The sequence below is a fragment of the Saccharopolyspora sp. NPDC002376 genome, from assembly GCF_053593195.1.
This window is the reverse complement of the sequence record NZ_JBSFBZ010000035.1, coordinates 1-57,671: the sequence shown is the minus strand read 5'-3', so window position 1 is coordinate 57,671 and position 57,671 is coordinate 1. Positions and strand designations below refer to the sequence as shown.

The following is a 57,671-nucleotide window of genomic DNA, read 5'->3' as shown; positions in this document are numbered from 1 at the left end:
TCGCAGTCGCCGTCGCAGAGCTCCGGTTCGACGCAGGGGACGTCCGGGCAGCAGAACACCACAGCGCCGGGCACTGGCCAGGCGGTCGAAACGCCTGGTGCGCAAGGAAATCCGCCGCAGGGAAGCACCTCGACGTCGGGGCAGCAGAACACCACGACCCCGGGCACGGGGCAGGGGAACACCCCGGGGGCCACCAACGGGCAGAACCCGCCGGTGGTCCAGAACCAGCCGCCGCCGGTTCAGCACGATTCGACCGGCAGCCAGCAGACATCGGGATCGACCGTCGAGCAGCCGAGCCACTCGACCAGCCAGAACACCTCCGGCAACCAGGTCGACCCGACCGGCGACCAGCAGCAGACTGCGTCGGATCCGGCCGACCAGACTGTGTCGAACCCGGCCGACCAGACCGCGTCGAACCCGGCCGAGCAGACTGCGTCGGACTCGGCCGACCAGACCGCGTCGCAGACCAACCCGAATCCGGTCGAGGCTCCTCCGCAGGTCTCGGACCAGACCAGCACTGCGCCTTCGGACGTGCACACCGGTCAGCAAACGCCTGGCACGACGAACGATGTGGACCTCACGGGGACGACGCCCGACCCGAACCGCGGACTGTCCGGGACCCAGCAGGACGGCGCGCAGCTGCCGCCACCTGCGGGGATCGAGCCGCCACCGGTCCAGCAGCAGGACGGGCGGACCACCTCCGATGTGCCGCAGCCGGAGGCCAAGACGCCGGACCACGAGAGCAGCACCGAGACCACGACCATCCCGGTGCGGCAGGACGACCCGAACCGGCAGCCGAACACCACCGCGCCGCCGCAGGTGAACCCGCCGCCGGTCGTCGAACAGACCGGTGTCCAGCAGACGCCGGACGAGCAGGTGCAGTCGTCGCAGGACGACCCGCCGCCCGTGCAGCAGACATCGAATCCGGTTCAGCAGTCGCAGAACTCCGGCCAGCAGACGCCTCCTTCGGTGCAGCAGACCCCGACGACGGTTCAGCAGACGTCGGATCCCGTTCAGCAGCAACCGCCGAGCCCCGGCCAGCAGACGCCGCCGGCTCAGCAGAACGCCGGGCAGCAGACGTCGAACCCCACCCAGCAGCAGACGCCGCCTCCGGCGCAGCAGCAGAACTCCGGGCAGCAGACACCTCCGCTCGTCCAGTCGACGCAGAACCCCGGCCAGACGTCCGGCTCCAGCACGACTCCGGGCACCACGACCGCGGGTTCGTCGACGACGCTGCCGTCCACGCGGTCGACGACGCAGCGGGCCGGCCAGGACTCGAAGGCCCCGAAGACGGGGAGCACGCCGAAGACGTCATCGTCGACGACGGCTCCGGGCATGACGCCGAACCGCGAAGACAGCAGCTCGAAGCTGTCGCCGCAGCAGGTCGCGGCGAGCATCGGCCTGCCGGAAGCGGAGGCCACGAGCTCGCGGACCGCTCCGGAGAGCTACGAGATGTCGACGCTGTCGACCGGTCGCACCGACAACAGCCGGCAGAACCCGAACATCGCTGTCCAGCCGACCGAGCAGAACAACTCCGACCAGCAGAGCGACCAGAACCACGGGCAGGACACCACCCCGACCGACGTCCGGCAGAACAACGACGACCAGCAGAACACCGGCCTGGAGGACGACACCCGGAGCAACGACTCCCGCCAGGACGATCGGTTCGCCGACCTCGTCGCCGAGGCCACGCGGAACGCCCGGGACACCACGGCGACCCGGCAGACGATCGAATCGGATCTGGGCAAGATCAACGCCGCCGGCGCCAAGGCCCGGCGCGACCTGGGCGCGATCCAGCGGTCGACGCGGGTAGCGCACGGCGCGGTGATCGCCACCCGGGAAGCCTTCGGCCCCGACCCGCAGCGGACCGCGCAGGCGCAGCAGCGGTTCGACGTCGCCGACCAGAACCGCATCGACCGCGCGGCAGCGCTCACCCAAGCCCGTGATCGGCACGCGGACGCGGTGCAGCGGCTCGATGACGCGCGCGACCAGCTCGGCGGGGCGCGAACCCTCGAAGCGGACCCGAACGCGATCCGCAAGGCGGAAGACGGGGTCCGGGGGTCGAAGGAATCCTCGGACCTCCTCGGCGAGCGCCTCAAGACGGCCGACCAGGCCCACTCGCAAGCCGCTGCCGCCGCGGCCAACGCGAAGCAGGACCTGGACCGGGCCAAGGCGACCGAGGAGTCCGCGAACGCGGCGAACACCGCCTACGACAAGGCCAGTGCGGCGAGGGACACGGCCACCAGCGCGATCAACACGATCGCCGACGGGAACACGAACGCCCAGGACGCACTGAACACCGTCGACAACGCCGCGAACCGCTCCACCCAAGCTCTCAACGACCTCAACGACGCGGTCAACAACGCCAACGCCGCGAAGACCGCGGCCGACGATCTCACCGCGCAGGCCAACCAGGCCAACGAGGGCCGCACAACGCTGGAGGACCAGCGGAACGCCGTCGACCGCGACCTGGGTGATCTCTATCTCTCCCGCCCGGAGAACGACCAGCAACGCGTCGACCGGGACACCCGCGCCGAAGCGCTGAAGAACGAGCTGGCCGACCTCGACGGCCGGATCGAGGACGCCAGGAACAACGCCGAGAACCTGACCACCCGAGCGCAGGACGCCCAGCAGCAGCACAACGACGCCATCGACCGGGTCGAGAACATCCGGACCGAGATCGACGCCCTCCGGGAGCAGGCACGCGCCGCCGAAACCGCGGCCGCCGATGCCCGGCAGAACGCCGAGAACGCCGCCGAACAGTCCGCGAAGGCCAAGAAGGACGCCACGGAAGCCGCCGCGCAGGGCCAGTACGAGCAAGGTCTCACCGAGCTGTCCTTCCTCCCGCACGAATCGGAGCTGCAGTTCGAGCGGCTCGGTCCGCGCGATGGGCTGATCGATGCGCTCACCGACCTGACCGGCGCGGACCGCAACCAGGTGGCGACGGAGATCGGCGCGCTCAGCGACGCCGGCCTGGTGGCGGCGATCGGCAACGGCACGATCCAGGTCGCCGGTACGGACATCGCGGTCAGCCCCGACCTGTACCGGCCCGACGACACCAGGGCCGCCCCGCCGAACCAGCAACCGAGCACCAAGTCCACCGAACACTCCGACGAGAGCGGGCGACCGCAGTCCGAGTCGACCTCGACCAGCATCCCGATCCGCATCCCGCTGTTGTTCATCTCCCCGCTGGACCTCACGGGCACGGTGGTGCGCCCGATGGTCTACGTCGGCGGGGCCGTGAAGCGCTCCCAGCGGTTCGACTCGGGGCTGACGTTCACCGACAACTCGGGGAACTCGCGCGGCTACGTGCCCACCCGGATGGAACTCGGCCTCTCGGTCCCGGGCAGGCAGCTGACCACCTCGATCGACGCCGGACTGCGGACACCCGGGATCACCCGCGGCGACGGGATCACCGCCCCGCTGCCGGACGCCGACTTCACGGGCGTCAAACCGGTGCTGGCCAGCATTCCGGATCCGCTCGGCAACGTCCTCGGCAACTCCCGGGACGCCTCGGCCGGCCTGACCAACCAGCTGTTCGCCGGCAACGGCAACCCCGCCCACACCACCATCGGCGACAAACCGGTGACGATCGTGCCGGTCGGCGACGCGCAGGTCACCTACGTCGGCACTACGTCGGTGGACAGCACCAGCGCGGTGAGCCTGGGCCGCAGCTGGCAGACGTCCAAGGGCAGCGACGCGAGCGTCGGCGGCGGTCCCTACGTCGGGAAGACGGAATTCTACGTCGGCGGATTCGTGGACTTCAGCAGCGGTCTAACCGACGGGAGCACCCCGGGAACGGACGACTCGGTCACCCAGATCAGCGGCGATCACCAGCTGGTGTACGAGATCTCGCGGGACATGCGCGTCGGCGACGGCCACACCGACCCCGCCGACGGCCAGCCGCAGAGCACCGTGCGCACCCAGCTTCAGGTGCCGGTGTGGCAGGCCCGCGACCTCGGCCTGCCGTTGCCGCCGCACCTCGCGGAGCCGAGCACGCCGACGCCGAACGCCGACCAGCCGTACCGGTTCGGCCGCGACGACATCAAGTTCGTCGACCGCGACCAGGTCTCCGGCTTCGTCACCGGCGAGGTCCGCGACACCCCGAACGGGCTGAGCGACAAGGGCCGGGACGCGATCAACGACAAGTTCCGCTCCCCGGAGGTCGCGAAGAACACGATCCACGACGCGATGCACGGCGGCGCGCACGCCTCCTGGGTCAAGGGCGGCCGGACGCACTTCGTCGACATCTACGCGATCCCGGCCGTGCCCGAGAGCACCATGCCCTCCGGCCAGCAGGAAGTCACCACGGAGGTCAAGCACAGCGACAAATTCCAGCGCGGCTACAAATCGTCGCGGACCGCGCGCATCGGCGTCGGCGGCGCGTTCCGGCCCAAGGGCACCGACAGCCCGAACCCGGACGCGCCGAAGGCGACACCGGAGAACGGCCTGCCGAACCCCTACCAGGGCGGCCCCACCCAGACGTACGCGGGACCCCGGGTGGCCCTGGCCGTGAACTGGGACTCCGGCATCTCCAACAAGTCCGGCTACACCAGCAAGGACGGCCGGGCCGCCAAGTACGGCGGCGACATGCGCGACTACGAGGGGCCGCTGGACTTCGTCGTCGTGCACGGGTCGACCAAGAACCCGAACTGGGCGCAGCACTTCTTCCTCGGCGACCGGATGCTGTTCGGCCCCAAGGCCGGCGCGCGCTACGACGGCCCGTCGAAGGCCGAGGTGGAACAGGCTCTGGCCGGCGGTGACGTGACCAACCCGAACATCCACCGGGGCCGGGTGGACGACGCGATCCGGGTGTCCACCGCCGCCGACAAGCTGAACTGGGGCACCAAACCGCTGCCCGCCAGCACGACGCAGTCCGGCACCTACCTGGGCCCGCCGCCCGCGCTGCCGTCGAAACCGGTCACCTCCGAGCTGTTCGGCGACTACACCAACGTCGAGAACGTGCGGATCACGCCGAACAACACCGAAGCCGTCGACCTCGCGCTGGCCAAGCGCATCGAGCAGGTGCCCGACGCGGCGCAGCCCGACGGCACGACGATCCGCAAACCCCCGAAGGGCAGCGGGAACTGGCCCGCGTGGGCGGAGAAGACCTTCACCGACACGCGCAACGGCGCGAACGGCGCGCAGCAGTCCACCGACTACGTGTACAAGAGCTCCGAGCTGACGCGGCCCGGCACCACGGGGGGCGACGCGGTGCGCGACTTCCAGGGCAAGGTCGGCAGCTTCGGCACGGCCACCCAGGGCCTCGGCGACCTGGCCAGCAGCACGGGCACGATGTTCCGCGAGGGCCGGGCGCAGGACTACAACGGCACGCTCAACGGCGAAGCGACCTACCACTCACCGCGGCTGGTCGACGTCCGCGCGGAGAGCACGCTCAAGCGCAACCAGGCCGGTGAGCAGGTCGCCGGGAGCACCAAGTCCTGGGGCCTCGGCGGCGAGCTCGAGATCATCGGCAACGTGATGCCGAGGCGCCATGGCCAGGTCGGCTCGATGCTGGGCGGACTGCTCAGTGGCGGCGGGAAGTACGGCCGCAGCCACGCGCTCGACCTGACCTCCGGCGGCAGGCAGGAAACCGAGTACACGGGCCCGACGGCGCTGATCACCCTGGACGTCCGCTACCGGTACTGGGCGGACATGGCGCTGCGCAGCGTGGTCAGCAGCGGGAACTTCGGCGACGCCGACGCACCCGGGCCGCGGCCCGACGAGGTGAACGTCGACGAGCCGAACGGCGTGCAGGTGGAAGTGCCGGTCAACCAGGCCATCGCGATGTTCGAGGCACTCGACCTGCCGGTACCGCCGGAACTCTCGGCCATGCGACCGAGCGCGAAGGAGCAGATCAGCAACCCGTCGCACACGGTGCTCACCGGCCCCGGCGAATACGCCTCCTACAGCGACACCTCGGTGACCGATGCGCGGCTGACCGGCGACGACCCGATGGGCGAGGTCCGCGACCGGCTCACCGACATCGGGGTGAAAGACGCCGAGCACCAGCGCGAGGTCCTGGACCAGGTCAACGCGATGCTGAACACCTCGGCCGGGTACCAGTGGCTGCAGGATCCGCTGGCCGGACAGCCCGGCCTCATCTCGGTGCCGCACCCGGGCTCCGCAGTGGAGGACGTCGTCGACATCCGGGTCAAGGCGAAGCAGGTGACCGGACCGCTCGCACTGTCCCAGACCGACGGCACCGCCCCGGACAAGCTGTACCTGGCCAACTACGTCACGACTTCCCACCAGGACAAGAACAGCACCAGCTGGTCGGTGAACGGCGCCATCAACGCGGGCGTGCGCAAAGCGGAGACCCCGTCGGTGCCGCCCGGGCAGCCGGACGAGAACGGCCAGGTGCAGGAGGCGCCGCCGAACCCGGGCACCTCCTCCGGTGCGTTCACCCCGCAGGTGTTCGGCGCCGGGAAGAGCTGGAAGACCGAGGACGTCCTGCCGGGCAGCGGCAGCGAGAAGATGACCACCAGGGTCGACAACGACAAGGTCGGCCGCGACACCCGCCTGGTCGACTACGAGCTGGAGATCACCCGCCGCAGGCAGCCGATGCCCGGGATCGACACGCTCGGCGCGGGCATCCCCAAGCACGTGGTGAACCTGGACAAGGGCGTCGGCGACGCGCCGATCCACCTCAGCGGCAAGGTCGACCTCGTCTCGCCGAGCAGTGACGCCTCGCCCGCGCTGCGGAAACCGGCGCAGCAGCCCGAGATCCAGGTGCTCGACGGGCCGCGGCAGCAGCGGCCGTCGGGCTTCACGCCGGACGACGCGTTCCGCATCGAGTCGATCGGCGCGGACACCGCGAAAGCCGTCCACGACGCGGTGTACGCGCAGCTGTCGAGCAAGCTGCCGAACGGGAACCTGACCGCGGACCAGATCGCCGCGGCGACGCAGACGCCCTCGGAGTTCACCCGGCCGGGCAGCAACTCGGAGTACGTCGCGCACAGCATGACGAAGGGCAGTTCGCTGCACAACGCGTCGAACACGATGTTCACCGGCGGCGACTACCAGGCAGGCAACACCCTCGGCACCAAGCACCCGCTCTACGACTCGCTGTTCGACCTCAAGCTCTCCGGTGACGTCCGCCCGGAGAACCTGACTTTCGTCGCGGCACTGCCCAAGGACACGACGATGAACTTGACCCGGGAACGCGAGATCACCACGGCGGACGGCAAGACCAAGACGGTCACCACGAGCCTTGGGCCCTCCGTGTCGAGCTACGGCTCGCAGACCCACCAGGCCACCGGACCGAGCCCGACCTATGTCATCGTCCTCCCGCCGGCGTCCGGCACTGTGGGCAACGACGAGACGAACGCGCAGAGCTCGAAGGACGGCGAGACCACCGGCGTCAAGCACCAAGGCCGGTCATACCTGTTCCGCGCCGACACCGCCGACATCTACTCCGACGCCCACGTGCACGGATCGAACTGGACGCACCAGCCGATCACCGCGATCAAGGACCTCTTCAGCGGGCACGGCCACCCCCAGGACAGCTCGGTGAAGATCACCTCCCACGACGACCTGCACGTCCGCGTCTGGGAGAACACCGCGCTGGACAAGGGCCTGATCACCCTCCACGACGTGTGGAACCACGCGAGCAAGCTGCCCGGTGACCAGGCCACCTACGGCCTGACCGGCAACACCCGCGGCGCGACGATCCACCCGCCCGGCCAGACCAACCCGGCCGCCGGGCAGCCCGCGCCGAACGCGTCGACGGGCCGGAACCTGCACGTCGCCCCGGGCGTGACCCTGGACAACGTGAAGGACTTCATCGGCAAGCTCCCGAAGGACATGCGCCCGACGACCTACACCGTCGATCCGGGGCTGAACTTCGGGAACTCCGAGGTCCAGGAGGCGGTGGCGGGCCTGCCCGAGCCGCCGAAGCCGGAGACCACGGAGCCGGAGACCACGTCGGAGGTCCAGGTCGACCGGAACACGACCGGAACACCGGTGACGCAGACGACTGAAATCCCGGTGACGTCTGAAGTTCCGGTCGATCAGGAGGCGACGCCGGTCGTGACGGAAACGCCGGTCACGACCGACACCCGGGCGACCGAAGTACCGGCGACCGAGGTGCCGCTGCCCGAAACTCCGGTGACCGAAACACCGCCGGTGACCCAGAATCCGGTGAGCACCGAGAATCCGGCTGCGACCGAAACCCCGGACGGTTCGACCACCGCTCGCAGCACTCCGCCCGCGTTCACGCCGCCGCACACCGATGCGATCGGCTCGCCGTCCCTGGTGGCTGCTTCCGAGCTGTTCGCCAAGGTGCCGCCGGGTACCCGGTTCGCCGCTCCGGAGAGCTTCGCCGACCTGATCAGCAAGGGGCCGGGCCAAGGGAACACTCCCGTGCACGCGGCGCTGGCGTTCCACTCGACCTACCACGGTTCGCCGCAGATCTCCGACGGCGCTCTGGAACCCGGGCAGGGCGGCATGACCGGTGCGGCCGACAAGCTGGGCGTCCCGCCCACGCCGGTCGGTCGCGGTGCGGACGGGCTGGCCGACGTGATCGACCGGGTCACGCGCGGCGGGCACGGTTCGGACGCGCTGCTCTTCGCCTTCCAGCCCGACGGGCAGGCGAACGCGTGGAACGTGGTCAACCACAACGGCTCGGTGTCCGTGGTGGACGCCTTCTCCGGCACGATCATGCCCGCGACCCCGGACCTGCTCACCGGCGCGGGCGAGCTCTTCGCGATCCCGCTGGACCCCGAGGGCAACTTCATCTCCGACGGGATCGTGCTGCCCGGTCAGCAGGGCGCCATCTCCTACCAGCAGGCTCACCAGCTCTACGCCCAGCTGGCCGCCGACACGTTCGAGCACCCCGTCCACGGCACCGTGACCATGCCGACCGGGCACCCGGAGGACGGCTGCTACATCCGCGCGCACCTGTGGGCTTCGAAGCTGCAGGAATGGGGCGTCGACGTGCGGAAGGTGTTCATGAGCAGGGGCGAGCAGGGCCTGCACACCATGTCGGCCAACGCCTACGGGGCGACCGCGGACCACCCGCGTGCCATCAACTGGTCCTACCACGTCGCCCCGCTGGTCAGCGTGGACATGGGCAACGGCTTCCCGCCGGTGGAGATGGTGCTCGACCCGGCCATGTCCTACGACTTCGCGGGCGCCGTCGGGGCGGACCGGGCGGTGCCGTACCAGGGCGTGGTCCCGGTCCGGCAGTGGATCAACGACGCGGGCATCTTCGGCGGCTTCGCCGAAGCCGACCTGTACGAGCCCCGGCAGTGGCAGGGCAACGAGGGACCGGTCGGTCCGGACGAGGTGCGGGTGCGGATCACCGACGCGCACGTGGTCGGTCCGCCGTGGCTCGTGCAGGCCCCGGGGTCGTTCCAGCAGGCGAACCAGTTCGTCCAGCCGTTCCTGGACTCGGCGTACGACTTCACCGTCGAGGTGGGCCACCGCAACGACTTCAAGGCCTGGCACGAGTCGCTGCCGCCGCACGCCCGCGCGGCGTTCAACCAACTCGACGCCAAGTTCGGCAACGGCGCGCTGAAGGACTTCCACGACTGGTTCCGCGGCATGAACCACACCGACCGCGCCAGGCTCGCCGACTGGTTCGCCGGTCCGGGCGCAACCACTCAGGACATCGTGCCGCCGTGGGCCAACCGCGTTCAGACGGCCCGCGATCAACTCTTCGCGCTCACCGAGGAACAGCGGATGGACCCGAACATGAACGCGGTGATCCTGCTGTTCGCCTATCAAGGCACTCTGCCGTCCGCGCTGTACGACGAGATGATCGACATGATCGCCTACCGCCACCACGTGGACGGCTACGACAGCGCGGAGCAACTGACCCGGGACCTCATCGCCGAGTACAGCGCGTCGGTCCGGTCGACGCAGTACACCGACGCCGTCGCAGGCCCGGTGGAGCAGCACGACACGTCCGGGACCAGCAGCGAACCCGTCGTGAACGATCCGCCGACGGAATCGCGGCAGCGGTCGCGCGACGAGTTCGAGGAAGACGGACCGGTCACCACCTACGAGCCGTCCCACCAACGGCCGATTCCGGAGCGGCTGGTGCCGCCCGCGCAGGGCGACACGGACCAGCTCCTCGCGGCGGTGCCGCCGGGCACCCGCTTCGCCGACCCGGCGAGCTTCGCGGAGCTGATCAACGGAAGCCGCTCCGACCAGGGGCGCGACGTCAACTGCGTCGACGCGGCGCTGGCCTTCCACGAGACCTATCACGGCAACCCGCGGGTCGCCGGCATCGCGTCGAGCGGAGTGCCGCAGAGCGCGGGCACGGCCGCCGCGGAAGGCCTCGGCTACGCGCCGGAGCTGTTCGGCCAGGGCCCGTCGGGCCTGGCCGAGGTGATCGACCGGGTCACCCGGGCCGGCCACGGCGCCGATGCCCTGGTGATCGGCTTCCCTCGCAGCGGCGGGGGACACGCGTGGAACGTGGTCAACCACCACGGCGAAGTGTCCATCGTGGACGCTCAAGCGGGCACGATCCGGCCCGCGACCACGAATGGTTTCTCCTGGCTGGACCGCGTCTACGCGATCCCGCTGGACGCCGACGGCAACTACGTCGAGGACGCGGTACCGGCACCGGAACCGCCGGTGAACGCCGACGCCTACGCCACCGCCGAGTACGAGCGAGCGCAACTGGCCCACGAAATGCGCCGGGCCGCCGCAGCGGGCGAGGAAATCCCGGTGCCCGGCACCAACGGCCGCCTCGTCCCGAGCCTCGGCGGCCTGCGCCTGGTCGGCGCGGCCATCACCGCCGAACTCGCCGCCGACCTGGCCTCCCTGACCAACCGTGACCTGATCGCCCTGGTGATCGGCCCGGACGCCGAATACCCGGAACTGGAGGACGAGCCGATCCCCGGCCTCGAAGAACTCAAGTTCCCGCCCCGAGGCCGCCCGGAACGAGTAGGCGCTACGGAGAGCTGATGGCTTCGTGAGCGAAGACAGGTCGTAAGAACGACCATCGTCGCTCACGAGGGCAGTGAACTCCTGCGGGGCGCGGAGCCGTGTCCTCCAGAGAGCGGAGGAGGCGGAGTGGACGAGTCGATCACCGTGGAGCGCGTTCGACACGCACTGGTCGTGGGGCGGCTCGACGCGGACGGCGCCGCTGTCCTGCTGGCGGCGAACCTGCCGCCGAAGCGGGATCGCACCTTCGTGGTGGTCGGCAGCTCCGCGCTCGACGCGATGAAGCGGCTCGACCCGTGGGTCGCCGCCGACCTCGCCGACGAGACGCACGGCGATCTGTGCGTGGTGGCACCGGGTTTCGGGTCGATGGGCGGCAACGGCGCGCTGCCGCCCGCGAAGCTGCTCGCCGAACGCCTCGGTGTCGAGGTCACCGCCCCCGACGGCGATCCCGTCGTCCTCGACGACGGCAGCCTGTTCGTCCCCGGCCAGAGCCCGGGGTGGGTGTCGTTCCGGCCGGACGGCCGCCGCACCCGCATCGGCGCGCGGTTCCCCGCACCGTGGTGGCAGAACGGGCTGCCGGACCCGGCCGACCACCTGGTTCACCTGCCCGTCGGCCTGTGGCTCCGGCAACCGGATGCGCCGCCCCGGACCGATGACCGTCTGCTGCGGCAGGCCCCGGACCGCGACCGGATGTACGTGGTGCTCGGCACGCCGGGAGAGCCGCCGCCCACGGCCGACGCCGTGGTCGAAGTGCTGCGGGAGCTGCCGGACGAGGGCCGGGACCGAGCGGTCCTGGCCTGCTACGGCTTCGGCGGTGGCGAGCTGATCCGCGAAGTGGCCGGTGAGCTGGGTGCACCGGTGCGGGTGGCGCACGGCGTGCCCGGCGACGATGGTCTGGTGCAGGTCGACGACGAGGGTGTGGCCCGCTGGCGGCCCTTCGCGGTGGAGAGCGTGTACCGGAACGACGGCCCGCCGGTGCTGGACCGCTGGCTGGCTCCGGCGGGCCTGGCGATGGTCGAGCCCGGCTCGTACCGGCTGACCGAAGGCTGGCGCGTCGATGTGGTGCCGCGCGGACTCGTCGTGCGGCCCGACGCGGTGCACCTCGACGAAGCCGTCACCGCTGCGGATCCCGGCCCGACGGCCGACGTCGTCTTCGCGGCCGAGCACGCGGTGTCACCGGAAGCCCTCGCGGCGTTCAACCGCCTGGTGCGTGAACTCCCCGACGCCGCAAGGGAAAACCTGCGGATCGTCCCGGTCGGCGACCCGTCTGTCCTGGCCGACGTCGAAGCCGCGGACCGCATCGAGCGCGTCCCCGAGCACACCGCGCCGAGCCGGGTGAGCGGCACGCCACAGCCGGTGGCTCCGCCGAAGGGCGCGGTGATGGTGACTCCCGACGGGCGAATCCTGCCCGTCGCCCCGATCCTCGCAGTACCGGCGCGGCCCACCCCGAAGAACGAGGTCCGGAGTCCCGCCGCCAGCGACTTCCTGGACATCGCCTCCGAGCTGCCACCGGCCGAACCGGCCTCGTCGGCACCGATGCAGCAGCAGATCCAGCTGCCGCAGGTGCTGCAGCCGGTCCCAGCGGAGCCGACGCCCCCTGCACAGCCGCGACCGCCCGCCTCGACACGGCTCGGACTCCCGATCCTGCAAGCGGCTCCGGTGCAGCCGATTGTGCAGGCACAACAAGCAATCCAGGCCCCAGCCGCGGCCCAGCAAGCAGCCCCGGTCCAGCCCGCGATGCCAGCTCCGGGACCGCAGGCGCTCCCGTCGGCCGACGCGCCGCTGTGGGGGCACCCGCGCTCAGCCCCGCCGAGCGGCCAGCCGCCGTGGATCGGTCAGCTCGACACCCGGTCCGCGCCTGCGCCGCAGCCGGTGCGGCAGGTCGAGATGACCGCACCCATGCCGAAGGCCGAACCAAAAGCTCCCGCCGAGGACCAGGCGGCTCGCGCGCAGTCCGGCACAGCAGCGCAGTCGGGTGCGGTCGATGACCAGCCAGAGTCCGGTGCAGCGGTGCGGTCCGCAACTGAGGCGACCGAGCCGGAAGCCACCAACGACCAGGCAGCCCGCGCACTCCCGGCGGAGCCCAGCGCAGCGACCCGATCGATCCCCGCGACGACCAGCTCGGCGGACTTCCGCTCGCTGGGCTCCGCGAGCGCGGTCCCACCGGTGTCGGGCACCTCGGCGCGGCCCGCACCGACCGAGACCAAGTCGAATGCCTCGACGCGGCCCGCGGAGACCAAGACCAGCGCGGAGGCTGCTCCGGTCGAAGCGCTGCCCGCCACCGTGGCAGCCAGCACCACCGAGAAGTCCACAGTGGAACCGGCTGCCAAGTCGGTCGCCGGGCTGCTGCCGAAGCGCGACCTGCCGCAGACGGAAGTCCAGGCGGTGGAGGTGCCGGAGGACGTGCGCAGCACGGCGGCGCAGCGGCGGGCGATGCGCGCGGCTCTCGGTTCGCGCTACGACGTCGCGACCCGCGCGGTCACCCGGCTCCTCTCCGAGCGGCCCGGCATGCGGTTCGCCTCCGAGGACCGGGCCGCGCTGATGGCCGAGCTCGCCGTGGTCCGGGTGTTCGCCGACGACCCCGTCGGCGAGTACGACACCGACTTCTACGTGTGCCTAGCCGACGGGCTGCGGCGGCTGCCGACGGTGCGAACCGTTGTGGTGCGCGGGATTCCGGCGGGCACCGCGGTGCAGCCGGAGTCGGTGCTCCGGCTGCCCACCCCGGTGGTCGCCGCCCCGGCGACGGGCACCGAGCCGGTGGGACCCGCCGAGGCGTTGATCTGGACCACCACCGGCCGCCGGCTGGACGGGCTGCTCGACGAGCCGACCGAGGAATCGGAGATCTCGCACCGGGGTGACGTGGTGCTCTCCGGGCACACCCGGCTGCGGGTGCTGGCCGTCGAGTCCGAGCGAATCCTGCTTGCCGAGGACGGAACCGCCCGCGACGCGGCGCTGATCAGGCTCCGCGCCGCCGCTGCCGCGCGGGCGGACATCGCGAACCAGCCGGCCACCAGCAGGTGGTTCGGCCCGCTGCCCGCGGCATGAGGGGAGAACCGGTGATCCAGCACCAGGAGTTGCTCGCGCTGGCCGGTCAGGTGCCGGACGGCTGGCTGGCCATCGCCCGCGAAGCGCACGCCGCCGCCGACACCGACCGCCTCGACGGCCTGTTCGCTCTGCTCGGCGACGCGAAACCCCAGCAGGCACAACACACTTTCGCACCGGAACCGGGTCACGAGGACGCCGACCGCGCGGTGCTCGCCGCGATCCGGGCCGAGCCCGGCGCGCAGGCGTGCTGGGCCACCACCCGCGGCGGCACCGACCGCGTCTACCTGATCCAGTCCGAGGGCGACCCGACGGCGGCGACCACGGCCGGGCACAACGCGCTGGCGGGCCTGGTGGACTCACCGCGGGTGGAGGTGTTCGCACCCGGCGACGTCCTGCCCGCCTACCACGAGAACGCGCTGCTGGCCGCGACGCTGCTGTGGTCGGCGACGCCGGGCCCGGAGGTCCGCGTGGCCCGCACCTTCGACGGTGCCACCGCCGCCGGGCCGTGGTTCGACCCCGGCCACGAGCTCGTGGTGGACCCCGCCGAACGCAGGCGGCTGCTGGACTTCCTCACCGCGGGCGAGGTCGTGCTGACCGCCGACGTGCTGATGATCGATGTGTTCACCGGCACCCGCGCGGTCCCGGCCGACCTGCGCTCCGACGGCACCTGGGTGTGGTCGGACGCCGCCAAGTACTACCTCGACCGCTACCAGCTGGCGCCCGATGCGGAGCTGGCCGGGCACGCGCTGGCCGGCAGGCCGGGCGGTCGCCTGTGCCCGCTCGCCCGCCACCGCGTGCGCGCGGCCTTGACCTCGACCGGCCAGGAGGGCCCATCGTGACGAGCAGGATGTCCGGAGTCCGCTCGGTGCTCGGCGTCTCGCCGACCGAGCCGGACTGCTACCGCACCGTCGGCGACGCGATCAGCTCGGCGCGCGACGGCGACGTCATCGCGATCCGGCCCGGCGTGTACCCGGAGTCGATCGTGCTGGACCGCGACGTGACGCTGTCCGGTTCCGGCTCGCCCGGTGACGTGCGGATCGAGGCGGCGGGCACCCCGGTGCTGCGGGTGACCGCCGAGCACGCCGAGGTGTCCGGCATCGAGTTCGCGCACTCCGACGGCGAAGTGGCGGTCGATCTGCAATCCGGTGCACTGCACCTGGGCGAATGCGAGGTCGCGGCGAACTCGGAGGTGGCGGTCGTGGTCCGCAGCGGTACTCAGCTGCGCGCCGACACCACGACCGTGCGCAATCCGGGTGGCGCCGGGGTGCTGGCGTTCGACGGGGGAGCGGCCCAGCTGACCGGCTGCACGGTCACCTCGGTGGGCACCACCGCGGTGGTCGCCCGCTCTGGCGGTGTTCCGGTCCTGGTGGACTGCACGGTGACCGAGGCGAAGGGCGCGGTGCTCGCCGCCGACGGCGGGCGCGGTGAACTGCGCAATTGCCGGATCAGCGACATCGCGGGCGCCGCGATCGTGGTCGAGGAGCGCAGCGAGCTGATCGTCACCGGCACCGAACTGTCCGCTGTGGATGGTGTGGGCGTGCTGTCGGCGAGCGGTTCGCGCCCAGTGCTGCGCGACTGCCGTCTGCGTGACACCACCGCGCAGGCCGTCGTGGTGGTGCAGGAATCCGCCGTCGAGCTGGAGCAGGTGACCGTCGACGGCGCGCGCGGGCACGCGGTGCAGGTGCTGGAGGGATCGACCGCCGACCTGTCCGAGTGCGTGCTCACCGGCACCGGGCACGACGCCGTGGTCGCCGGTGCGGACGGCACGATCCGGCTGGTGGCCTGCGAGATCACCGGTGGTGCGGGCAACGGCGTCCTGGTCGAGCGGCAGGCCGCGGTGACGGTGAGCGACACCAAGGTCGTCAGCACCGCCGCCACCGGCCTGCTCGCGACCGACCAGGCCCGGTTGACCATCGACGGCGGTGAGGTGCGCGAATGCCAGACCGGTGTGGTGTGGCGCGGTCACGCGGACGGTTCGATCACCGCCTGCGGGGTGCGGGACAACCTGGGCGACGGCATTGCGGTGCACTCCGACCAGCCGGTGGAGGTGAGCGGCTGCGTCGCCGAGCGCAACCTCGGTACCGACGTCCGGCTGCCCGGCGGTGAGGTACCGGCGCTGGTCGAGGAGTCCACTTCGGACTCGGCCCCGGCGCCGGCCGAGCCCGGCGACACCGAGGAGCTGGACGACCTGCTCGCGGAGCTGGACGCGCTCGTCGGCCTGGACGGTGTCAAGCGCGAGGTGGAGACGCTGGTGCGGCTGCACCAGATGTCCGAGCGTCGCGCAGCCGCCGGACTTCCGTCACCGCCGCTGTCCCGGCACCTCGTGTTCACCGGCGCACCCGGCACCGGCAAGACCACGGTGGCCCGGCTCTACGGCCGGATCCTCACCGCGCTCGGCGTGCTGCGCTCCGGCCAGCTGGTCGAGGTGGCGCGGCCCGACCTGGTCGCCTCGGTGGTGGGCGGCACCGCGATCAAGACCACCGAGATGTTCAAAAAGGCGATCGGCGGCGTGCTGTTCATCGACGAGGCCTACACGCTGTCGGCGGGCAACAACGGCGGTGGCGGCCCGGACTTCGGTCAGGAGGCGATCGACACGCTGGTGAAGCTGATGGAGGACCACCGCGACGAGGTCGTGGTGATCGTCGCCGGCTACACCAACGACATGCGCTCGTTCCTCGCGGCGAACCCGGGGCTGTCCTCGCGCTTCTCCCGCACCATCGAGTTCGCGGACTACTCCTCGGCGGAACTGGTCACCATCGTCGAGGGCCTGTGCCGCGGTCACGACTACCGGCTGGAGTTCGAAACCAGGTCGGCGCTGCACGCGTACTTCACGAATCTGCCGCGCGACGCGGCTTTCGGCAACGGTCGCACGGCCCGCAAGGTGTTCGAGGAGATGCTCGGCCGCCAGGCCTACCGGCTGGCCGACGACCTCAACGCCGGGCACGTCGCGCTGACCAGGCTGCTGCCGGACGACCTCGGGCCGCTGCCCGGCTCGTCGGTCGGTGCGGGCGCAGGTCGGGTGGACGACGAACGCATCGAGCAGCTGCTCGGCACCCTGCAAGCCCTGGTCGGCCTGGACGAGGTGAAGGCGGAGGTGTCGGCGATGGTCGACCTGCTCACCTCGGCGCGGCGACGGCAGGCGGCGGGCTTGCCGGTTCCGTCGGTGAGCAGGCACCTGATCTTCGCGGGCCCGCCCGGCACCGGTAAGACGACGGTGGCCCGCCTGTACGGCTCGCTGCTCGCGGCGCTCGGTGTCCTGGCGCAGGGGCAGGTCACCGAGGTGGCGCGCGCGGACCTGGTCGGCGAGTACATCGGTCACACCGCGCGGCGCACCACCGAGGCGTTCGACCGCGCGCGCGGCGGCGTGCTGTTCATCGACGAGGCGTACACGCTGTCATCCAGCCGCGGCAGCGGCCAGGACTTCGGTCGTGAGGCGATCGACACCCTGGTGAAGCTGATGGAAGACCACCGCGACGAGGTAGTGGTCATCGCGGCGGGCTACGAACGGGAGATGCAAGGCTTCCTCGCGGCCAACCCCGGCCTGTCGTCCCGCTTCTCGCACCGAGTTCGCTTCGCCGACTACACCCCGGACGAACTGGTCACCATCGTCAACCAGCACGCCACCGACACCGGCTATGAATGCACCGGCCCAGCAGTAGCGGCCCTGCGCACCCACTTCGCCACGATGAGCCGAGGCGATTCCTTCGGAAACGGCCGCTACGCCCGCCAAGTCCTCGACGAAACGATCGCCAACCACGCCCGCCGAACCCGCTCGGTCACGGACCCCACGATGGACGACCTCTGCCTACTCCTACCGGAAGACGTCCCAGCCTCAACAACCCCCAACCACCAGACCCCGGGTCACCAGTAGCCACAGAATCCCATGGCCGGGGAGGGTTTCTAGCGCACGAGCGTGGTCGTGAGTGCAAAAACCGGCTCCAACCGGTCTACGCACTCACGACCCCACCAAGCCAGGTCGGGCGCTTGGCACGCCGGCCGGACGACGGAGGGTGTTGTGAAGGCGGCTTTTCACCGTGCCTGGGGCTCCGAGGTCTTTTACCGCCTGGACGTGTGGCTTCACTCGCCAACCGGGCGTCCAACGAAGATGACGTCTTGGATCACACCGTCGAGGTCGGCCACGCGTGGGAGTCGGCCCCACACCTCGAACCCGTGGGAGAGGAAGAGCCGGATGCTGGACTCGTTGCTGGCGAAGATCGTTGTGGCGATGTTTCGGATTCCGAGCTTCGGGGCGTGGGCGATCGCCTCGCGCAGCAGATACGTACCTTGCCCTCGGCCACGGTGATCGGGGTGTAGGTACACGGCCAAGTCGGCTGTTACGTCGTACCCCTGGCGCCCGTTGAGAAACGGTTCAAAGGACAGGTATCCGGTTACTGCGTGTGGAGCATCGGTTTCGTAGCCAACCCAGATGGGCCGCCGTTGGGGGTCCGAGGTTTCAAGCCATTCTTCCCGGGAGGCGATGGTGATCGGTTCGAGATCGCAGGTTGCCGCTTTGCTCGGGATCGCCGAGTTGTAGATCTCGACAATCGAGGGCAGGTCTTCCGACGTGGCTAGGCGATGGCTGAAGGCCAAGATCTAACTCCTGTCTTGTGGCGAGACTGCGCATCTTGGGCACTGATGCGCGCTTAGGCGGCTAGCCTGCCACCGATCACAAACGCAACCTCATGTCTGCGGAAGCAGTCGATGACGGCCGATGTACTCCTCGGCTGGCCACTCGATGGGTTCTGGGGGACGGGAGTCGGGAGGCTCGGGGTCCTGGGGTTCGGGTGCTGCCGCGTCGATGAGTTGCCATGCCATCACCGATCCCGGTCCTGAACTCGAGTGCTGGCCCTGACCACTGCGCAACGGCAGCAGCAGCACGACCACCGCGAATGCTGCTGCGGTAACTCCCAGAAAAGCCAACAGGTTGCCTGCCGCGTGCACCAAGACGAGAACGGTTGCGATCACTGGGCACCGGCCTCTCGTTCCGCCGCGTCGCGGCGCGCCCGGGACTCGTCCCAACAAGCGGCGCAGGTCGGGGAGAGCCAGTCCAGTTCGGTCGTCCTGACGACGGTCACGGTTGTGCCGCAAAGGGTTTCCCGCTCCTGTCCGGGGAACGGCGGTTCGGTCGGCGACAACCCGTGCCGCACACCGTCGACCGGCCGCCAGTACGCCACCAACCCTGCGGGCTGGAACATGTCGCGCATCGCTTCTCCTGACTGTCGAAGGAGTGAGAAGCGGTGGCCTCGGGTTGGGGAGGGGGGAACCACCGAGGCCACCGCCATGCGATGACGGAACGTGCTGATACCGTCACCGACAGCAGCAACGCTAGCGACATCGGAAGCTATATAGCTAGCTCGTAAACCCAAAGGTGTGATCAGTAAGGAGTCCCGAAATGCCGCCAAGCTCCCCGACGGTCGCCAACTGGGCTTTGGGTCGCCGCCTCCGGGAAGTTCGCGAGGAAAACGGACTGACCAGCGGCGCAGCATCCAAGCTCATCGGCGTGACCTCGGCGTACCTGTCTGAAGTCGAGCACGGGAAGAAGACGCTCGCGCCGGACAAGCTCGACACTCTGATGGTGGAGTACGGCATTGAGGCCGCCGAAGCCGAGGAACTCCGAGTGCTGCGGGAGCAAGCGGTGCAGCGCGGCTGGTGGGCCAAGTACTCCGGCATCTTCGGCAACGATCTGCTGCGCTTCTTCGGCTTCGAGCACGGCGCGGAAGAGGTGCACGCCTACGACAGCGGTGTCATGAACGGCCTGCTGCAGACTGAGGATTACGCCCGGGCAATCAGCGAGGCGAGCACTGGAAATCTCCGGCTGGCTGAAGTTGATCGGCGAGTCACCTGCCGGATGACCAGGCAGCGGAGGCTCGCCGGCAACGACCCGCTCCGGTTCAACATCGTCATGGCGGAAGCCGTGCTGCGCCAGGAAATCGGTGGGCCGGACGTGCTCAAAGCTCAACTCGAGCACATCCTCGCCCTCGTCGACGGATACCCCGACACGTTGGATCTGCGCATCGTTCCGTTCTCAGCCAGAGGGCACGAGGCAATGGGCGGATCAGCCTTCTATCTCATGACCTTTCCGAACGGCAGGCTGCCCACCGTTCTCTGGCAGGAGACTGTGACCTCAACGAACCTGATCATCGATGCCATGACGGTCAGGGAGTACGCCATTGCGCACACCGCTGCTACGCAGGCTGCGCTAGGTCGAGAAGAGTCTCGTGCGCTCATCAAGAAGATCTCGACAGAGGTGTCACGCTAGCTAGAGTTGAGTCATGAACACTTTCCGTACCTCGAAGCCTTTAGGAGAAGCGAGCTGGCGGAAGTCCAGCCGCAGTGCCAGCAACACCCACTGCGTGGAGGTCGCCGTGACGGCGGGAGCGGTCGGTGTGCGCGACACGAAGGACCGTGACGGTGGCACGCTCGTTTTCACACCCGGGCAGTGGGCGTCGTTCACCGCCGGTTTGAAGCGGGGCTGAGTTGCCGTGAGTGGTTTGGGGTGCCGTAGCGCCCCGAAGTGCTCACGAGCCGGAATCCGCTGGTCAGGCCGCGATCGGCTGGCTCGAAACGGTTTCGCGCAGGGTTCGCAGGGCGTTGTGGAGGCGGCTTTTCACCGTGCCTGGGGGGACTCCCAGGGTCTTGGCCGCTGAGGCTGCCGTTCGGTCTGCGTAGTAGACCTCGACGACGGTTGCCCGGTGGGCGGGGGAGAGGTTTTCGAGCATCTCCCGGACGACGAGCTTCGTCTCGACCTGGTCGTTGGCGCTGGGTTGGACCGCCGTGTACTCGAGGTCTCGTTCCGGGAGGCCGACTTCGGTCGGGCGGGCTCGGCGGCTTCGATGCTGGTCGATGGCGATGTTGTGCGCGACCCGCAGGAGCCAACCGCGGACCGAGCCCAGGTTCTCGGTGAGGCGGTCGAGGTTTCGCCAGGCTCGCACCCACGTCTCCTGAACGACGTCCTCAGCAGCGAACCGATCGCCGTTGGTGAGCCGTGTGACGTATGCGTGCAGGGCGTCGCCGTGGGCGCGCATCACGTCTTCGAGCTGAACACTGGGCATTTCCGCTCCCGCCGTTTCGCCTGCTGCCTACGACAGCAAGCCTCGCGTTCGGGAGCGCGGCGGTCTTTGGGCTTATCCCTCCACTTCGAGGGATGTCCCGCGTTCCGAGGTAGGGATGTCCCTACGACAACGCCGAGCAGGGCGTCACGTCCGGGCCGTTCGCCGCGCCGGGAACCCAGGCGATGTTGCGGAACGTGGCGTCGAACGGGCCCTGCGCGTAGACCAGGAACGAGGTGTTGACCCGCTTAGGGTCGAGGCCCTTCTCGGTGAAGCAGCGCAGCGGGATGGTGACCTTCGACTGCTGGCCCACCGGCAGGTCGCGGAAGAGCTCGGTGGTCTCCAGCGAAGCGCCGCACGGGTAGCCGCAGTGCGCGGCGATCGTGGCCGAGCCGGCCAGCGGCTGGTTCACCGTCACGTCGAACACCAACGCACCCTGGCTGTCCACGTAGGTCGACAGGTCCCTGGTGTCGTTGCCGGTTTGCAGGTAGACCTGGGCGGGCGTTTCGTCCTTCCAGGTCACGCGCAACCCGTCGCCGGTGTTCGCGACGATCGCGGAGTGGTTCGCGTGGTGCCCGACTACCTCGGTGCCGTCCCACTTGTCCTGCGACGCGATGTAGGCGTGGTACGGCTCGATGGTGTCGTCGTCGAGCAGGCGGAGCGGTTCAGGCGTCTGCGCCGCGCCACCATCCGAAGTGGACGAAGCGTCGGCTCCCGGTGTCGGGGCTGCCACGGATTCCGTGCTCGACGCGTTGTCGACCGAGTGCCCGCCGCCGAAGAGGAGCAGGCCGGTCGCCACCGCGGCGACGCCGACAACCGCGGCCGCGATCGCCGGGACCAGCCAGCGCCGACGCGTCGGCTCAGCGCTCACAGGTTCGGGTGCCGCTGGCGCTGGGGGCGCGGTGAGCGCGCGGGTCGCGATCGTGGCCGCGCCGAGCGCGACGGTGAACTTCGGGTGGTGCGCCATCCGCACCGGCTTGTCGAACTGCTCGAAAACCATCTGCGTGACCAGCGGAACCCGCGACGAGCCACCCGCCAGCAACACCGCCGACAGGTCGTCGCCCCGGAGCCCGGCCGAAGCGACGGTGCGGTGCAGCGCGTCGACGGCCACCTCCACTGACGGCCGGATCGCCGAGTCGAACTCCCGGCGCGTGACCGTCAACTCGCGCGGCCCCGAGGGCAGCGGCACCAGCAGCGGCACGTCCGGCTCGGTGGACAGCTCGATCTTGGCGCGCACGCACATCGCGCGGATCCGGCCGAGCGCGTCGGCCGCGAGGGGGTCGGTGGGGTCGAGCCGGGTGATCGCACCGTCCAGGCGTTCGTCGAGGCGGGCGAGCAGCGCGTCGTCGAAGTCCATGCCACCGAGGTGCTCGACGCCCTCCGGCGTGCCGAGGATCTCCATTCCGTCGCCGCGCATGCGCAGCACGGTGGTGTCCAGCGTGCCGCCGCCGAGGTCGAACACCGCGACGACCTCGCCCTCGCCGAGCGTGCGCTCGCGGCTGTAGTGCGTGGCCGCGGCCTCCGGCTCGGTGATCATCCGCACGTCGTCGATCCCGGCGAGCCGCGGCACCTCGGCGAACTGCTCGCGGCGGTAGGGACCCCAGATCGCCGGGCAGGTCAGCACGACCGATCCGGGCGGTCCACCCATGTCGGCGCGGACCTGGTCGAGGACGTCCCGCAGCTGCGCGGCCATCAACGCGCTCGGCGAGTAGGTGGATCCGCCGAGGACCAGGGGCGTCGGGTCGCCGAGCCGGCGCTTGAAGCCGCGACCGAGCCGCGCCGGGTCGGCGTCGCTCTCCGCCGCGGCGATGCCGGTCAGCAGTGTGCCGTCCGGCGCGCGGTAGGCCAGCGACGGGACGACGATCTCCCGCGACAACGGCACCATCCGCGTCCCCGCCGCGTAGCCGACGGCGGCAGATGTGAACGTCGTGCCAAGGTCGATCCCGATCGCGTAAGACACGCCACCTCCTGTGAAACCCGGGCTACTTACCAATCAACCACACGCAGGTCGAGACGATCGCATCCAAATGTAGGTTGTTCGAGCCCTCCGCAGGTTGATCAAGCGAGGCGACTTGATTGCAGTTCGGGACACAGGGGTAGGGATATCCCTACCCCGACGGAGGGGTCGCACCCTTGTCGTCGGTTCGGGCGCCGACGACGCTGGCAACGGTGCACCGCTTCGTTCGTTGGATCCGCCGGTCGGGGGCAGTGCTGCCGACACCGCTCCGGCCGCCCGACCGCGCCACCGCGCGGCAGCGCTACCGGCTCGAGCGGATGCTGCACGACGGCGCGGTCGCCGAAATCTCCGCGCTCGCACTGGAACTCGGAATGATCTACGACACAGCGCGCGACGAAGCGGTGGCCGCGCAGGTCGCGACGGCGCAGCGCCGGGTCAACGGGATCCTCGACGATCTGCGCAGCGTCGAGTCGTGGATCTACCCACCGGTGCTGGCCAGCGCAGGCCTCGGCCCCGGGCTGCGTGCGGTCGCCGAGCGTTGCGAACTGCGACTTTCCCTCGATTTGCCGCAGGCCGAACTCGGTTCCCAGACCCGGGCGCGCGTCGGGCTGCTCATCGCCGACCACTTCCACAACTTGCCGCCCGGTAGCGTGGTGCGAGTGCGTGTGAAGGGACGTCGGGTCATCCGGGTAAGCATCACCGATCAGCAACCAGGCGGCGAGGCCCGCCGCGCCCACCGGGCGGTGCTGCGGTGCGCGTAGCGATCGCCGAGGACGGCGCCCTGTTCCGGGAAGGCCTGGTGCTGCTGCTGGAAGCCGCCGGGCATGAGGTCGCGGGCTGCTTCAGCGACGGCGAGCAGCTGATCGCCGCGGTGGCCACCGATCCGGTCGACGTCGCGATCCTGGACATCCGGATGCCGCCGGGCCCCAACGGCGGGCTCGTCGCGGCCGAACGCGTGCGCGCGCTGCACCCGGACATCGGGCTGCTGCTGTTGTCGCACTACGCGGAGACGCACTACCTGATGCGGGTGCTGGAGATCGGCGCGGAGCGGATCGGCTACCGGCTCAAGGAACGCGTCGCCGGCGTGCAGGTCCTCGGCGACACGCTGGACCGGATCGCCGCAGGTGAGATCGTCATCGAACCGGCGCTCGCCCGGCGGCTGGTGCAGGGCGGCGCAGGTCAGGACGACGGCGCGATCGGCAAGCTCACCGAGCGGGAGACCGACGTGCTGCGGCTGATGGCCGAGGGCCGCGCCAACAACGCGGTCGCGCAGGAGCTGTTCATCTCGGCCAAGGCCGTGGAGAAGAACATCGCCTCGATCTTCACCAAGCTCGGCCTGCCCGGCGACGCGACCGTGCACCACCGCCGGGTGCTCGCCGTGCTGGCCTACTTGCAGGCGCAGCGGATCGACGGGTCGATGAGTTGAGCGGTGGGCGGGTTCGGCGCTGGCTGTCCTCCGCCGGACGCCCGCCGCACGAGGTCGCCGTCGCCGAACCACCGGAACGACTGGCCGCGGCACTCGTCCGCAATCTGGCGGAAAGCGCTGGTGGGAAGGCCGTTTACGCGGTCCCGACCGAGCGGAGCCACGTCGTCGTCGAGTCCTGGCCGACTGGGTTGTCCGGTGTCGCCGACGCGGTCGGCGCGGAGCCGGTCGGATCGACGGGCGGTTCGCTTTTCCTCATCGCGCCGAGTAAGTGGGACGACGCGGCGCGCTCGTTGCTTCGCGACACGGCGGCTTGGCTCGGGGTGGCCGTCCAGCTGTCCCGGCTGCACGTCGACCATTCAGCAGCGGACCTGCGGGCACAACGCCTCGGCACGGAGTTGAGCATTGCCCGCGCACGGCTCGAACAGGTCCGTGACCTGGAACGACACCGGTTGGTCCGGGCGATCACCGCGACGACCCTGCGCGACCTCGACGAAGTCCGCACGTCGCTGCGGGCCGTCAATGAAGGCGCGGGGTTCACCGAGGCCGAGAACGCGCTGGAGGAGTTGATCGACGACTTCCGGTCGGTGGTGCGCGGGGTGTTCCCGGCGATGCTGCCCGACCGCGGTCCGCGCGCGGCGCTGGAGGAGCTGGCCGCGACCCTGCCGCGCCCGGTGACGTTCGCGGGCGACCTCGGTCGCCGAGCCGACTGGCAGCTGGAATCCGGCTTCTACCACGCGGTTTCGGCAGTGCTGAACCTCTTGGCGGACCATCCGGTGACGGTCACCTTCAGCCGGGACGACGCGCTGCAGGCCAGGATCCAAGCGCCCGCCGAGGTGGACCTGCGGCTCAGCCAGGACGTGGAACGGCTCGCGGTGTTCGGCGGCGAGATGGATTGCGCGGTCGTCGAAGGCACGACTGTCGTCACCGTGCGACTCCCGGAGAGAGTCGAGCCGGTTCCGCCCACGGTCGACCCCGCTGAGCTGGAACGCAGCGCCATCTACCGGAAGGTGCGCGACCTGGTGCGCCGAGGCCAGGACGGGTCGCCGGAGTGGGACGCGGTCGCGGAGCAGCTGACCATGCCACCGCTCGCCGCGAACGCCCCGGTGATCGCCGCGCGCCGGGCGATGGTGGCGATGCGCGACCTCGTCGGCAGGCTGCCCGCCGACCACCAGCTGCGCTGGGCCGTGGAACAGGTGGCCGCCGACGCGCACGAGTTCGCTGAACTGGATCTGCTCGACGAGCTCGAGAGCGGCCGCGTGTTGCGCGGCGTGAGCACTGCCGCAGCCCGTCTGCTCGGTGCCGACGGCATCGACCCGCGCAGCCGCCTAGGCCTGCCCGCCGACGCACCCGACGAGGACGTGCTGGTCGCGGCCAGGGCTGCGGTGTCCGGCTGGCGCGCGCACGCCGAACACCCGGTGGCCGGGAGACGCGATCGCGCCGCTTGTGAAGTGCTCGTCCGCACTGCGGAAGGCCTGCTCGCGCCGCCCTGAATGGTCAGAACGGGACGACGCCGCTGATGGTGGTGCCCGCGCCGGGCGCGGAACGGACCTCCACGACACCGCCGACAGACTCGGCCCGCGCGGTGAGGTTCGGCAGGCCCAGTGACGCGTCGAAGCCCGGCCCGTCGTCGGCGACGGAGAACATCAGGCCCTCGTAGCTGTCCCACGCGGTGACGGTGACGCGCGCGCCTGTCGCGTGCTTGCGCGCGTTGTTCACGGCTTCGAGAAGGATGTAGTAGACGGCGGATTCGACCGGTGTCGGATAGCGGCGCTGCAGTCCTGAGAGGTCGAGTGCGACGGTGTCGTGCCGGTTCAGCTCGGTGCGCAGCGCCGCTGCGAGACCTTCGGAGGCGAGGACGTCGGGCAGGATCCCGGCGGCGGTCTCGACCAGCACCCGCTCGGCGTCGTCCAACTGCGCCATCAGCTTCGCGACGTGCTCGCTGCCGGCGCCCGCGTGCTCGGCGAGCGCCAACGACATGCGCAGCGCGACCAGCTGGTGCTGCGCGCCGTCGTGCAGATCGCGCTCCAGCCCGCGGCGCTCGGCCTCCATCTCGGCAGCCGCCCGCCACCGGTCATCGACCAGCGCATGAGCGGCCCGGTCGCCAACGCGACGCAGGCGATCGGTCTCCCGAGCGAGCCCGATCATCGCGACCGGTGCGCTGAGCACGGCTGCTAACCCGGGCAGTGATCCGACTGACTTCGGCGCGAGGGCGAGAACTCCGCACACCGAGCCGCCATGCTCGATGTCCTGCTCCGCCCAAGACTCACCGTCTCCCCACTGGAACCGCTGCTCCCCGATGACGAGTGCGCAGCCGGTAGCGCCCACAGCGCCACCCACGACCTCGGCGAGCGCACGCGGGTCCGGAGGTCCGTCCTCAGCCAGGTAAGCGGTGATCGCCTCGGCTGCCCGCCGCTCACGGATTCGCACCCGACGAACGTTACCCAAGCATCACGTCTGGTTGGCATCCGTCGGTCGTGATCAGCAAGACCGCCCGCCGCGCCGGTCTCGTCGCCGGGATCGCGCTGCTCCCGCCGTGGCCTTCGGTTCTGCCGTCAACGCCGCGACGACCGACGCCCCGCAGCAGCCTGACGCCCAGCAGCAGGCCCAGCACCCGCACCAGGGACACCACCGGCACAAGGGCTCGCCCATCGATCGACGGCTGAGCACCGACCGTGCGCGGGCGGCCGGACCTCGAACGGCTACCCGCGCACGACTTCAGGCGATGATGTCGTGGCTACGCGCGCTCCACGATTTGGTCGGCGCGTCGGCCGTAGGCCATGACGACCTGCCCGTTGGGCTGTTGCGACTGCCCCGTGATCCGGTGCGTCGGGGCGGGCAGCAGGTCGAGGGGATCCTTGCGAACTCGGTAGGCCTGGTAGGCGATCAACGCGCCGAGCACCACGAGCAGCGCCACCGTGCCCCACCGGGTGCCGAGCCCGAGCCCTCCGTCGTCGGCGGGCTTGGTGAGCGAGTCACCGGCGGCGGCGCTCAGCGGTCGGGTCAGGATGAACGCGAACCAGAACAGCACTTCGCCGTTGATGCTGGTCAGGTAGTGCGCGGCGAGGAGCACGAGCATGACGCCGGCGATGATCAAGAACGTGTTGCGGAACCCGAGGCCGACGTCGTCGGACAGCCAGTCGCCGCTGGCGGTGTCGAGGGTGTTGGACACCAAGATCGCGACCCAGTACAGCGCTTCGCCCTTGCGGGTGGCGATCTTCTCCACGTCGAAGGTCTGCCCGGTGCGCCACCAGGCCAGGAACACGATCGCCAGGATTGCGGTGAGGATGATCGCGCCGGCTCCGTAGCCGATGCCGTTGCTGGTGTCGCCGGAATGGCCGAAGCCGCGGTCCATGAGGTCCGAGGTCGCGGTGCCGACGATGCTGGTGGCCAGGACGACCGTCCAGAAGATGCCGGGGTGGAACCGCTTGGCGCGAAGCTGGAGGCCCACGGCGATCAGGAAGAACACGAAGAAGGCCACCGCACACCCGAGGTAGCCAAGCTGCAGCTCGATCGCGAACAGGTCGCTGCCGGTTTCCCCGATGGTCACCGCGACGATCTTCAGCAACCAGAACAACGCGGTCACGTGCGGGAGCTTCCGCATGATGTACTCGGCTGGGCCATTCTCGGTGTCCGCCCTGGACTGGGCTCCGGGCGCTGGAGTGGTCATCGATCCCTGCTCCGTTTCTCATGGGGAGTTCGTGATCTGCAGCCACATCGAGGCACACGCGGTTACCCGGAAGCGGCCGAAAGTCCTTTAAGGGTCTTTTTGGGAAGACGGTCAGAAACCGGTCAATTGAGATCCGCGAGCAGTGTCGTCAGTGCGGACTTCTCGGTGTCGGGATTGGGATGCGTGGCGCGCAGTTCCCGCAGCACGGTGTCGATTTTGTCGTCGATGTCGGTCCAGGCCGCCTTGTTGCGAGGCTTCAGGCGGGCTTCGTCGTTGTCCCACGATGATTCGAGGTCGTCCACGCGGGCGGTCGCGCCGGACTGGTTGCCGGAATTGAGCAGGTTGAGCGTGTCCTGGGTGATCGTGCGGAAGGACGAGAGGTCCCCCAGCGCAGATTGGGGGCCCGAGCCCGTCTGCGCGGCGGGGGCCTCAGTTGCCGGGTCGGCTTCGAGCGAGGACGTGCGCACGAAGTAGCCGATTCCACCGATGACGACGATGAGGCCGACGACGACCACCGTTTACGCCCCCAGTGGGACCCGGCTGTCGGGCACCAGGCCCGAACACTCCGACGCAGTGGTGTCCGGCCGCACTGCGGGACAAGGACGCGAGTCAGGCCAACGACGGTCCTGACTTCGCCGTGGCCGTGCCAGTGATCGATGGCAACCAGGTGATGTCCGTTGTGCGTGCGACGACGGCGCGTTCGGAGGTCTACCCGGGGATCGCGCTGGCCTGGTTGGTGATGGCGGCCCTCGCCGGGCTGGCGGTCCTCCCACCGAGATGTCGCTTCAGAACACGAACACCTTCACGGCGGAAGGTCTTGAAACGGCCCTGTCCGCCGACAGGTGGCATGGCCACCGTGCGAGCGCGTCGAGCTCCTACTGGCTCGTTCGGGTGGAGGGGCGGAAGGTTGTGCGGTACGCGCCCGGGTTGACGCCGACCGTCTGCGTGAATTGAGCGCGGAAATTGCTCGGCGAGGGGAAACCGGCCTGCGCGGCGATGCGGTCGATCGTGTAGTCGGTGATTTCGAGCAGTTCCTGGGCGTGCCGGATACGGACGCCCGCCAGCCACTGGATCGGACTCTGCCCGGTTTCCGCCTGGAAATGACGGCTGAGCGTGCGACTGCTCATGCCCGCTGCTGCCGCGATGTCCGCCAGCGTCAGGGGCCGGTGGGCGTTCTCCTCGATCCAGGCCAGCGCTTTCTCCAGGGTCGCGGTCTGGTAGATGGGGCGGTTGCGCAAGATGTACTGGGCTTGACCGCCGGTGCGCTGGAGGGGCGTGACGGCAAGACGGGCCGCGTCGGCGGCGACCGCGACACCGTAGTCCCGCTCGACGATGTGCAGGCACAGGTCCAAACCCGCGGAAGCGCCTGCCGAGGTGAGGATCTGCCCGTTATCGGTGTAGAGGACGTCCGGATCGACCCGGACGGCCGGGTACTGGCGGGCCAACAAGTCGGTGGCGAGCCAGTGCGTGGTTGCCTGCTTCCCGTCGAGCAACCCCGCCTCGGCGAGGGTGAACGCGCCGACGCAGATCGACGCCACTCGTGATCCTCGGTCCACGGCCGCGTGCAGGACATCGCACACCGCAGCAGAGGTCGGGACGGTGGGGTCGTTGCGGCCGGGAACGACGATCAGGTCGGCCCGCTGCGCCTCTTCCAGTCCGGCCCCCACGCCCAGCCGCACTGGTCCGGCATCGACCAACGGTTCCGAGCCGGTGACGACGACCCGGTAACCCGGGCGCCCGTCCGGTAGCCGGACCCGCCCGAACGTCTCGATCGGAGTGGCCAGATCGAAGGCGATCACATCGTCGAGCGCGAGCACCGCAACCGTGTACATACCGCCACGCTATCCCGTGCTCACGCTACTCCGGAACATCTCTCGCTCGGCGGGCACCGGTGGCCAGATTCAGGCGACCTCTGTCTTGTCCGCCAGTGGTCGAGAGCGTGGAGACGACCAAAAATGGAGTCGAACGGCTCAGCCAGAAAGGAACGCCTCATGCCCAACCCGCACGTTCAGTTCGTCCTGTTCGATGGCTTCGATCCACTGGATGCCGTCGCGCCCTACGAGATCATGATGGCCGGACGTGAATTCCTGGACGGCGCCATGGACGTCGAGTTCGTCAGTGCCGAAGGAGCCAGGGAAGTGGTCTCCGGCACGGTCGGCATCACCCTCACCGCGACTAGCGCCCTGGACCCGACCACACCGGGGTACATCGTGGTGCCCGGCGCGTCCGGCCCGGTCGACGGAGCCCCGGACGAGATCGACACCATCCCGGTGCTGCTGTCCCGCTTCGCCGCGAGCGCGGCGGGCCCGCTGATCCGCCGGTGCTTCGACAACCCGGACATCACGGTCGCGACGGTGTGCGGCGGATCGCTCGCGCTGGCCATGGCCGGGCTGCTGGAGGGACGCACGGCGACCACGCACGTCCTCGGTGTCGAGATGCTCGACGCCAGTGGCGTGCACGCGGTACGCGCCCGCGTCGTCGACGACGGCGACCTCATCACGGCCGGTGGCGTCACCTCCGGGCTCGACCTCGGGCTCTACCTCCTCGAACGCGACTTCGGACCGAGGATCGCCCGCGCGGTCGAGGAACTGTTCGAGTACGAACGCCGAGGCACCACCTGGAAGAACAGCGGCCACGCCCCCGCCGCCGCCTGACCGTCCATCCCCGACGAACGAAAGCAGCCTGATGAGCACCATCACTGGAACCTGGCACGTGCGCATGAAGACCCCGATCGGCACCATCGACGCCGACTACCGCTTTGCCGAGACCCCCGACGGGATTACCGGTACCGCGACCGGGACAGGCGAGGAGACCGCGCTCGACGACATCGTGTGTGAGGCGACGGCCGAAGGTGAGCGCGTCATGTGGCGGCAGGAGATCAACAAGCCGATGCGGCTGAACCTGGAGTACGACGTCACCGTCACCGGCGACACCTTCGCCGGCTACTCCCGCGCGGGACGGCTCCCCCGCAGCCGGGTCACGGGCGAACGGGCCGACGCGTGACCGGGTTCCTGCTGGCCGGCCACGTCCTTGCCGCGATACTCGCCATCGGTCCCATCGCGATTGCGGCGAGCATGTTCGCGCCCGCGGTGCGCGCTGCCCACCGCGACCCTGAAGACCCGCGTAAAGCGGCGGTCCTGGCTGTGCTGCACCGCATCACCCGCGTCTACGCCGTCATCGGGATCTTCGTGCCCGTCTTCGGCCTCGCCACCGGCGCCCGGCTCGGAGTCCTGGCGGACACGTGGCTGATCGTGTCGATGATCCTCACCGCGATCGCGGCCGTTGTGCTCATCCTCGCGATTCTGCCCGCCCAGCAACGCGCGCTCGTCACCACGAGCAAGGGCGCGGACGGGGAGTCGGCGCCCCAGCCCGATCGGCTTGGCCGCCAGTTGGCGATGTCGACTGGCATGTTCAACCTGCTGTGGGTGGCCGTGGTCGTGCTCATGATCTACCGTCCCGGATCGACCACCGGAGCCGGGCTGTGACCCCCCGCCGGATCATGCACATCATCGGTTCTGTCGAGCTGACCACCCTGGTCCTGATGCTGCTGAACCTGTTCACCGTCCACCGCCCGGCCTTCACCCAAGTCCTGGGCCCGGCCCACGGCCTCGCCTACACCGCAACGGTCATCGCCGCAGTGCTGCTGATGAACGGCCGCCACCGCGTCTGGTTGCGAGCGCTCGTCCCCGGCATCGGCGGCCTGCTGGCAGCCCGAGCGATTCTCTCGGCGCACGGCTTCCGACGTGAGGGCATGAGCGGTGAGGTCGGGTGAACGATGTCCGGCCATCTCGGCTGGCGCCACCATCTCGGTCGTTGGAGCCGAAGCCCCAGATGCACACCACGAGCTTGCCGTTCTGGCGCGCGTAGGCGGCCGACACCGTGTGTGCGGACATCTTCGCCGTCCAGTCGGACTTGATCTCCGAAAGTTCGGGTTGTGAAACGTGGTGGGGCCGGAGGGACTCGAACCCTCACTGGCTAGGACCTAAACCTAGTGCCTCTGCCAATTGGGCTACGGCCCCTGGTGTGGTCCCAGCCTAACGGGTGGTGCGATCTTGGTCGGCAGGGCGTGTCCGATCCAGCACCGCGCGCGACACGCCAACCGCTGGTGCGTTGCCGGTTCGCCGGTGCTCTACGGTGGTCAGCAGCCAGGTGAAGGGTGAGGAGGACACGTGGCTCGTGATCCGGACGCCATCGAGCGCGACATCGAGCAGGCGCGTGAAGCGCTGGCTGACACTTTGGACCAGCTGAGCGTCAAGGCGAACCCGCAGCGGTTCGTCGAGGCCGGCAAGGCCAGCGTGCAGGAGAAGCTCAATGATCCGCGAGTGCGCTACGCGCTGATCGGGGTTGGCGCCCTGGTCGCCGTTGTGGTGGTGCGCAAGCTGTTCCGGTGAAACCCGTGGGTCTTCTTCGCTGAGGGCCCGCGGGTTCCCACCGCACACCTCCAGCGCGGTCACTTCGTCGTCACGGGATCGCCCAGGCGGATCTCGCCGGGCTTGGTGACGCGCATGATGACGCCGAACTTGTTGTCGTGGCGGCCGATCAGGTGGGTCTGCAGATCCCGCCAGCGCTCCCGGCCCTCGGCGTCCCAGCTCGGCACCGCGCAGCGGATGCACGGCCCGGCGTTGTCCCCGGTGACCTCCAGCTCCACCTCGCCAGCGGTGATCGTCGCACCGGCTTCCCACTGCTCTTCGGTGAAGGCGGGCAGGTCTGCGTCGATGTGCAGGTTCGTGCGGAACCGGCGCAGGTCGACCTCGGTGCCCAGTTCCTCGCCCAGCTCGGTGCGCGACGCCTCGAAGGTGACTAGCACGGTCGGGCCGCGATCCTGCTGGCCGTCGGCCGCCCGCAAGCTCAGCGGAATGCCCAAGGAGTCGGCGAGCGCGTCGCTGAGCTTCGGATCCTGCCAGGTCCAGGTCGCGCCGTCCGGGGCGCGCAACTGCGGTGGTTCCGTCGGGTCGGTGGCGTCGCCGTAGGTGGCGCCCCAGCCGAGCATGCCCGGGTTCTGCCGGACGGTCAGCACGTTGCCCGCGCGGGTCGGGCGCTCGTCGCGCAGTGCGTAAGCGCGGTCGCCCACCATGCCGCGGTCGTCGAACCTGGCTGCCTGGACCGGTTCGCCGCGCAAGGACTTCACCGGCCACCGAGTGAGCTCTGAAACCGTTCCCCGCGCCACGCGATCCTCCGTCCCCGAGTCCGGACTTCACCCTAACTCGGGGCGGTGAGTGGATCAGCCGTGCAGGAGCGGCATCAGGGCTTCGGTGACCAGGCGGTCCACGAAACCGGTGTCGAGCGGCTCGTCGGTGAGCATCAGCCGATATATCAGGCAGGCCCCGGTGATCTCGACGACCGTGTCGATGGGGGCGTCCGGGCGGATCTCGCCGCGCTGCACACCGCGCTCGATGAGCCGGTGCAGGACGTCGCGCTGCGGTAGCAGGAAGGACTCGCGGAACGCGGCGGCCAGCTCCGGCTCGTGCGGCAGCTCGCCGACCAGAGCCTGGGCGGCTTTGCCGACCGGACCGGTGAGGAATGAGGCGAAGCTGCGCAGGAAGTCGCCGAGATCGTCCTTGATGGAGCCCCGGTCCGGTTCCGGGATGTTGCGCTGGACCAGCTGGGTGCAGGTGTCGATGACCAGGTCCAGCTTGGAGTCCCAGCGCCGGTAGATGGTGGCCTTGCCGGCCCGCGCGTGCGCGGCGACCGCGTCCATGGTCAGCGCCCGGTAGCCGACCTGGGAGAGGACCTCCATCGCGGCCTTGCGCAGCGCGGCATCGCGGGAGGCGTCCCGCGGCCGTCCCCGACCGCTGGCCGGCTGGGTCTGCTCAGCGCTGGACAACTGCTCCTCCTCGCGGGCACTGCTCGTCGGCGCGTTCACGACCGCCATCCTAAGCTCCGGGCCGGGTTGGGGTTCGGTTCATCAGCGGCGCGTGCCCTGGTGAACGGGCCGCGCTCGTGGGTCCACTGTGCACGGGTTCGGACCGTTCTGTGCGCCTCCTCCGCTCTACTTCGCCGTTCCGGCGGACACCCCGTGCCGGGCCTGCAGGTATGCGGTGGTGAAGGCGACCAGTCAGTCGTCACCTTCGGGCACGTAGTTGGCGGTGATGTGTCCGTTTGCCATGGACGCCTCCGGCTCTGGCTTTCGTGGGCGCTGGTGTGACGTCGAGGTCCAGGAGCGATGACGGAGGTTTCCGGACCGGTCACGCGTGGCCGTCGACTCTACGTGCCGTCCGCGGGCAGGTCCCCGGGACGGTCCACGTCGAACCCGGCGGACACGTCATCGCACGGAACCAGCTCCACATCCCGGTCCCGGAGGTACCCGCGAGCCCCGGCGTCCCCGGTCGCGGAGGCCCGAGCCCCGGCCCAGTGCTCCCGCCCGAGCAACACCGGATGACTCCGCCTCCCACCGTGAGCAGCAGCGGCGAGAACGGACGGTCCAGCCAGCTCAACGACCCGCCGCACGGCCTCGGCCCCAATCCCAGGCATGTCGACCGGAATCACCACGGCAGCATCAGCATCAGTGCTGGTCAACGCATCAATGCCGACCCTCAGCGAAGACCCCATCCCGCTGTCCCAATCGGGATTCACCACCACTGAAACCCCAGACAGCTCAGCCCGCTCACGCACCTCATCCGCAGCAGCACCAAGCACCACAACGACCGGCGAACACCCACCCTCGGCAAGCACCCGAGCAGCCCGATCCACGAGCAGTGCCCCCTGATGCTCGACCAACGCCTTGGGCATCCCGAACCGCCGCCCGGCCCCAGCGGCCAAAACCACGCCCGCAACCCTCATCGCACCCACGCTACCCACCCCACCCGATCGCACAGTTCCACCCGATCTAGTGAACGGTGAAGGGCACCTCTATTGGTCGGGCGACGGGTGGGCATGCCCTTCACCGGGGAAGGGAACTCACCGGACGAGGGATTCGATGGCTTCGATGCCGAAGTAGGCCGTGAAGACCAGGGCCAGGCCTCCGACCAGCCAGCCGATCTCGCGGGCCTTGCCCCGGGCGACCTTGATGACGGCGTAGGCGATGAGGCTGGCGCCGATGCCGTTGGTGATCATGTAGGTGAACGGGATGACCGCGATGGTCAGGAACGCCGGGATGACGTATTCCGGGTCGTCCCAGGGGATGTGGCGGACCTGGGCCATCATCAGCGCGCCGACGATCACCAGTGCGGGTGCGGCGGCTTGGGCGGGCACCACCGCGGCGAGGGGGGTGAACAGCAGCGTTGCGCAGAACAGGAGTCCGGTGACCACGCTCGCCAGTCCGGTGCGCGCGCCTTCGGCGACACCGGTGGCCGACTCCAGGAACACGGTGTTCGGCGATGCCCCGGTCAGACCACCGGCTGCGGCGGCGACGCCGTCGACGGCCAGGATCCGGCCCATGCCCTCGACCTTGCCGTCCTTCACCAGCCCGGCTTCCGAGGAGACGCTGGTGATGGTGCCCATCGCGTCGAAGAATCCGGACAGCACCAGGGTGAACAGGAAGACGGTGGCCGCGATGCCGCCGGCCGCGGCGAACCCGCCGAACAGGTCCACCTGGCCGAACATGCTGAAGTCCGGACTGCCGATCACGTGGTCGGGCAGCTCCGGCACGATCGTGCCCCACTGCTTGGGAGTGATGCCGAAAGCGGAGTTGGCCACGATCGCGACGACGGTGCTGACCGCTATGCCGATCAGGATCGCGCCGGGAACCTTGCGCGCCAGCAGCACCAGCATCAGCAGCAGGCTCAGGCAGAAGATCGCGATCGGCACGCCGACCAGGTGCCCCTCGGTGCCCTGGCCCATCTGGACCGGCACGGTGGTGTCGGCCGAGTCCGGCTTGCGGGTCACGAACCCGGCACTGACCAGGCCGATCAGCGCGATGTAGAGGCCGATGCCGACGGTCAGCGCGGTCTTGAGCGGGGCCGGGATGGCGTTGATGATCTTCTCCCGCGCACCGCTGACGGCCAGGATGATGATGACGATGCCCTCGAGCACCACCAGCCCGAACGCTTGAGCCCAGGTCATCGCCGGGGCGATGGTGAAGGCGACCACCGCGTTGACGCCGAGTCCGGAGGCCAGGGCCAGCGGCGCGTTGCCGACCAGGCCCATCACGACGGTCATCACGCCAGCGGTCGCCGCCGTGGCGGTGGTCAGCTGCTCGGAGGTGAGTTGTGCTCCGGTGGCGTCGGCGGACGAGCCGAGGATGAGCGGGTTGAGCATCACGATGTAGGCCATCGCGACGAACGTGGTGAGACCGCCGCGCAGTTCGCGGGAGATCGTGGAGCCCCGGATGCTGATTCGGAAAAATCTGTCCATTATGGACGGTTCCGCGTCGGTTCTGTCCGGTTGCAGCCGCTGGGTCATATGAGTCCTCCCATGCCGGTGGGCGCCCCCGTGCGCCACGTTGTGCGCCGCGCGGACTGTTTCCTTCGGCGGGGTTTTCCGGGCAGGGCAGAGCCCGGCGGGAATGTCGCCGAATTCGCTGTGGGGCGTTTGTCGAATGGTTTCCGCTGTCGCGGTGGTGTTTTCAACGGCGGGTGGACCAGACTGCCCACCCGCGGGGGCTCCGAAGCGACCCGGTCGTCGCGATCGGAACCGCAGGGCTGGTGGTGCGGAGATCTCCCGAATTTCCCTAAACTTGGGAAAATCCTTTGACGGGCCGAACTCCGGGAAGCCGCAGTGGGATTCCGAATTTCCCTAAAGTTGGGACACCACCGCGGCGGGAACGGTCAGTAGTCGATGCGGTCGGTCTTGCCGCGCCAGGCGTCGAAGGCCGCGTTGCGGTTGGGCATCACCACCCGGTTCACCGGCGCCGGCGATTCGGTGCGCGGGTCTTCGAACACGTCGTAGAAGGCCCGGTCGTCGAATCCCGCGGCGGCGGCGTCGTTGCGGTCGGCGGCGAACAGCACCCGGTCCACCCGCGCCCACAGCGCGGAGGCCAAGCACATCGGGCACGGTTCGCACGAGGTCACCAGCACGCAACCGTCCAGCTTGAAGGTGCCCAGCGCCCGGCAGGCGTTGCGGATCGCGGTGACCTCGGCGTGCGCGGTCGGGTCGAGGTCGATGGTCACCTTGTTGGTCCCGGTGGCGACGACCTCGCCGTCCCGGACGACCAGCGCACCGAACGGCCCGCCACCAGCGGCCACGTTGGCGGTGGCCAGATCGATGGCCTGCGTCATCCAGTTCTGCTCGGCGCTCGTCGCGACGTCCACGGACATTGTCGTACTCCTTCGTCATCTTCGGTCTTCGTCTCTGAAACGCCGGAGGCGTTTAGCCCACCCTCGGCGCTGGCACCGCCGCGGGTTCTCAGCGTTCGCCTGACGAGGACAGCCCGCACGCCGTGTATTGGCATACATAAGTCCGGGATCCCGGAGATCAGGCGGGCGCTGAGGTTCCGCTACCGGCACCGCCACGCAAAGCGAGTCCGGATCCTTGTTCCTCCCCCTGGAAAGGGGTGCTGCGGCGGCGGGCCCGGCCCCGCCGCCGCGGGTCTCACACGATGTGTTCTGGTGCCACCGGTGTGTGCGGCAGTTCCTTGCCGGTGGCCGCTCGGATCGCGGCGACCACCGCCGGGGTGGTGGAGATCGTCGGCGGCTCGCCGACACCGCGGACCCCGTAGGCCGCGTTCGGGTCGCCGCGCTCGACTACGTCGATCTCCATCGGCGGGGTGTCGAGGATCGTCGGGATCAGGTAGTCGGTGAAGGACGGGTTGCGGATCTGGCCGTCGACGACCTTGATCTCCTCCATCACCGCCAGCCCCATGCCCTGCGCGGAGCCGCCCTGGATCTGGCCGATCACCGCGTCCGGGTTGATCGCCTTGCCGACGTCCTGGGAGCAGGCCAGCTGCACCACCTTGACCAGACCGAGGTCCAGGTCGACGTCGACCACCGCGCGGTGCGCGGAGAACGCGTGCTGGACGTGCACCCGGTCGCTCTGGCCCTGCTCGTCCAGCGGGAACGTCTCGCGGTGGTGGTACTCGCGGGTCTGCTCGATGACGTCGTCGCCGAGCACCTCCACGAGATCGGCCAGCACCCCGCGGGGCTCCGACGTGATCTTCCCGCCGTGCAAGGACAGCTGTGCCGGATCCACGTCGTAGCGCTGCGCGACCAGCGCGTACAGCTCGTCGCGCACCGCCTCGCAGGCGGCCTTGACGGCGCTGCCGGTCACCAGCGTCTGCCGCGAGGCGGAGCTGGAGCCGGCCGGTCCGACGCTGGTGTCGAACGGGTGGATGGTGACCCGCTCGACACCGAGCTCGGTCCGCGCGATCTGCTGCTGCACGGTCACCAGGCCCTGGCCGACCTCGGCCGCCGCGGTGTGCACCATCGCGGCCGGTTCACCGCCGATGACCTGCAGCCGGACCCGCGCGGTGGAGAAGTCGTCGGCGCCTTCGGCGTAGCAGATGTTCTTGATCGTCACGCCGTAGCCGACACCGCGCACCACACCTTCGCCGTGCGTCGTGTTCGACGCGCCGCCGGGCAGGTTCCGGATGTCCACCGGCCCGGTGTGCTCCTCGGGCATCGGCAGCGCCCGCACCCGTTCGAGGAGTTCGGCGACCGGTGCCGGGTAGTCCAGCACCTGCCCGGTCGGGATCGAGTCGCCCTGCGCGATGGCGTTGCGGATGCGCAGGTCGACGGGGTCCACGCCGAGAGCCTCGGCGAGTTTGTCCATTTGGGACTCATAGGCGAAAGTCGGCTGCACCGCGCCCAATCCGCGCATCGCGCCGCACGGCGGGTTGTTGGTGTAGACGCCCCAGCTCTCGATGTCGACGTTGGGCACCTTGTAGGGCCCGGCGCCCAGCGTGGTGCCGTTGCCGACCACGACCGGCGTCTTCGAGGCGTACGCGCCGCCGTCGAAGTACTGCCGCGCCTTGATGTAGACGAGTTCGCCGTCGCTGGTCGCGCCGTGCTCGTAGTACATCTTGGCCGGGTGCCGGTGCACGTGGCCGTAGAACGACTCCTCGCGGTTGTAGACCATCTTCACCGGTTTGCCCAGGTGCAGGGCCAGCATGCAGACGTGCACCTGGATGGACAGGTCCTCCCGGCCGCCGAACGCGCCGCCGACGCCGGACATGGTCAGCCGCACCTTGTCCTGCGGCAGCCCGAGCGCCCGCGCGGTCTGCCGCAGGTCGGAGTGCAGGTCCTGGGTGGCCAGGTACAGGTCGACTCCGCCGTCCTCGGCGGGGATGGCCAGCCCGGACTCCGGACCCAGGAACGCCTGGTCCTGCATGCCGACCGTGTAGACGCCGGAGACCACCACGTCGGCCGTGGCGTTGGGATCGCCCTTGACGATCTTCTGGTGCCGCACCACGTTTCCGTCCGGGTGCAGCTTCGGCAGCGTCTCGTCGTGCGCGACCCGCTCGGCGTCGAGCACCGGCTCCAGCACCTCGTACTCGACGACGATCTTCTCCAGCGCCCGCCGCGCGGTCTCCGGGTGATCGGCGGCCACCAGCGCAACGGCTTCGCCGACGTAGCGCACCACGTCGGAGGCCAGCACCGGCTGGTCGGCGTATTTCAGGCCGAAGCAGTTGTCGCCGGGTACGTCCTCAGCGGTGAGCACCGTCTGCACCCCGGCCATGGCCATCGCCGCGCCGAAGTCGATGGATCGGATCCGCGCGTGCGGGTGCGGGCTGCGCAGCGTGGCGCCCCACAGCATGTCGTCGGCCCACAGGTCCGAGGAAAAGGCGAACTCGCCGCGCACCTTGATGGTGCCGTCGGGCCGCAGCGGCGATTCGCCGATGCCCCCGCCGATGGCGTCGTCGAGCTCCTGCGGACTGCGAGCAGGCGAGTGGCTGCTGCTCATGCGGACACCTCCGGTGCTTCTCGGACCCGATCAGTGCTTCGTGCGGAGGGGGACCGCAGTTTCAATTGAAACTCCGGTCCCACGGTGTGTCGGGCGCCCGACACACCGGTGGCTGTGGACAGTCCCGTGGCCCGGTGGACAACTTCCGCAATTCCAATGGAATTTGCGGAACCGGGGACGACAGCCGAGCCCGGGTACCGGTGCGGCCGACGGCCGAGAGCCGCGCTCTGGCTGTTCATGACGCCTCCCGGGTGCGGAGTCGGGTGCTGGCCCGGTCGAGCTCTGCGGTGAGATCGGGGACCGACATCAGCCGGCCGTCGTCGACTACGACAGAGCCGCCGCGCAGCAGCCGTTCCAGCTTCGGCAACTGCCCGAGCACCAGCGCGGCCACCGGATCGGTGATGCCCGCGTGGTCGAGGTCGCGCAGCTGCCAGATCGCGATGTCGGCGAGCTTGCCGGGCTCCAACGAGCCGAGCTCGCCGTCGCGGCCGAGGCAGCGCGCGCCGCCACGGGTGGCCAGCCACAGCGCATCGCGCACCGACAGCGCCTGCGGCCCGTAGCGGGCGCGCGCCGTCAGCAGCGCCTGCCGCATCTCCTCGCCGAGCCCGCCGGCCTCGTTGGACGCGACCCCGTCGACCCCCAGTCCGACGGGGGCACCGGCGTCCAGCAGCGGCCGCACCGGTGCGATCCCGGCGCCGAGCCGACCGTTGGAGCTGGGGCAGTGCGCCGCCCCGGTGCCGGTTTGGCCGAGCCGCGCGATGCCCTTCTCGGACAGGTGGATCGTGTGCGCCAGCCACACGTCCGGGCCGAGCCAGCCCAGGTCGTCGGCGTACTCGACCGGCGTCCGGCCGAACTCGGCCTGGCACTGCTCCTCCTCGTCGAGCGTTTCGGCGAGGTGGGTGTGCAGTCGAACTCCGTTGTGGCGGGCCAATTCCGCGGCCTCGCGCATCAGCTGGGTGCTGACCGAGAACGGTGAGCACGGCCCGACCGCGACCTGCACCCGAGCACCGGGCGACGGGTCGTGGAACCGGTCGATGGCATCCTGCGTACCGGCCAGCGCCTCGTCGAGGGATTCGACCACGGAGTCCGGCGGAAGTCCGCCGTGAGCGCGGCCGCGGTCCATCGATCCGCGCACGGCGTGCAGCCGGACCCCGACCCGCTCCGCGGCGCTGACCACGGCGCCGAACACGTCCCCGCCGTCGCGCGGGAAGACGTAGTGATGGTCGGCCGCGGTGGTGCAGCCGGACAGCGCCATCCGGGCCAGGCCCGCCGACGCCGCGGCGTGGGTGATCTCCTCGTCGATTCCGGCCCACACCGGGTACAGCTCGGTCAGCCAGCCGAACAGCGTCGCGTCGGCCGCGTAACCGCGGGTGGCCCACTGGTAGAGGTGGTGGTGGGTGTTGATCAGTCCGGGCGTGACCAGGCAACCGGACGCGTCGACGCGCCGCACCGCGCCTTCTTGCGGCGGTGCGGAGCCGGGGCCGACCGCGAGGATGCGGTCGCCCTCCACGACGACGTGGCCCTCGATGAACTCGGCGCCCGAGTCGTCCACAGTGGCCACGGCGCCGCCCTCGATGACAGTTCTGCCTCTCCGCGATTCGCAGTGGTGGTTGCGTTCGGGATTGATCTTGCGTTTCGCGGTTTCTTGTGGCTGGTTTGCGTCACGTTCCCCTGAGGTGCGGTTGAGTGGGACTGGGGTGGTCATGCGCGCGCCCTTCGCTGGGCGGCGAGGCGGACCGCGTCCATGATCTTCTCGTAGCCGGTGCAGCGGCACAGGTTCCCGGCCAGCGACTCGCGGATCTCCGCGTCAGAAGGCCTCGGCTTGCGCTCGAGCAGGTCGTGGGTCTGCACCAGCAGGCCCGGCGTGCAGAAGCCGCACTGCACGGCGCCTGCCTCGACGAACGCCTCCTGGACCGGGTCCAGCTTCTCGCCGTCGGCCAAGCCCTCCACGGTCCGCACCTCGCGGCCTTCGGCCTGCCCCGCGGCCACCAGGCACGCGCAGGCCGGCACACCGTCGAGGTAGACCGTGCAGGAACCGCATTCGCCCTGATCGCAGGCGTTCTTCGAACCGGGCAGGCCGAGCCGCTCGCGCAGGACGTACAGCAGGCTCTCGCCCTCCCACACGTCGTCGGCCTCGTGCGGCTGCCCGTTGACGGTGAACTTCAGGCGCATTCCTGCCTCCCGGAACAGTGCTCTTGCCAAACCCAGGACAGGGTTCGACGGGCCATCACGGCCAGCGCGTGGCGGCGGTAGTCGGCGGTCCCGCGCACGTCGTCGATGGGGGAGGAGGCCTGCGCGACCAGCTCGCCGAAGCGGCGGGCCACCGAGTCCTCCAGCGGTCGCCGCCCGGCCCAGTCGAGCTCGGCGGACAGGAACTCCTCGGCGTCGGTTGCCCGCCGCGGCGTCGGGGCGGCCGAGCCGAGCCCGGTGCCGACCCGCTGCTGCTCCGGGTGCAGGGCGATGGCGAACGTGCACACCGCGATGACCATCGCGTTGCGGGTGCCGACCTTGGCGAACTGCTGCGGCCCGGTCGCCGGGGCGATGTGCACCGCGGAGATCAGCTCGTCGGCGGCCAGGGCGTTGCGCTTGACCCCGGTGTAGAACTCCGCGGCCGGGATCAGCCGGGTGCCGCGCACCGACTCGACCTCGATCTGCGCGTCGGAGGCCAGCAGCGGCGGGTGGCCGTCCCCGGCGGGGGAGGCGGAGCCGAGGTTGCCGCCGAGCGTGCCGCGGTTGCGGATCTGCGGCGAGCCGACCGTGCGGCTTGCGATGGCCAGACCTGGCACCCGCTCGCCGAGCTCGTCGATCAGGCGGGTGTAGGGCAGCCCGGCGCCGATGCGCAGCGTGCCGTCGGCTTCCGACCAGGTGGTCAGCTCGGGGATGCCGGTCAGGTCCAGCAGCACGTCCGGACGCCGGTGGTCGAAGTTGATCTCGACCATCACGTCGGTGCCGCCGGCGATGGGTGTGGCGTCGGGATGCGCGGCCTTGGCCTCGAGCGCCTCCCGCCACGTCGCGGGGCGGAGGAAATCCACGGTTAACTCCTAGTCACGGCCGGTGAAAAGGTGTGATTCAGTACACAGTCGGGGGGTGCGCGCTGGCTAGCGGGCGAAACCCCGAAAAAGCCTTCCGGGTGGCGAGCACGAGTTGTATGTTTCTCCAAATACGTGCTGCCGACCGCTGCCGTCGGGGTCAGCGGGGCCGTGTCGCAGGGGTGTGCGGGTGTTGCTGGGCGATCTCCTCTCCGATCCGGAACTCGGTCTGGTGCTGCTGCACGGCGCCGAACAGGTGGACCGGCAGGTTCGCGGCGTCTACACCACTGACCTGCTCGACCCGCGCCGTTACCTCAACGGCGGCGAGCTGGTGCTGAGCGGCCTGATGTGGCACAGCGGGCCAGCCGATTCCGACCGGTTCGTGTCCGCGCTGGTCGACGCCGAGGTGGCCGCGCTGGCCGCCGGGACGGCGCGCCTCGGACATGCCCCGCCGGACTTGGTCGAGGCCTGCAGGTGCCACGACCTGCCGATCTTCGAAGTACCCCTGACGGTCAGCTTCAACACGCTCGCCGACCGCGTCCAACGCCGCGCCGCCCCGCGCCGGGAGCTGGTCGCAGCGGTGGCCGCGGGCGCGGACCTGGACCAGGCGCTGCGGATGGCGGCGGACGAGCTGGGCACGGACTGCTGGGTACTGTCCGCGGCGGGCTGGGTCGTCGGTGGAACCGCGGAGCTGCCCGATGCCGCCCGCTGCGCGGCGCTGCGCGAGTTCGCGGCCGGCCGCCTGCCCAGCACCGCCCGATCCGACGACGACGCGCACGTGCTGTGGCCGGTGGAGTCCGACGCCGAACCACGAGCCGCTCGCTGGTTCGTGCTCGCCAGCGGTGCCTTCGACGACTGGGATGCGGAGCGGGTGGCCATCGCCACCGACCTCGGCACCGTGGTGGCGCTGCTGCGCGCGCGGGTCGATGAGGCCCGGAGCATCGCGGGGCGCTCGGTGGAGGCGACCTTGCGCCGACTGCTCGACGGGACGTCCAGCCCGGAGGAGGTCGCCGCCCGACTGGAGACGGCGGGACTGCCGACGGGAGAGCCGTTGCGAGCGGTCGCGCTCAACATCGGCGACCCGGCGGAATCCACGACGCTGTTGCGCGAGATCGCGGCTGCCACCGGCCTGGCCTCGGTGACCGCGTCGCTGGGCGACAGCGCAACCGCGCTGTTCGTCGGCGACGAAACGCATCTGGCTCAGCTGGACGCTCAGCTCAGCCAGATCGCCGGTGACGTCGAACCGTGTTTGGAAGGGCGGAACCTGGCAGTCGGCGTCAGCGACATCACGCGGGCCACCGCACTGCGCGGCGCCCTGGAGGAGGCCGGCTACGCACTGCGCCTCGCGCAGCGCAGGCGCGGCCGGGCGGAGGTGGTCGCGGCGGCGGAGCTGGCGTCGCACGAGGTGCTCCTCGCCTCAACTCCGGACGAGCTGCGCCGCTCCTACCGCGAACGCCTGCTGGCCGACCTGATCTCCTACGACGAAGCCCACCACTCGGAGCTGGTCCGAACCCTGCGAACGTTCCTGGACTGCTCGGGATCGTGGTCCCGCTGCGCCAAGCAACTCCACGTCCACGTGAACACGCTGCGCTACCGAATCCAGCGCGTGGAGGAGATCACCGGCCGAGACCTCTCGGAGTTCCCGTCCAGAGTGGACTTCTACCTGGCCCTCGAACTCGACCACCCCACCTCGGCCTGACCCCCGGCCTACCGCGCCAGGGACTCCTCGCTCCGTCCGGACCACAGTTTCAATTGAAACTGTAAATCCCACCCACGGCGGATCACAGTTTCAATTGAAACTGTGGTTTCCGGTGCACGGTGACTGCCGCCACGGGAATTCCTCGCGAACGCGACGTGTCCGTCGGGGGGCGCGTTGATTTCGCGGGTGACCGCGTTGGGAATGGATCACGTGACGTCGGTGTTCGGACACGGAACGCAACGTCGAAACCAGCAATTCGTGGGTGTGCTCACACCACGTTCGGCTTTCCGGGGTAACGGGTGGGCGTGGTTCGAGATCTCTCCGTGAGCGCGGTACCGTGCTTGGTCGCAGTTGAGCTCCACGGGCGCCCGTCCTCGGCGGGATTCAGCTCGGCGAAAACCCCAACCCCAGCATTCCGAGACGGAGGTACCGGGATTGACCGATCTGTCCGCCACCACCGGTGTGACGGACCGCCCCAGCGGCACCGCGCAGCAGACCGGCGCAACTCAGGACGCGATCCAGCAGTTCCTGGACCAGCAGAGACCTGAAACCCCTTGCCTGGTCGTGGATCTGACGCAGGTGCGCAACCGCTACCAGCAGTTGCGGGCCACCCTGCCCGACGCTCGCATCTGCTACGCGGTCAAGGCCAATCCCACTCCTGAAGTGGTCGGCGCGCTCGTCGGCCTCGGTTCCTCCTTCGACGTCGCGAGCCCCGGCGAGATCGACCTGTGCCTGGCCAAGGGCGCGGCGCCGGAGTCGATCTCCTACGGCAACACGATCAAGAAGCGTCGCGACATCGCCCGCGCCTACGAGCAGGGCGTCCGCCTGTTCGCCACGGACAGCGCCGCCGACCTGGCCAACATCGCCGAGGTCGCGCCGGGTTCGCGGGTGTTCTGCCGGGTGCTGGTGGACAACACCGGATCCCGGACCCCGTTCGGCCGCAAGTTCGGCTGCCTGACTGAAACGGCCGTGGAACTGCTGACGCGTGCGAGCGAACTCGGTCTGGACGCCTACGGCGTATCGTTCCACATTGGATCGCAGCAGCTCGAGCCCGATGCCTGGGAGCACGGGATCAGCGCAGCCAGCACGGTTTTCGCCGCCTGCGCCGAGCGCGGCGTGCGGCTGCGGATGGTGAACCTCGGTGGCGGACTGCCCGCGGCCTACACCGAGTCCGCGCCGCCGCTGGCCGACTACGTGCGCCGCATCGAGCAGTCGCTGGACCGGCACTTCGGCGCCGAGCGCCCGGAACTGCTCGTCGAACCCGGCCGGTTCATCGCCGCCGACGCGGGCGTGCTGCGCAGCGAGGTGGTGCTGGTCACCGACTCCTGCGACGGCGAATCCCGCTGGGTCTACCTGGACATCGGTCGCTACAACGGGCTGGCCGAGACCGAGGGCGAGGCCATCACCTACCGGCTGCGCACGTCCCGCGACGGCGACGAGGTGGGCCCGGTCGTGCTGGCCGGTCCGACCTGCGACGGCGACGACGTGCTCTACCAGCGGACCCGCTACGAGCTGCCGCGCACGCTGCGCGGCGGCGACTGGGTCGACCTGCTCAGCGCGGGTGCCTACACCGCGAGCTATTCCTCCGTGAGCTTCAACGGGTTCACCCCGCTGCCCACGTATTGCGTCGACGGCGATCAGCAGTCGTGATGCCCCGGCTTCGCCGGCGAGCGAGTCCGGGAAGCCGTGAAACACCAGAAATTCTGCGAAACGATGGGAGGTCGATAGATGTCCGTTGACACCGGGACGCCACCGGTCGGTTTGTTCACCGGCCAGCATGTCCTCGCCGAGCTGGAGGGCGTGGATCCGGAACTGCTGGATGACGAGCAGTTCCTGCGCGAGACCCTGCACAACGCGTTGAGCCAGTCGCACGCCACGGTGTGCCAGATGATCGCCAAGCGGTTCGAGCCGCAGGGCGTCACAGTGCTGGCGCTGCTGTCGGAGTCCCACGCTTCGCTGCACACGTACCCGGAGGACGGTTCGATCTTCATCGACGTCTTCACCTGCGGGCACACCGCGAAGCCGGAGCTGGCGGTGCAGCTGCTGGCCGAGGCGCTGCGACCGCAGGCGCAGAACGTGCAGACCATCCAACGCGGCCACGACTACGAAACCCCGAGCTGAGCCGGTCAGAACCCGCGGATCAGTAGCAAGCACCGCGCGAGAACCAGTCACCATCAGGCAAAACGAGCCTGGAACACCCTTTGAAGGAGGAGCACCGTTGATCGAGCTCGACGGGCACCGGTGGATCAAGGAGCCGATGGGCGCTGGCATGGAGCGCCTGTGGAAGGTCGACGAGGTGCTGTGGGAGGGCGACACCCCCTACCAGCACGTCATGATCGGCCGCACCAGCCAGGGCGTCTCGCTGTTCTGCGACGACGACCGGCAGAGCACCGAGTTCTCCCAGCTGGTCTACCACGAAGCGATGATGGTGCCGGCGTTCCTGCTGGCCGCGCAGGTCGAGCGGGTGCTGATCATCGGCTCCAGCGAGGGCGTGGCCAGCCAGATGGCGGTGGCTGCCGGGGCGACCCGCGTGGACCACGTGGACATCGACGAGCTGTGCGTGCGCAAGTGCGCCGAGCACCTGCCCTATGGCTACACCCCCGAGGACGTGGCCAGCGCCGAACAGGGTGACGGGCCGGTCAAGCTGCACTTCGCCGACGGCTGGGACTTCCTCGACCAGGCGCCGCCGGAGGGCTACGACATCGTGGTCGTCGACCTGCCGGACGAGCGGGCCGACGACGAGGACGGGCAGCACAACCGGCTCTACGGCATGGAGTTCATCCAGCGCTGCCAGTCGGTGCTGTCGGCCGGTGGCGTAGTCGCGTTCCAGGCGGGCTGCCCGACGGTGTGGCGCAACGAGACGCTGATCCGCGCCTACAACAGGTTCAACTCGGCGTTCGAGACCGTGGCCTACTTCGGCTCCGACGAGCACGAGTGGGCGTTCATCTTCGGTCGTGTGGAGCCGATCGACGACCCGACGAACGTGCTGCTCGAGTCGTTCCCGAAGTCGTCGTACCGCCCGCAGACGATCGACGAGGCGACCATCATCGGCGCCACCGTCGCGCCGCACTCGGTCCGCAACCAGGACTGACAACAGCGAAAAGGGCGCCCCGACCGGCGAGTGAACTGCTCCCCGGAAGTTGGACTGAGAAATTCAGCTTCGACTTTCGGGGCCCACTTCAGCGAGTCGGGGTGCCCTTTTCGCGTCTCAGGAATCCTCCGTGGACTTCCCGCTGGTGGAAGTCCGTTCCGTCGCAACGGGTTCTTCGCGCCGGGTGAGCACCAGTGCTTCGTCCTCGGTGATGGCCACGGTGTGCTCGGAGTGGGCCGTACGCGAGCCGTCGGCGGAGCGGATCGTCCAGCCGTCGGGGTCGAAGACGATCTGGTCGGTGGTGCGGGCGAACCACGGTTCGAGCGCGAGCGTCATGCCCGGCCGCAGTTCGAGGCCACGTCCGGGCTTGCCCCGGTTCGCCACGTGCGGGTCCTCGTGCATGGTGCGCCCGATGCCGTGCCCGCCGAACTCGGTGTTGACGGGGTAGCCGTAGCTGCGGGCCACCTCCCAGATGGCCGCCGAGATGTCGCCCAGCTTGTTCCCGGCACGAGCCACCGAGATCGCCGCTTCCAGCGCCTCCTCGGTAGCCCGGATGATCCGCTGGTCCTCATGAGCGGGGGTCCCGACGATGACGGTGCGCGCCGAGTCGGCCACCCAGCCGTCGACGCTGACCGCGATGTCCGCAGTGAGCACGTCGCCGTCCTGCAGCACGTAGTCGTGCGGCAGGCCGTGCAGGACCGCGTCGTTGACCGACAGGCAGATGACGTTGCGGAACGGCCCCTTGCCGAAGGACGGTGAGTAGTCCCAGTAGCAGGACTCGGCGCCGCGCTGCTGGATCATGCCGCGCGCGTGGTGCTCGAGGTCCATCAGGTTGACGCCCACGTCGGCGAGCCGGCCGACCTCGGTGAGCACTTCGGCCACGAAACGGCCGGTGACGTGCATGCGCTGGACCTCGGTGGGTGTCTTCAGCTCGATCACGGATACCTCGCGTGCGATGAGTGCCGGTATAAGAATACCGACACTAGCATCGGGCGGTATAAAAATACCACTCGCTGTCGCGGGGTGTTGCTGACCAGCCAAAACGTGCTTACAGCGAGTCGAGGTAAGGATGCTGGGGCGGGTTCCCGTCGCGCGGCGAGAACCACTGGTCGAACGCCAGCCCGCGGGAGTGCAGCTCCGCTTCCAGCTTCGCGACCTGCGCCGCGGTCTCCGGTTCCACCTCGCCGGCCAGCGGCAGGTCGACCTCGTACAGCTCGTCGTGGTCGAGGCCGCCGAACGCCCGCTCGGTGAACACCGCGAACACCGACTCGCTGTCGTCCCAGGTCATCAGCTCAGCGGCCTCCAGCGCCACCCGAGCCTCGTTGACGAACAACCGCAACGCCAACTCCTCCGCCACCGAGCGCGGCGGCGTCCACGACGTCTCGGTCAGCCGCTCCGCGACCGGGGTCGAGGCCAGCACGAACGCGCGGGCGAAGAACGCGTCGTAGCGGTGGTCGTAGCAGGGCGGCAGCTCCTCCAGGACCAGCAGACCGATCGCGTCGGCGACCGTCGCGTTGTTCACCGCCAGCGCCAGCTCGTCGTAGAAGACCTCGTCGGTGACCACCCGGACCGCGTGGATCAACGCCCCGGCCGCTAGTGCCACGGTCTCGCCCTCGGCGCCGAACGCGTCCGGACCGAAGGCCCGCAGCCGCGGCGCGAGCCCGAGGAACCGGCTCCGCCACTGCTCGACGTCCATGGCAGGCTCCGCCGAGGTCTCCAACGCCTCCTCGACGGCGGCTTCCAGCTTGTTGACCACGTCGGACTCGTCGCTGGCCGCCAGCAGGTTGAACTCGTCCTCGGTGATGCGCACCTCCGAGTGCGCGACCGACCAGCCCGCCAGCACGTCGCTCTCGCTGATCAGCTCGTCGAGCACCGACGCGGCGGCGTCCTCGGCGGCCAGCAGAGACGGCGCGTCGAGCGCCAGCACCACGCTGGCACCGGCCGGATGCACGGTGATGCGGTAGTCCAGGACGTCGATGTCGGACCCGCCCGGCCCCGAGACCCCCTCGACCAGCGCGAGGTGGCGGTCCAGCACGGCCGCGATTCCCTCCTGCTGCAGCGGGTCGAGCTCCACCACACCGTTCGGCGGTCCGAGCTCCGCTGTCACCGCATAGTCCACCGCGTCTCGCCCTCTCCCTCGCCGGTTCGTCGGCATGGTACGTCGTCGGGGCGTCCCGGACCCGTCAGCCGGTCCGGGGTCCCTCATCAGCCATGATGGACCACGTGACGACGACTGTGGCCGTATTCGGCAGCTGCAACATGGACCTGGTGGCGTACGTGGGCACCGCGCCGAAGCGCGGCGAGACGGTGCTCGGCCGGGAGTTCCACACCGTGCCGGGCGGCAAGGGCGCCAACCAGGCGCTGGCCGCGGCGAAGGCGGGCGCGGCGGTGCACATGATCGGCGCGGTCGGCGAGGACGAGTTCGGCACCGAGATCCGCGACGTCCTGCGCAAGTCCGATGTGGACGTCGCAGGCCTGCGGACGATCCCGGGACGGAGTGGCACCGCGCACATCGTGGTGGACGACCAGGCCGGCAACTCGATCATCGTGATCCCGGCCGCCAACGGCACCGTCGACGGCCTCGTGGAGGGCGACGAGGAAATCATCGCCGGATCGCAGATCTTGTTGCTGCAATTGGAGATTCCGTTCTCCGGCGTGGCCGCGGCCGCTGCCGCGGGGCGTCGCAACGGGGTGCGCGTGGTGCTCACTCCGGCGCCCGCTGCGGAGCTGTCCGACGACATCCTGGCGAACGTGGACCTGCTGGTGCCCAACGAGCACGAGGCGGCGATCCTGGCGGGCGACGACGATCCGGAACGGGCGCTGGCGAAGCTGCTCGAACTGGTCCCGGAAGTGGTGATCACCCTGGGTTCGCGCGGTTCGCTCTACGGCAACCGCGACGGCGAGCGGGTGGAGGTGCCGAGCTTCCGGGTGGACGCGGTGGACACCACCGCGGCCGGCGACACCTACGTCGGGGTGCTGAGCGCGGCGCTGGGCGAGGGGGCCGACATGCCCGAGGCGATGCGGCTGGCTTCGGCGGGTTCTGCGGTGTCGGTGCAGCGCAACGGTGCCAGCAGCTCGATGCCGACCCGCGGGGAAATCACCGACTTCCTGGCCGGTCGATAAGGCACGCGCCTTCAAATGGTGGAGGTCCAACGCTCATCGCGAGGAGTTGTTGGACGATTCACGGACGGCCGGTTTTGCCCCGACCTCTTACCGGCCGTCCGTGCATGTGCTCACTGAGCGTTGTCGAAGGCCTCGACGATCTCGGCGGGAATGCGGCCCCGGTCGGAAACCTGCATGCCCTGATTCCGGGCCCATTCACGAATGGCTTGGTTGCGTTCCCGGTCCGCGGTGCTGGGAGTGCTGGACGCCTTGCCCGGCTTGGTCGCGGTCCGCTTGCGGCCGCCGGTCTTGCGGGCGTTGGCCACGAAAGACTCCATGGAGTCGCGCAGTTTCGCGGCATTGTCCGCGGACAGGTCAATTTCGTAGCTCACCCCGTCCAAGGTGAACTCGATGGTGGTCTCGGCTTGCGTGCCGTCGACATCGTCGACGAGCTGAACGGTGACTTTCTGCGCCACGGTAACCCTCGATTCCGGCTCGATTCCCCTCCTTCTCCGCACCGCCGGTGCGGAGAAGAGCGAGCGAACAATAAACTATCGCGCGAAGAATGTTCCACCCGCCATCGGAGTTTTCTCGGATGTGCGCTGCATTACTTTCCCGGATTGGCCCCGCATCGGTTACGGTGTGTTCGGCGTTCGTAGCGCAACCCACACGATCGCAACACGACCCGCCTGGCGGTTATCGGCAGTTGGGTCCGCTGTTCTATGGTTGAGTACGAGACAACTGAGATGCCACGTGCTACAACGTGGGCGGGACTCCGAAGCGGTCCTGCCTGCAAGTCACGCGGATCGAGGCGGGCACGTTCCCGAGACAGGTGATCATGGCCGAGCGGATTCAGGTCGAACTCGTCGACGACATCGACGGGTCCCCAGCCAACCACACCGTTACCTTCGCGTTGGATGGTGTGACGTACGAAATCGACCTGAACGACGAACACGCGCAGGAGTTGCGCGCGATCATCACGCGGTACGTCGAGGCGGCCCGCAAACCGAAGCCGGCACCGACGCGCACCGCTCGTCAGCAGGAGCGCGAAGAGGAGCAGACCCGGCGCGCCAACAAGCAGCTGACCGAGCAGATCCGCGGCGCCGCCCAGCGCACCCGAGAGGCCCTCAGCAAGAAGGTCGTCGAGCAGCCGGAGCCCGAGGTCGTCGAATCCCAACCGCGCTTCGACCCGGCCCCGCTGGAGCAGGTGGAGGCGAAGGAACCGGCCCAGGCCTCCTCGGTCTCGCTGCCGCTGTTCTCCTCCGCAGTCGACTGATCGCCGCCGCGCGGCGGTTCCGGAACTGACCGCCGCGCCAATCCGCTCGGTGCCGGAATGATCACGGACTGTGGACACGGCGCTGACGGACGAATACGGTTTCCGCGTTTTGCCCCTCTTGCTGGCGGGAGGCGCGGTGACGACGCGGTTCGGACGTTGTGCCCCGGTGGTTCTGCTGGCCTTGGCGGTGAGCGCGACCGGATGCAGCCCGCTGGTCGATGTCGAGCAAACCGCCGGGCAGCTGCGATCTTCGGTGCAGGCCCCCACGGTGCGCGGCGGCGAAGCCGTGATCGCGCTGGACCAGGAGCCGGACAAGCTGGACCCGACACTGGCCACCACGTTGGCCGGCCGGCAGGTCTTCAGCAGCATGTGCGAGAAGCTCTACGACGTCGACCCGGCCGGTCGCGCCGTTCCGCAGCTCGCAGCTGAACTCCCGCGCAGTTCCCCGGACGGCCGCGAGCTGACCATCCCGCTGCGCCACGGCGTGCTGTTCAACGACGGCACCCAGTTCGACGCGGCCGCGGTGAAGAAGAGCCTGGACCGGCACCGCGAACTGCCGTCCTCGGGCCGCCGTTCCGAGCTCACCGCGATCGACTCCGTCGAGGTCGTCGACCCGGCCACCGTGCGGTTGAAGCTCAAGAGGCCCTCCGCCCCGCTGCCCACCGTCCTCGCCGACCGCGCGGGCATGATCATGTCCCCGGCGAAGCTGGACGAGCTCGGCGAGAACTTCTCCGACGACCCGGTCTGCGTCGGCCCGTTCCGCTTCGTCGAACGCGTCGCCCAGGACCGGATCGTGTTGCAGCGCAGCGAGTTCTACTACGACCGAGACGAGGTTCGGCTGGATCGGCTGATCTACAAATCGGTCTCGGACGACAACATCCGCATCGCCAACCTGCGCTCCGGCGAGTTCGACGTGGTCTGGGAGGTCGGCCCGCCGGACGTGCCGACCGTGTCCCGCGAGGACGACCTGGTGCTGCTCAACCAGCCGTCGATCCAGTACATGGGCATCACCGTGAACATCGGCAACGTCGACGGAAAACCCGGCCACGTCGACGGACCGCTGGCCAACGACCCGCGGGTGCGCGAAGCGCTGTCGCTGTCCATCGACCGCAACACGCTCAACCGCATCGCCTTCAACGGCCTCTACCAACCGGCGTGCGGCCCGATCCCGCCGACCAGCGAATTCGCCACTCCCGCAACGCAGGCCTGCCCACCGCACGACGTGGCCCGCGCCCGCCAGCTGCTCGCCGAAGCGGGTGTGAAGACCCCGCTGCGCGTCGAGCTGCTGCTGCAGAACGACTCCACCACCAGCCGCGTCGGCCAGGTCATCCAGGCCATGGCCGCCGAAGCCGGTTTCGACGTCGTGCTGCGACCGAGCGAAGCCACCAGTGCCATTTCCGCAGGGAAGAAAGGCCGCTTCCAGACGTTCCTGATCGGCTGGTCCGGCCGCCCCGACCCGGACGGCAACATCACCGTCATGCACCTGGCGGGAGCGGCGCAGAACTACAGCGGCTACTCGACGCCGGAGACCGACGCGCTGATCGAGCAGGCCGCCGCCGAGCGCGACACCGACCGCCGCCGCCAGCTCTACGAGCAGGTCGTCCAGCAGCTGCAGCAGCGCAACAACATCATCTACCTCTACCGCCAGCAGTACTACACCGCGCACACCGCGGACATGGCCGGTGTCGAGGTCTACCCCGACGGGATCATGCGGCTGAAGACCGCGGGTCGCGTCGAGTCCGGGAGTTGAGATGCTGCGCAGCTACGCGCTCAACCGCGTCCTGCAGTCCCTGGTGACGCTGGTGCTCGTTTCCCTCGTCGTGTTCGCGGGCCTGCGCGCGCTCCCGGGCGACCCGGCCATCGCGCTGGCCGGAGCCGAAGCCGACGACGCCGCGATCGAGCAAATCCGCCACTCCTACCTGCTCGACCAACCGATCTACGTGCAGTACGTGACCTGGATCGGCCGCGCGCTGCAGGGCGACTTCGGCGACTCGGCGCAAACCGGCCTGCCGATCGGCGAAACCATCCTCAGCCGACTGCCGGTCACCCTCGAACTAGCCCTGCTGAGCATGCTGTTCGCCGCGCTGATCGGCCTGACCACCGGCGTGCTCGCGGCGGTCCGCCGCGGGGGAGCGCTGGACTGGCTGGGCAACGGGGTGTCGCTGTTCGGCCTGTCCATCCCGAACTTCTGGCTCGGCCTGATGTGCGTGCTCGTGTTCGCCGTCGGCCTCGGCGTGCTGCCGGCCTCGGGATTCGTCCCGTTCACCGAGTCACCGCTGGGCAACCTGGAACGGCTGATCATGCCGGCCTTCGTGCTGGGCAGCGGCCTGGCCGCGGTGCTGATGCGGCAGATGCGATCGTCCATGTTGGACGCCCTCAACTCCGACTACGTGCGCACCGCACGAGCCAAAGGCGCGGGGGAGTGGCGCGTCGTCGCCATCCACGGTCTGCGGAACAGCCTGATCACCGTGCTGACCATCCTCGGCCTGCAACTGGGCACGCTGATCTCCGGTGCGGTGGTCACCGAGCAGATCTTCGTGCTGCCGGGCTTCGGCAAATTGATGGTCGATGCCGTGTTCACCCGCGACTACCCGGTCGTCCAGGCCGCGGTGCTGGTCAGCGCGGTCGGCTACATCGCGGTGAACCTGCTGGTCGACCTGCTCTATTCGGTGGTGGATCCGCGAATCCGAGTCCGTGGAGGTGCGGCATGACCCAGCCGGTCGCAGATCTGCCCCGCGTGAGCGGATCCCGCCGCGTGCTGCGGCGCCTGCTGCGGCACCGCACCGGCGTCGTCGGCCTCGTCCTGGCGGTGCTGTTCGTGCTGGTCGCGTTGGCCGCGCCGCTGATCGCACCGGCCGACCCGGCCGCGGTGAACTTCGACCACGTCCTGCAGCAACCGTCGCTGGCCGCGCCGCTGGGCAGCGACGAGCTCGGCCGCGACCAGCTCGCCCGCGTCTTCTACGGCATCCGCGCGTCGATCGTGGTCGGAGTGCTGTCGGTACTGCTCGCGGTCGTGGTGGCGGTGCCGCTGGGCCTGGTCGCCGGGTACTACCGCGGCATCGTCGACTCCGTCGTCTCCCGCATCACCGACACCCTGCTGGCCTTCCCGTTCCTGGTCCTGGCCGTCGGACTCGCCGCGGTGCTCGGCGCGTCGATGCTGAACGCGGCCATCGCGATCGGCCTGTCCCAGGTGCCGAACCTGATCAGGGTGGTGCGCGGCGAAACCCTGCGACTGGCCGGCGAGGACTACGTGACCGCCAGCGTCGCGGCCGGAGCGCGCGGCACCACGGCGATGTTCCGGCACATCCTGCCGAACTCGGTGAACGCACTGCTCGTGCAGATCACCGTGGCGATCCCGCAGGCCATCATCGGCGAAGCACTGCTGTCCTTCCTGGGCCTCGGCGTCCAACCGCCCACCCCGTCGCTGGGGGTGATGCTCTCGTCCGCGCAGACCTACTTCGCGCAAGCACCGTGGCTGGTGGTCTTCCCCGGCATCGCGGTCGTGCTCGCCACCCTCGGCTTCAACCTGCTCGGCGACGGCCTGCGGGACGCCCTGGACCCGAAGGGGAACCGATGAGCGACGTCCTTTCCTTCACCGACCTCCGCGTGCGCTTCCGCACCGAGGACGGCATGACCGACGCAGTGCGCGGCGTCAGCTTCGGCGTCGCACCCGGTGAGGTCCTGGCCGTGGTCGGTGAATCGGGTTCTGGCAAGAGCGTGACGGCGATGTCCGCGCTCGGCCTGCTCCCGCGCACCGCCGAGATCACCGGCCGCATCGAGCTCGACGGCGCCGAGCTGAGCGAACACGACCTGCGCCGCGCCCGCGGCAAGGACATCGCGATGATCTTCCAGGAGCCGATGACCTCGCTGAACCCGGTGTTCACCATCGGCTGGCAGCTCGTCGAAGCCATCCGCCTGCACAGCGATTCGGATGTGAACGCCCGCGAGCGCGCGGTCGAACTGCTCGACCTGGTCGGCATTCCGGAACCGGCACAGCGCCTCAAGCACTACCCGCACCAGCTGTCCGGAGGTCAGCGGCAGCGCGTGATGATCGCGATGGCGCTGGCCTGTGAACCGAAGGTGCTGATCGCCGACGAACCGACCACCGCCCTGGACGTGACGGTGCAGGCCGAGATCCTGGCCCTGCTCCGCGATCTGCGCGAACGACTGGGCACGACGATCCTGCTGATCACCCACGACATGGGCGTCGTCGCCGACCTCGCGGATCGGGTGGTCGTGATGTACCGAGGTGAGGTGGTCGAGCAGGCCGCCGTCGACGACCTCTTCCGAGCTCCCCAGCACGAGTACACCGAAGCACTGCTCGCCGCGGTGCCCAAGCTCGAAGTGGGGGAGTCGGAGGAGACGGAACCCGCCGAGCCGGTGCTCGCCGTCGAAGACCTGGTGGTCAGCTACGGCAACCAGCGAGCAGTGGACGGCGTCTCCCTGCACATCGACCGCGGCGAGGTCCTGGCCCTGGTCGGCGAGTCCGGCTCCGGGAAGTCCACCGTGGGAAAGTGCGCGGCTCGCCTGCTGACCCCGACCGAAGGCCGCGTCGTGCTCAACGGCCAGGACATCAGCAACCTGTCCGCCCGCCGCCTGCGCCCGCTCCGCCGAAACATCGGCATCGTCTTCCAAGACCCGGGCTCATCCCTGGACCCCCGGATGCCCATCGCCGCCAGCATCGCCGAGCCCCTCCGCCTGCACCGCATCGCGAGAGGCCGAGAACTCGACAAGCGCGTCGACGAACTCCTGGACGCTGTCGAACTAGGCGCTTCCAAGCGCCAGCGCTATCCGCACGAACTATCCGGAGGTCAGCGGCAGCGGGTGAGCATCGCCCGAGCGCTGGCCCTCGAACCGGAACTCCTGATCGCCGACGAACCGACCAGCGCCCTCGACGTATCAGTGCAGGACGCGGTGCTGGAGCTGTTCCAGTCCCTGCAAGCCAGCCTGAACTTCAGCTGCCTGTTCATCAGCCACGACCTGGCAGTGGTCAACCTGCTCGCGCGCCGCGTGGCAGTGATGCACCAGGGCAAGGTCGTGGAACAAGGAGACCGGGCACGAGTACTAGGAGACCCGCAGCACGAGTACACCCGCCGACTCCTGGCGGCGGCCCCGGTCCCGGACCCGGCCCGACAGCGCGAACGCCGCCTGGTCAGCTGAGGCCGAGCTCAGTCCTCGGCCCGGTGACGACGGGAGCGAACGCGCTGAGCGGGACCCGTGCGCGCAGCCTTCTTCGCCTCGGCCTTGGGGCGCTCGACCCGCTCGGCCAGCGCAGCCGCGAACTCCGGAGGGGAACTCGGACCCCAGTTGCGGTCCTCCGGGTCAATCAGAGTCTTCTGCAGCTCGGTGTAGATCGGCGTCGAGTCCACTTCGTACCCCCATTCAGACGATCGCCTGGCAGGCTACCTGCGCGCACGAGGTGAATCGCGGCAAAGAAGCAGGACCACACGAACGTGGACATCAACCGCTCTCCGGCCCATCCGCCGGAAGCGCCCCGAAAACCACCTCTGACCAGCGATGATGACCTTTAAAGGGGGGTGGTGTTCAGGGGGGTTTCAGGGGTCTGTAATGTTATCCAGGTCAGCGCGACACGGGCCGGGAAAACCGGAACGAGCCTGACGCGGGGTCACGACCAAGTCTCCACAAACGAGTGGTAGGC

Annotated in this window: 46 protein-coding genes and 1 tRNA gene (1 of these 47 running past the window's edge); 25 read left to right on the top strand and 22 right to left on the bottom strand. The window is 69.5% G+C overall.

Translation table 11 applies throughout. The features are described from left to right. The 4 genes from ACWCO2_RS22605 to ACWCO2_RS22590 all read left to right on the top strand — a co-directional run. Nucleotides 1-10,917 carry the 3' portion of a toxin glutamine deamidase domain-containing protein gene (locus ACWCO2_RS22605; protein ID WP_450129738.1) on the top strand. Its footprint begins 1,290 nt before the window's first position, so 10,917 of the gene's 12,207 nt are visible here — the last part of the coding sequence; the start codon falls outside the window, past its left edge; the stop codon is at nt 10,915-10,917. A gap of 108 nt (nt 10,918-11,025) precedes the next feature. Beyond that, complete coding sequence (locus ACWCO2_RS22600; protein WP_450129737.1) at nt 11,026-13,941, top strand: hypothetical protein; 2,916 nt, start codon at nt 11,026-11,028, stop codon at nt 13,939-13,941. Nucleotides 13,942-13,952: 11 nt separating this feature from the next. After that, entirely contained in the window at nt 13,953-14,780 is an 828-nt protein-coding gene (locus tag ACWCO2_RS22595; RefSeq protein ID WP_450129736.1) for a hypothetical protein, read from the top strand. Then, nucleotides 14,777-17,812 carry an AAA family ATPase gene (locus ACWCO2_RS22590; protein ID WP_450129735.1) on the top strand — a complete coding sequence of 1,012 codons (3,036 nt, stop codon included), beginning with the start codon at nt 14,777-14,779 and terminating at the stop codon, nt 17,810-17,812. The genes ACWCO2_RS22595 and ACWCO2_RS22590 overlap by 4 nt, the downstream gene beginning before the upstream one ends. A 206-nt stretch (nt 17,813-18,018) precedes the next feature. Here the strand turns inward: ACWCO2_RS22590 and ACWCO2_RS22585 are convergent, their stop codons facing one another. Both ACWCO2_RS22585 and ACWCO2_RS22580 read right to left on the bottom strand, forming a co-directional pair. Next, complete coding sequence (locus ACWCO2_RS22585; protein ID WP_450129734.1) at nt 18,019-18,531, bottom strand: N-acetyltransferase family protein; 513 nt, start codon at nt 18,529-18,531, stop codon at nt 18,019-18,021. A gap of 371 nt (nt 18,532-18,902) precedes the next feature. After that, complete coding sequence (locus ACWCO2_RS22580; RefSeq protein ID WP_450129733.1) at nt 18,903-19,145, bottom strand: zinc finger protein; 243 nt, start codon at nt 19,143-19,145, stop codon at nt 18,903-18,905. A 188-nt stretch (nt 19,146-19,333) separates the two neighbouring features. Here ACWCO2_RS22580 and ACWCO2_RS22575 point away from each other — a divergent pair, with 188 nt between their 5' ends. Continuing rightward, the gene (locus tag ACWCO2_RS22575; protein WP_450129732.1) at nt 19,334-20,200 is read left to right on the top strand and encodes a helix-turn-helix domain-containing protein; all 867 of its coding nucleotides are present in this window, start codon (nt 19,334-19,336) and stop codon (nt 20,198-20,200) included. 13 nt (nt 20,201-20,213) lie between these two features. Then, a complete protein-coding gene (locus tag ACWCO2_RS22570) occupies nt 20,214-20,417 on the top strand; it encodes a DUF397 domain-containing protein (RefSeq protein ID WP_450129731.1) in 204 nt (67 codons plus the stop codon). Between the two features lie 63 nt (nt 20,418-20,480). Here ACWCO2_RS22570 and ACWCO2_RS22565 read toward each other — a convergent pair whose 3' ends face one another. Together ACWCO2_RS22565 and ACWCO2_RS22560 are read right to left on the bottom strand one after the other, a co-directional pair. Beyond that, nucleotides 20,481-20,993 carry a sigma-70 family RNA polymerase sigma factor gene (locus tag ACWCO2_RS22565; protein ID WP_450129730.1) on the bottom strand — a complete coding sequence of 171 codons (513 nt, stop codon included), beginning with the start codon at nt 20,991-20,993 and terminating at the stop codon, nt 20,481-20,483. Nucleotides 20,994-21,114: 121 nt separating this feature from the next. Next, complete coding sequence (locus tag ACWCO2_RS22560; protein WP_450129729.1) at nt 21,115-22,950, bottom strand: Hsp70 family protein; 1,836 nt, start codon at nt 22,948-22,950, stop codon at nt 21,115-21,117. Nucleotides 22,951-23,159: 209 nt separating this feature from the next. Here ACWCO2_RS22560 and ACWCO2_RS22555 point away from each other — a divergent pair, with 209 nt between their 5' ends. Genes ACWCO2_RS22555 through ACWCO2_RS22545 form a run of 3 tightly spaced genes read left to right on the top strand, consistent with a single transcriptional unit; the run spans nt 23,160 to nt 25,863 of the window. After that, entirely contained in the window at nt 23,160-23,708 is a 549-nt protein-coding gene (locus tag ACWCO2_RS22555; protein WP_450129728.1) for a histidine kinase, read from the top strand. Beyond that, entirely contained in the window at nt 23,699-24,373 is a 675-nt protein-coding gene (locus ACWCO2_RS22550; protein ID WP_450129727.1) for a response regulator transcription factor, read from the top strand. The genes ACWCO2_RS22555 and ACWCO2_RS22550 overlap by 10 nt, the downstream gene beginning before the upstream one ends. After that, complete coding sequence (locus tag ACWCO2_RS22545) at nt 24,370-25,863, top strand: hypothetical protein (RefSeq protein ID WP_450129726.1); 1,494 nt, start codon at nt 24,370-24,372, stop codon at nt 25,861-25,863. Before ACWCO2_RS22550 ends, ACWCO2_RS22545 begins: the two co-directional genes overlap by 4 nt. 4 nt (nt 25,864-25,867) lie before the next feature. Here ACWCO2_RS22545 and ACWCO2_RS22540 read toward each other — a convergent pair whose 3' ends face one another. Next, on the bottom strand, nt 25,868-26,800 hold the full coding sequence (locus ACWCO2_RS22540) for a sensor histidine kinase (RefSeq protein WP_450129725.1): 933 nt from the start codon (nt 26,798-26,800) through the stop codon (nt 25,868-25,870). A 47-nt stretch (nt 26,801-26,847) separates the two neighbouring features. Between ACWCO2_RS22540 and ACWCO2_RS22535 the strand changes: the two genes are divergently transcribed. Continuing rightward, a complete protein-coding gene (locus tag ACWCO2_RS22535; RefSeq protein WP_450129724.1) occupies nt 26,848-27,036 on the top strand; it encodes a hypothetical protein in 189 nt (62 codons plus the stop codon). 71 nt (nt 27,037-27,107) lie between these two features. On the opposite strand, the gene ACWCO2_RS22530 is transcribed toward ACWCO2_RS22535, so the two are convergent. The 3 genes from ACWCO2_RS22530 to ACWCO2_RS22520 all read right to left on the bottom strand — a co-directional run bounded on the left by ACWCO2_RS22530 (nt 27,108) and on the right by ACWCO2_RS22520 (nt 29,872). Next, nucleotides 27,108-28,040 (bottom strand): COG4705 family protein, encoded by a 933-nt coding sequence (locus tag ACWCO2_RS22530; RefSeq protein WP_450129723.1) that lies wholly within the window; start codon nt 28,038-28,040, stop codon nt 27,108-27,110. 122 nt (nt 28,041-28,162) lie between these two features. Beyond that, on the bottom strand, nt 28,163-28,555 hold the full coding sequence (locus ACWCO2_RS22525) for a hypothetical protein (protein WP_450129722.1): 393 nt from the start codon (nt 28,553-28,555) through the stop codon (nt 28,163-28,165). A 360-nt stretch (nt 28,556-28,915) separates the two neighbouring features. Continuing rightward, entirely contained in the window at nt 28,916-29,872 is a 957-nt protein-coding gene (locus tag ACWCO2_RS22520) for a GlxA family transcriptional regulator (protein ID WP_450129721.1), read from the bottom strand. 159 nt (nt 29,873-30,031) lie between these two features. On the opposite strand from ACWCO2_RS22520, the gene ACWCO2_RS22515 reads away from it, so the two are divergent. The 4 genes from ACWCO2_RS22515 to ACWCO2_RS22500 are packed head-to-tail and all read left to right on the top strand — an operon-like array spanning nt 30,032 to nt 31,812. Beyond that, nucleotides 30,032-30,694 (top strand): DJ-1/PfpI family protein, encoded by a 663-nt coding sequence (locus ACWCO2_RS22515; protein WP_450129720.1) that lies wholly within the window; start codon nt 30,032-30,034, stop codon nt 30,692-30,694. A gap of 31 nt (nt 30,695-30,725) precedes the next feature. Beyond that, nucleotides 30,726-31,043: a hypothetical protein gene (locus tag ACWCO2_RS22510; protein ID WP_450129719.1), complete on the top strand. Its 318-nt coding sequence runs from the start codon at nt 30,726-30,728 to the stop codon at nt 31,041-31,043. Beyond that, nucleotides 31,040-31,525 (top strand): DUF2269 family protein, encoded by a 486-nt coding sequence (locus tag ACWCO2_RS22505; protein WP_450129718.1) that lies wholly within the window; start codon nt 31,040-31,042, stop codon nt 31,523-31,525. Before ACWCO2_RS22510 ends, ACWCO2_RS22505 begins: the two co-directional genes overlap by 4 nt. Continuing rightward, nucleotides 31,522-31,812 (top strand): hypothetical protein, encoded by a 291-nt coding sequence (locus ACWCO2_RS22500; RefSeq protein WP_450129717.1) that lies wholly within the window; start codon nt 31,522-31,524, stop codon nt 31,810-31,812. The genes ACWCO2_RS22505 and ACWCO2_RS22500 overlap by 4 nt, the downstream gene beginning before the upstream one ends. 170 nt (nt 31,813-31,982) lie before the next feature. Here the strand turns inward: ACWCO2_RS22500 and ACWCO2_RS22495 are convergent. Then, nucleotides 31,983-32,059 (bottom strand) — tRNA-Leu (locus tag ACWCO2_RS22495). A 150-nt stretch (nt 32,060-32,209) separates the two neighbouring features. Here ACWCO2_RS22495 and ACWCO2_RS22490 point away from each other — a divergent pair. Further along, nucleotides 32,210-32,431, top strand: a complete 222-nt coding sequence (locus ACWCO2_RS22490) for a DUF3618 domain-containing protein (RefSeq protein ID WP_450129716.1) — start codon at nt 32,210-32,212, stop codon at nt 32,429-32,431. A 59-nt stretch (nt 32,432-32,490) separates the two neighbouring features. On the opposite strand, the gene ACWCO2_RS22485 is transcribed toward ACWCO2_RS22490, so the two are convergent. The 9 genes from ACWCO2_RS22485 to ACWCO2_RS22445 all read right to left on the bottom strand — a co-directional run bounded on the left by ACWCO2_RS22485 (nt 32,491) and on the right by ACWCO2_RS22445 (nt 42,847). Further along, on the bottom strand, nt 32,491-33,207 hold the full coding sequence (locus ACWCO2_RS22485; RefSeq protein ID WP_450129715.1) for an MOSC domain-containing protein: 717 nt from the start codon (nt 33,205-33,207) through the stop codon (nt 32,491-32,493). A 54-nt stretch (nt 33,208-33,261) separates the two neighbouring features. Further along, the gene (locus ACWCO2_RS22480; protein WP_450129714.1) at nt 33,262-33,903 is read right to left on the bottom strand and encodes a TetR/AcrR family transcriptional regulator; all 642 of its coding nucleotides are present in this window, start codon (nt 33,901-33,903) and stop codon (nt 33,262-33,264) included. A 341-nt stretch (nt 33,904-34,244) separates the two neighbouring features. Next, complete coding sequence (locus ACWCO2_RS22475) at nt 34,245-34,820, bottom strand: nucleotidyltransferase family protein (RefSeq protein ID WP_450129713.1); 576 nt, start codon at nt 34,818-34,820, stop codon at nt 34,245-34,247. Between the two features lie 117 nt (nt 34,821-34,937). Then, nucleotides 34,938-36,380, bottom strand: coding sequence for an NCS2 family permease (locus ACWCO2_RS22470; protein ID WP_450129712.1), 1,443 nt, complete (start codon nt 36,378-36,380; stop codon nt 34,938-34,940). Nucleotides 36,381-36,745: 365 nt separating this feature from the next. Then, nucleotides 36,746-37,234, bottom strand: coding sequence for a nucleoside deaminase (locus ACWCO2_RS22465; protein WP_450129711.1), 489 nt, complete (start codon nt 37,232-37,234; stop codon nt 36,746-36,748). Between the two features lie 274 nt (nt 37,235-37,508). Further along, on the bottom strand, nt 37,509-39,815 hold the full coding sequence (gene pucD / locus ACWCO2_RS22460; RefSeq protein WP_450129710.1) for a xanthine dehydrogenase subunit D: 2,307 nt from the start codon (nt 39,813-39,815) through the stop codon (nt 37,509-37,511). Between the two features lie 235 nt (nt 39,816-40,050). Beyond that, entirely contained in the window at nt 40,051-41,442 is a 1,392-nt protein-coding gene (locus ACWCO2_RS22455; RefSeq protein WP_450129754.1) for an 8-oxoguanine deaminase, read from the bottom strand. A gap of 74 nt (nt 41,443-41,516) precedes the next feature. Continuing rightward, nucleotides 41,517-41,987 (bottom strand): (2Fe-2S)-binding protein, encoded by a 471-nt coding sequence (locus ACWCO2_RS22450; protein ID WP_450129709.1) that lies wholly within the window; start codon nt 41,985-41,987, stop codon nt 41,517-41,519. Beyond that, entirely contained in the window at nt 41,978-42,847 is an 870-nt protein-coding gene (locus tag ACWCO2_RS22445; RefSeq protein ID WP_450129708.1) for an FAD binding domain-containing protein, read from the bottom strand. The genes ACWCO2_RS22450 and ACWCO2_RS22445 overlap by 10 nt, the downstream gene beginning before the upstream one ends. Nucleotides 42,848-43,034: 187 nt before the next feature. Between ACWCO2_RS22445 and ACWCO2_RS22440 the strand changes: the two genes are divergently transcribed. The 4 genes from ACWCO2_RS22440 (at nt 43,035) to ACWCO2_RS22425 (ending at nt 47,634) form a co-directional block, all read left to right on the top strand. Further along, complete coding sequence (locus ACWCO2_RS22440; RefSeq protein WP_450129707.1) at nt 43,035-44,543, top strand: PucR family transcriptional regulator; 1,509 nt, start codon at nt 43,035-43,037, stop codon at nt 44,541-44,543. Nucleotides 44,544-44,978: 435 nt separating this feature from the next. Then, complete coding sequence (locus ACWCO2_RS22435; protein WP_450129706.1) at nt 44,979-46,193, top strand: type III PLP-dependent enzyme; 1,215 nt, start codon at nt 44,979-44,981, stop codon at nt 46,191-46,193. A 78-nt stretch (nt 46,194-46,271) separates the two neighbouring features. Further along, entirely contained in the window at nt 46,272-46,664 is a 393-nt protein-coding gene (gene speD, locus ACWCO2_RS22430; RefSeq protein WP_450129705.1) for an adenosylmethionine decarboxylase, read from the top strand. 97 nt (nt 46,665-46,761) lie between these two features. Then, nucleotides 46,762-47,634, top strand: coding sequence for a spermine/spermidine synthase domain-containing protein (locus tag ACWCO2_RS22425; RefSeq protein WP_450129704.1), 873 nt, complete (start codon nt 46,762-46,764; stop codon nt 47,632-47,634). A gap of 117 nt (nt 47,635-47,751) precedes the next feature. On the opposite strand, the gene map is transcribed toward ACWCO2_RS22425, so the two are convergent. Together map and ACWCO2_RS22415 are read right to left on the bottom strand one after the other, a co-directional pair. Beyond that, on the bottom strand, nt 47,752-48,573 hold the full coding sequence (gene map, locus ACWCO2_RS22420; RefSeq protein ID WP_450129703.1) for a type I methionyl aminopeptidase: 822 nt from the start codon (nt 48,571-48,573) through the stop codon (nt 47,752-47,754). A 109-nt stretch (nt 48,574-48,682) separates the two neighbouring features. After that, on the bottom strand, nt 48,683-49,741 hold the full coding sequence (locus tag ACWCO2_RS22415; protein ID WP_450129702.1) for a hypothetical protein: 1,059 nt from the start codon (nt 49,739-49,741) through the stop codon (nt 48,683-48,685). A 116-nt stretch (nt 49,742-49,857) separates the two neighbouring features. On the opposite strand from ACWCO2_RS22415, the gene rbsK reads away from it, so the two are divergent. Continuing rightward, nucleotides 49,858-50,757: a ribokinase gene (rbsK, locus tag ACWCO2_RS22410; RefSeq protein ID WP_450129701.1), complete on the top strand. Its 900-nt coding sequence runs from the start codon at nt 49,858-49,860 to the stop codon at nt 50,755-50,757. Between the two features lie 110 nt (nt 50,758-50,867). Here the strand turns inward: rbsK and ACWCO2_RS22405 are convergent, their stop codons facing one another. Further along, nucleotides 50,868-51,212 carry a histone-like nucleoid-structuring protein Lsr2 gene (locus ACWCO2_RS22405; RefSeq protein WP_450129700.1) on the bottom strand — a complete coding sequence of 115 codons (345 nt, stop codon included), beginning with the start codon at nt 51,210-51,212 and terminating at the stop codon, nt 50,868-50,870. A 362-nt stretch (nt 51,213-51,574) separates the two neighbouring features. Between ACWCO2_RS22405 and ACWCO2_RS22400 the strand changes: the two genes are divergently transcribed. The 5 genes from ACWCO2_RS22400 to ACWCO2_RS22380 all read left to right on the top strand — a co-directional run bounded on the left by ACWCO2_RS22400 (nt 51,575) and on the right by ACWCO2_RS22380 (nt 57,172). Beyond that, on the top strand, nt 51,575-52,012 hold the full coding sequence (locus ACWCO2_RS22400; RefSeq protein WP_450129699.1) for a histone-like nucleoid-structuring protein Lsr2: 438 nt from the start codon (nt 51,575-51,577) through the stop codon (nt 52,010-52,012). Between the two features lie 136 nt (nt 52,013-52,148). Then, entirely contained in the window at nt 52,149-53,762 is a 1,614-nt protein-coding gene (locus ACWCO2_RS22395; protein WP_450129698.1) for an ABC transporter substrate-binding protein, read from the top strand. A 1-nt stretch (nt 53,763) separates the two neighbouring features. Next, nucleotides 53,764-54,723, top strand: coding sequence for an ABC transporter permease (locus tag ACWCO2_RS22390; protein WP_450129697.1), 960 nt, complete (start codon nt 53,764-53,766; stop codon nt 54,721-54,723). Then, a complete protein-coding gene (locus tag ACWCO2_RS22385) occupies nt 54,720-55,589 on the top strand; it encodes an ABC transporter permease (RefSeq protein WP_450129696.1) in 870 nt (289 codons plus the stop codon). The genes ACWCO2_RS22390 and ACWCO2_RS22385 overlap by 4 nt, the downstream gene beginning before the upstream one ends. Next, nucleotides 55,586-57,172 (top strand): ABC transporter ATP-binding protein, encoded by a 1,587-nt coding sequence (locus tag ACWCO2_RS22380; RefSeq protein WP_450129695.1) that lies wholly within the window; start codon nt 55,586-55,588, stop codon nt 57,170-57,172. The genes ACWCO2_RS22385 and ACWCO2_RS22380 overlap by 4 nt, the downstream gene beginning before the upstream one ends. A gap of 8 nt (nt 57,173-57,180) precedes the next feature. Here ACWCO2_RS22380 and ACWCO2_RS22375 read toward each other — a convergent pair whose 3' ends face one another. Continuing rightward, nucleotides 57,181-57,381 (bottom strand): hypothetical protein, encoded by a 201-nt coding sequence (locus ACWCO2_RS22375; RefSeq protein WP_450129694.1) that lies wholly within the window; start codon nt 57,379-57,381, stop codon nt 57,181-57,183. Nucleotides 57,382-57,671 lie beyond the last annotated feature (290 nt).

Coding starts and splice junctions, on each gene's coding strand:
- ACWCO2_RS22580 (WP_450129733.1), bottom strand. CDS start 19,145: ATGCGCGACATGTTCCAGCCCGCAGGGTTGGTGGCGTACTGGCGGCCG.
- ACWCO2_RS22575 (WP_450129732.1), top strand. CDS start 19,334: ATGCCGCCAAGCTCCCCGACGGTCGCCAACTGGGCTTTGGGTCGCCGC.
- ACWCO2_RS22570 (WP_450129731.1), top strand. CDS start 20,214: ATGAACACTTTCCGTACCTCGAAGCCTTTAGGAGAAGCGAGCTGGCGG.
- ACWCO2_RS22565 (WP_450129730.1), bottom strand. CDS start 20,993: ATGCCCAGTGTTCAGCTCGAAGACGTGATGCGCGCCCACGGCGACGCC.
- ACWCO2_RS22530 (WP_450129723.1), bottom strand. CDS start 28,040: ATGACCACTCCAGCGCCCGGAGCCCAGTCCAGGGCGGACACCGAGAAT.
- ACWCO2_RS22520 (WP_450129721.1), bottom strand. CDS start 29,872: ATGTACACGGTTGCGGTGCTCGCGCTCGACGATGTGATCGCCTTCGAT.
- ACWCO2_RS22515 (WP_450129720.1), top strand. CDS start 30,032: ATGCCCAACCCGCACGTTCAGTTCGTCCTGTTCGATGGCTTCGATCCA.
- ACWCO2_RS22510 (WP_450129719.1), top strand. CDS start 30,726: ATGAGCACCATCACTGGAACCTGGCACGTGCGCATGAAGACCCCGATC.
- ACWCO2_RS22475 (WP_450129713.1), bottom strand. CDS start 34,820: ATGAGGGTTGCGGGCGTGGTTTTGGCCGCTGGGGCCGGGCGGCGGTTC.
- ACWCO2_RS22470 (WP_450129712.1), bottom strand. CDS start 36,380: ATGACCCAGCGGCTGCAACCGGACAGAACCGACGCGGAACCGTCCATA.
- ACWCO2_RS22465 (WP_450129711.1), bottom strand. CDS start 37,234: ATGTCCGTGGACGTCGCGACGAGCGCCGAGCAGAACTGGATGACGCAG.
- pucD (WP_450129710.1), bottom strand. CDS start 39,815: ATGAGCAGCAGCCACTCGCCTGCTCGCAGTCCGCAGGAGCTCGACGAC.
- ACWCO2_RS22450 (WP_450129709.1), bottom strand. CDS start 41,987: ATGCGCCTGAAGTTCACCGTCAACGGGCAGCCGCACGAGGCCGACGAC.
- speD (WP_450129705.1), top strand. CDS start 46,272: ATGTCCGTTGACACCGGGACGCCACCGGTCGGTTTGTTCACCGGCCAG.
- ACWCO2_RS22400 (WP_450129699.1), top strand. CDS start 51,575: ATGGCCGAGCGGATTCAGGTCGAACTCGTCGACGACATCGACGGGTCC.
- ACWCO2_RS22390 (WP_450129697.1), top strand. CDS start 53,764: ATGCTGCGCAGCTACGCGCTCAACCGCGTCCTGCAGTCCCTGGTGACG.
- ACWCO2_RS22385 (WP_450129696.1), top strand. CDS start 54,720: ATGACCCAGCCGGTCGCAGATCTGCCCCGCGTGAGCGGATCCCGCCGC.
- ACWCO2_RS22380 (WP_450129695.1), top strand. CDS start 55,586: ATGAGCGACGTCCTTTCCTTCACCGACCTCCGCGTGCGCTTCCGCACC.